Source organism: Rhizobium album (assembly GCF_003122325.1).
Taxonomy (GTDB): Bacteria; Pseudomonadota; Alphaproteobacteria; order Rhizobiales; family Rhizobiaceae; genus Metarhizobium; species Metarhizobium album.
This window is the reverse complement of the sequence record NZ_QFBC01000002.1, coordinates 784933-836257: the sequence shown is the minus strand read 5'-3', so window position 1 is coordinate 836257 and position 51325 is coordinate 784933. Positions and strand designations below refer to the sequence as shown.

Annotated in this window: 41 protein-coding genes and 1 tRNA gene (1 of these 42 cut by a window edge); 20 read left to right on the top strand and 22 right to left on the bottom strand. The window is 62.7% G+C overall.

Going from position 1 to position 51325, the window contains the following annotated elements; translation table 11 throughout:
• Positions 1-49 precede the first annotated feature (49 nt).
• Positions 50-126, top strand: a tRNA-Met gene (locus tag DEM27_RS08150).
• A 257-nt stretch (positions 127-383) separates the two neighbouring features.
• Here the strand turns inward: DEM27_RS08150 and ligD are convergent.
• Positions 384-3005, bottom strand: coding sequence for a DNA ligase D (gene ligD / locus DEM27_RS08145; protein ID WP_109457672.1), 2622 nt, complete (start codon positions 3003-3005; stop codon positions 384-386).
• 142 nt (positions 3006-3147) lie between these two features.
• On the opposite strand from ligD, the gene ku (DEM27_RS08140) reads away from it, so the two are divergent.
• Positions 3148-4038 carry a non-homologous end joining protein Ku gene (gene ku, locus DEM27_RS08140; protein WP_109457738.1) on the top strand — a complete coding sequence of 297 codons (891 nt, stop codon included), beginning with the start codon at positions 3148-3150 and terminating at the stop codon, positions 4036-4038.
• An 11-nt stretch (positions 4039-4049) separates the two neighbouring features.
• Positions 4050-4862 carry a non-homologous end joining protein Ku gene (gene ku, locus DEM27_RS08135; RefSeq protein WP_109457671.1) on the top strand — a complete coding sequence of 271 codons (813 nt, stop codon included), beginning with the start codon at positions 4050-4052 and terminating at the stop codon, positions 4860-4862.
• 78 nt (positions 4863-4940) lie between these two features.
• Here ku (DEM27_RS08135) and katE read toward each other — a convergent pair whose 3' ends face one another.
• The 3 genes from katE to DEM27_RS08120 all read right to left on the bottom strand — a co-directional run bounded on the left by katE (position 4941) and on the right by DEM27_RS08120 (position 8830).
• Positions 4941-7088, bottom strand: a complete 2148-nt coding sequence (gene katE / locus DEM27_RS08130; protein ID WP_109457670.1) for a catalase — start codon at positions 7086-7088, stop codon at positions 4941-4943.
• A 116-nt stretch (positions 7089-7204) separates the two neighbouring features.
• A complete protein-coding gene (locus DEM27_RS08125) occupies positions 7205-8101 on the bottom strand; it encodes a hypothetical protein (RefSeq protein ID WP_109457669.1) in 897 nt (298 codons plus the stop codon).
• Positions 8102-8428: 327 nt separating this feature from the next.
• Complete coding sequence (locus tag DEM27_RS08120) at positions 8429-8830, bottom strand: hypothetical protein (RefSeq protein ID WP_109457668.1); 402 nt, start codon at positions 8828-8830, stop codon at positions 8429-8431.
• Between the two features lie 238 nt (positions 8831-9068).
• Between DEM27_RS08120 and DEM27_RS33520 the strand changes: the two genes are divergently transcribed.
• The 8 genes from DEM27_RS33520 (at position 9069) to DEM27_RS08085 (ending at position 17182) form a co-directional block, all read left to right on the top strand.
• Positions 9069-9302: a hypothetical protein gene (locus DEM27_RS33520; RefSeq protein WP_128755461.1), complete on the top strand. Its 234-nt coding sequence runs from the start codon at positions 9069-9071 to the stop codon at positions 9300-9302.
• Between the two features lie 53 nt (positions 9303-9355).
• A complete protein-coding gene (locus tag DEM27_RS08115; protein ID WP_109457667.1) occupies positions 9356-10405 on the top strand; it encodes a 2,5-dihydroxypyridine 5,6-dioxygenase NicX family protein in 1050 nt (349 codons plus the stop codon).
• A 73-nt stretch (positions 10406-10478) separates the two neighbouring features.
• Positions 10479-11789 (top strand): acyl-CoA dehydrogenase family protein, encoded by a 1311-nt coding sequence (locus DEM27_RS08110; protein ID WP_109457666.1) that lies wholly within the window; start codon positions 10479-10481, stop codon positions 11787-11789.
• Positions 11790-11792: 3 nt separating this feature from the next.
• Entirely contained in the window at positions 11793-13109 is a 1317-nt protein-coding gene (locus tag DEM27_RS08105; protein ID WP_109457665.1) for an alpha/beta fold hydrolase, read from the top strand.
• Positions 13106-13789, top strand: a complete 684-nt coding sequence (locus DEM27_RS08100) for a TetR/AcrR family transcriptional regulator (RefSeq protein ID WP_109457664.1) — start codon at positions 13106-13108, stop codon at positions 13787-13789. Before DEM27_RS08105 ends, DEM27_RS08100 begins: the two co-directional genes overlap by 4 nt.
• Entirely contained in the window at positions 13786-15129 is a 1344-nt protein-coding gene (locus DEM27_RS08095) for a glutamine synthetase family protein (RefSeq protein ID WP_109457663.1), read from the top strand. The genes DEM27_RS08100 and DEM27_RS08095 overlap by 4 nt, the downstream gene beginning before the upstream one ends.
• A 4-nt stretch (positions 15130-15133) precedes the next feature.
• Entirely contained in the window at positions 15134-15649 is a 516-nt protein-coding gene (locus DEM27_RS08090) for a flavin reductase family protein (protein ID WP_165823363.1), read from the top strand.
• 90 nt (positions 15650-15739) lie between these two features.
• Positions 15740-17182 (top strand): APC family permease, encoded by a 1443-nt coding sequence (locus DEM27_RS08085; protein ID WP_109457661.1) that lies wholly within the window; start codon positions 15740-15742, stop codon positions 17180-17182.
• 112 nt (positions 17183-17294) lie between these two features.
• On the opposite strand, the gene DEM27_RS08080 is transcribed toward DEM27_RS08085, so the two are convergent.
• The 3 genes from DEM27_RS08080 to ggt form a co-directional block, all read right to left on the bottom strand.
• Positions 17295-19856 carry a GcvT family protein gene (locus DEM27_RS08080; RefSeq protein ID WP_109457660.1) on the bottom strand — a complete coding sequence of 854 codons (2562 nt, stop codon included), beginning with the start codon at positions 19854-19856 and terminating at the stop codon, positions 17295-17297.
• Between the two features lie 240 nt (positions 19857-20096).
• Positions 20097-20576, bottom strand: a complete 480-nt coding sequence (locus tag DEM27_RS08075) for a DUF2938 domain-containing protein (RefSeq protein ID WP_109457737.1) — start codon at positions 20574-20576, stop codon at positions 20097-20099.
• A 162-nt stretch (positions 20577-20738) separates the two neighbouring features.
• Positions 20739-22322 (bottom strand): gamma-glutamyltransferase, encoded by a 1584-nt coding sequence (gene ggt, locus DEM27_RS08070; protein WP_109457736.1) that lies wholly within the window; start codon positions 22320-22322, stop codon positions 20739-20741.
• A 464-nt stretch (positions 22323-22786) separates the two neighbouring features.
• On the opposite strand from ggt, the gene DEM27_RS08065 reads away from it, so the two are divergent.
• The 3 genes from DEM27_RS08065 to DEM27_RS08055 all read left to right on the top strand — a co-directional run bounded on the left by DEM27_RS08065 (position 22787) and on the right by DEM27_RS08055 (position 25408).
• Entirely contained in the window at positions 22787-23491 is a 705-nt protein-coding gene (locus tag DEM27_RS08065; protein ID WP_109457735.1) for a WecB/TagA/CpsF family glycosyltransferase, read from the top strand.
• Between the two features lie 85 nt (positions 23492-23576).
• The gene (locus DEM27_RS08060; protein WP_109457659.1) at positions 23577-24668 is read left to right on the top strand and encodes a glycosyltransferase family 4 protein; all 1092 of its coding nucleotides are present in this window, start codon (positions 23577-23579) and stop codon (positions 24666-24668) included.
• The gene (locus tag DEM27_RS08055) at positions 24665-25408 is read left to right on the top strand and encodes a polysaccharide deacetylase family protein (RefSeq protein WP_109457658.1); all 744 of its coding nucleotides are present in this window, start codon (positions 24665-24667) and stop codon (positions 25406-25408) included. The genes DEM27_RS08060 and DEM27_RS08055 overlap by 4 nt, the downstream gene beginning before the upstream one ends.
• Here the strand turns inward: DEM27_RS08055 and DEM27_RS08050 are convergent.
• From DEM27_RS08050 to DEM27_RS07995, 12 genes are all read right to left on the bottom strand, one after another.
• On the bottom strand, positions 25403-26233 hold the full coding sequence (locus tag DEM27_RS08050) for an MBL fold metallo-hydrolase (protein WP_109457657.1): 831 nt from the start codon (positions 26231-26233) through the stop codon (positions 25403-25405). The two genes, DEM27_RS08055 and DEM27_RS08050, sit on opposite strands and share 6 nt — an antisense overlap.
• Before the next feature lie 248 nt (positions 26234-26481).
• Positions 26482-26940: a cyclic nucleotide-binding domain-containing protein gene (locus DEM27_RS08045; RefSeq protein WP_109457734.1), complete on the bottom strand. Its 459-nt coding sequence runs from the start codon at positions 26938-26940 to the stop codon at positions 26482-26484.
• A 45-nt stretch (positions 26941-26985) separates the two neighbouring features.
• Positions 26986-29685, bottom strand: a complete 2700-nt coding sequence (locus DEM27_RS08040; RefSeq protein WP_109457656.1) for an ABC transporter transmembrane domain-containing protein — start codon at positions 29683-29685, stop codon at positions 26986-26988.
• Positions 29686-29986: 301 nt separating this feature from the next.
• On the bottom strand, positions 29987-31159 hold the full coding sequence (locus DEM27_RS08035; RefSeq protein ID WP_109457733.1) for a glycosyltransferase family protein: 1173 nt from the start codon (positions 31157-31159) through the stop codon (positions 29987-29989).
• On the bottom strand, positions 31156-32400 hold the full coding sequence (locus tag DEM27_RS08030; protein ID WP_109457655.1) for a glycosyltransferase: 1245 nt from the start codon (positions 32398-32400) through the stop codon (positions 31156-31158). The genes DEM27_RS08035 and DEM27_RS08030 overlap by 4 nt, the downstream gene beginning before the upstream one ends.
• Before the next feature lie 9 nt (positions 32401-32409).
• Complete coding sequence (locus DEM27_RS08025; RefSeq protein ID WP_109457654.1) at positions 32410-33621, bottom strand: glycosyltransferase family protein; 1212 nt, start codon at positions 33619-33621, stop codon at positions 32410-32412.
• Between the two features lie 70 nt (positions 33622-33691).
• Positions 33692-34783 (bottom strand): ABC transporter permease, encoded by a 1092-nt coding sequence (locus DEM27_RS08020; RefSeq protein WP_245445728.1) that lies wholly within the window; start codon positions 34781-34783, stop codon positions 33692-33694.
• Positions 34784-34866: 83 nt separating this feature from the next.
• On the bottom strand, positions 34867-35865 hold the full coding sequence (locus DEM27_RS08015) for an ABC transporter permease (protein ID WP_109457732.1): 999 nt from the start codon (positions 35863-35865) through the stop codon (positions 34867-34869).
• A gap of 2 nt (positions 35866-35867) precedes the next feature.
• Positions 35868-37772: an ABC transporter substrate-binding protein gene (locus DEM27_RS08010; RefSeq protein ID WP_109457652.1), complete on the bottom strand. Its 1905-nt coding sequence runs from the start codon at positions 37770-37772 to the stop codon at positions 35868-35870.
• The gene (locus DEM27_RS08005) at positions 37769-39661 is read right to left on the bottom strand and encodes an ABC transporter ATP-binding protein (protein ID WP_109457651.1); all 1893 of its coding nucleotides are present in this window, start codon (positions 39659-39661) and stop codon (positions 37769-37771) included. Before DEM27_RS08005 ends, DEM27_RS08010 begins: the two co-directional genes overlap by 4 nt.
• A 148-nt stretch (positions 39662-39809) precedes the next feature.
• Positions 39810-40778, bottom strand: a complete 969-nt coding sequence (locus tag DEM27_RS08000; protein WP_109457650.1) for a polysaccharide lyase family 20 protein — start codon at positions 40776-40778, stop codon at positions 39810-39812.
• Complete coding sequence (locus tag DEM27_RS07995) at positions 40775-42121, bottom strand: adenylate/guanylate cyclase domain-containing protein (protein WP_109457649.1); 1347 nt, start codon at positions 42119-42121, stop codon at positions 40775-40777. Before DEM27_RS07995 ends, DEM27_RS08000 begins: the two co-directional genes overlap by 4 nt.
• Before the next feature lie 259 nt (positions 42122-42380).
• Here DEM27_RS07995 and DEM27_RS07990 point away from each other — a divergent pair, with 259 nt between their 5' ends.
• Complete coding sequence (locus DEM27_RS07990; protein WP_245445714.1) at positions 42381-43724, top strand: nucleotide sugar dehydrogenase; 1344 nt, start codon at positions 42381-42383, stop codon at positions 43722-43724.
• On the opposite strand, the gene DEM27_RS07985 is transcribed toward DEM27_RS07990, so the two are convergent.
• Both DEM27_RS07985 and DEM27_RS07980 read right to left on the bottom strand, forming a co-directional pair.
• The gene (locus DEM27_RS07985) at positions 43714-44886 is read right to left on the bottom strand and encodes a DUF3095 domain-containing protein (RefSeq protein ID WP_109457648.1); all 1173 of its coding nucleotides are present in this window, start codon (positions 44884-44886) and stop codon (positions 43714-43716) included. The genes DEM27_RS07990 and DEM27_RS07985 overlap by 11 nt on opposite strands.
• Positions 44887-44928: 42 nt before the next feature.
• Entirely contained in the window at positions 44929-45840 is a 912-nt protein-coding gene (locus tag DEM27_RS07980) for an FkbM family methyltransferase (protein WP_109457730.1), read from the bottom strand.
• Between the two features lie 166 nt (positions 45841-46006).
• Between DEM27_RS07980 and DEM27_RS07975 the strand changes: the two genes are divergently transcribed.
• Positions 46007-46891: a DMT family transporter gene (locus tag DEM27_RS07975; protein WP_109457729.1), complete on the top strand. Its 885-nt coding sequence runs from the start codon at positions 46007-46009 to the stop codon at positions 46889-46891.
• A gap of 53 nt (positions 46892-46944) precedes the next feature.
• Here the strand turns inward: DEM27_RS07975 and DEM27_RS07970 are convergent, their stop codons facing one another.
• Complete coding sequence (locus DEM27_RS07970; RefSeq protein WP_109457647.1) at positions 46945-48045, bottom strand: lactonase family protein; 1101 nt, start codon at positions 48043-48045, stop codon at positions 46945-46947.
• A gap of 236 nt (positions 48046-48281) precedes the next feature.
• Here DEM27_RS07970 and DEM27_RS07965 point away from each other — a divergent pair, with 236 nt between their 5' ends.
• The 4 genes in view from DEM27_RS07965 to DEM27_RS07950 are tightly spaced (at most 37 nt apart) and all read left to right on the top strand, a layout consistent with a single transcriptional unit that may run on beyond the window.
• Positions 48282-48833 (top strand): MaoC family dehydratase, encoded by a 552-nt coding sequence (locus DEM27_RS07965; RefSeq protein ID WP_109457728.1) that lies wholly within the window; start codon positions 48282-48284, stop codon positions 48831-48833.
• A 6-nt stretch (positions 48834-48839) separates the two neighbouring features.
• Positions 48840-50003, top strand: a complete 1164-nt coding sequence (locus DEM27_RS07960) for a CaiB/BaiF CoA transferase family protein (RefSeq protein WP_109457646.1) — start codon at positions 48840-48842, stop codon at positions 50001-50003.
• A 20-nt stretch (positions 50004-50023) separates the two neighbouring features.
• On the top strand, positions 50024-51142 hold the full coding sequence (locus DEM27_RS07955; protein ID WP_109457727.1) for an extracellular solute-binding protein: 1119 nt from the start codon (positions 50024-50026) through the stop codon (positions 51140-51142).
• Positions 51143-51179: 37 nt separating this feature from the next.
• A protein-coding gene (locus tag DEM27_RS07950; protein ID WP_109457645.1) for an ABC transporter substrate-binding protein crosses the window boundary here: on the top strand, positions 51180-51325 show its 5' end (the start). Its footprint extends 1042 nt past the window's final position; the window shows 146 of its 1188 coding nt (coding positions 1-146); the start codon lies at positions 51180-51182; the stop codon falls past the right edge of the window.

Here is a 51325-nt window from a genome sequence, read left to right as displayed (position 1 = left end):
GGGATTTACGCTAAAGCCGGATAAACTGCGCTGCAGTTTACCCAGAGGACGCGGGGTGGAGCAGCCCGGTAGCTCGTCAGGCTCATAACCTGAAGGCCGCAGGTTCAAATCCTGCCCCCGCAACCAATGATAATTGCGATACCAAAGAGCCCCACATTGCATAACCTCTGCACCCATGTGCAGGTTTTTGCGTTTTTCGCGCCAAACTACAATGGTTTCCCGTTAGAAGAGCGTCCAGCGCCGCCGTCTCCCTTCAAAAAATCTGGCTTCCTCTTGCTGCTGGCAAAAGTCAGGATCGCCGAGCAGCACGATTGCAAGCGTGGCACCGTCCGGTGACCGGACTGCCTTCAGGCATCTCCGTAGCCGCATCTCGCCCGGCGTTTCTATTTCCCAAAACGGCTAATCGCTTCTTCCAGCGATCTTTCGCCGCTGCAATAATCGCTCCAGGCCGTGCTTCTGGCGAGCAGGTTCGGCACGGAGCGGATCGTGAAGCGTTTCGGGTCGAGATCCGACTTTACCTGCGCCCATGTCAGCGGCATCGACACGGTCGCACCGGGTCTCGCCCGCGGCGATAGCGGGGCAACAGCCGTTGCCATGCGGTCGTTGCGCAGATAGTCGAGGAAGATGCGGCCTCTCCGCTGGTTCTTCGCCATCTTGATGAGGTAGAGATCGGGATTGTCGCGCGCCATTCGCTGGCAGACGTCATGCGCGAAACCCTTGGCTTCCGGCCAGCCGGCCTTCCTGCCCTTGCCGACAGCAAGCGGGGCAACGACATGCAATCCCTTGCCGCCGGTCGTCTTGCAAAAACTGACAAGGCCAAGCTCTTCCAGGCGGTCGCGCATGTCGCGGGCGGCTTGCACCACGGTGGAGAATGCTACATCCGGCCCTGGATCAAGATCGAACACCAGCCTGCCGGGCACTTCAGGTTGGCCTGGTTCGCAATTCCAGGGATGAAGCTCGACACCGCCGATCTGGGCGATTGCCGCAAGCCCTTCGACCCTGTCCACTTGCAGGTAGGGTTTCCTGTCGCCTGAAACCTTCACCAGTTGGATGAGGTTCGACGTGCCAGGCATGGCATGGCGCTGGAAGAACGTCTCGCCGCCAATGCCGTCAGGCGCACGAAGGATCGAGCATGGCCTGCCTTTGATATGGTCGATCATCCAGGGGCCAACCGCTTCGTAGTAGCGCGCCAGTTCTTCCTTTGTGACCGGCTCATCGTCGCCTGCGTCCGGCCACAGCGGCTTGTCGGGATTGGAAATGAAAAGACCCATGACTTCTGCTTTCGATCCGCTGCGACGAATTGGCTTGCTTGCCGCGGCGGGATCGGGTGTCTCCGCGCCGGCGAGCGGCGCCGGTTTTTCCGCTTCGACCTCCCTCGCCGGCTTGTCTTCACGCAGCCCCTTGAAGACAGCCTGACGGACGAGGCCATCGGCGGTCCAGCCGGCAAACTCTATTTCCGCGACCAGCGTCGGCTGGATCCAGGCAATTTCTTTTTCCTTCTTCGGGGCGCCGATCCCGGTGAAGGGGGATCTGGACGTCTCTGTTGCCTGCAGCTTCGGCAGCAGGCTTGCCAGCTTGCTGGCCCCATATCCCGTCCCCACCCGGCCGACATAGACAAAGTGGTCGCCGCGGTAGACTCCGACCAGGAGGGATCGGAACGTGCCGTTGGTCTTTGCGTAACCGCCGATCACTACCTCATGCCCGGCGCGGCATTTGGATTTCGCCCAACTGTCCGTTCGGCCGGACTGATAAGGCGCGTCAGCCCGTTTTGAGACGATGCCTTCCAGCGACAATTTGCAGGCGGAACGAAGCACCGCATCGCCACCGCTTTCGAAATGCTCGACGAAACGCAGACGGGAATTGCCGTCATTGCCGCTCAGCAAGCCTTGCAGCGTCTGCTTGCGCGTGAGCAGCGGGACCGGGCGGATATCCTCATCACCGTCGAACAGCAGATCGAAGGCGAAGTAGACAAGATTACCGGTCTTGCCCTCGGACAAGGCAGCCTGTAGTGCGGCAAAATCCGGTGTGCCATCGGCATCGAGGGCGCAGATTTCCCCATCGATTATGCAATCGGGAAGTTCTGATGCGGCTTTGGCGATTTCGGCAAATCTGGAGGTCCAGTCCAGACCCTTGCGGGTCCTGAGCGTCACATGCCCGTCTGCGACGCGCAGTTGAACGCGGTAGCCATCGAATTTGATTTCATGCAGCCAGTTCCCACCCGCTGGCGGCCTGTCCAGTGTCCGGCAGAGTTGCGGTGCAATAAAGTCCGGAAGATCGACCGTGGCGGATGCCGCGACAGACTTGCCCGCTCCCTTCGTTTTCCGGCGCCGGTCGGCGGCAAGGCCCTGCCGGCTGTCCCAGGTGGCATCGGCCTCGATATCGGCGTTCTGCAGCATGAACGGCCGGGGCTTGCGACCTTTTCCGGCGGAGATCTGCTCCATGGTGCGGCCGGACGCCACCGAAACCGTGTTGTTTTCCAGGATGCCGGCACCGTCTTCCTCGACGGAATGATCGTCCTGATGTTTGATCAGCAGCCAGTTGGTCCGTTTACCGCCATCGCGGTCCTTGCGCATACGGACCAGCACGAAGCTGCCATGCAGCCGCTTGCCGTCCAGGGTGAACTTGATTTCCCCCTTTGCAAAGGCCCGTTCCGGGCTTTCTTCACCTTCCGGCTCCCAATAGCCACGGTCCCAGAGCATGACGGTGCCGCCGCCATACTGGCCTTTCGGAATGGTGCCTTCGAAATCGCCATAATCAAGCGGATGATCCTCGACCTCGACCGCAAGCCGCTTGTCCTGCGGATCGAGCGACGGCCCCCGCGTCACGGCCCAGGACTTGAAGACACCGTCGAATTCGAGCCGCAGATCATAATGAAGACGTGTCGCATCGTGCTTCTGCACGACGAATCGCAGACGATTCGATCGCGCCACGGACGCCCCGCCGCTCGGCTCTTTCGTCTTCTCGAAGTCTCGCTTGGCGCGGTAGCGTGTGAGGGTGTCGGTCATGGTCGGCCTCGATCTCGTTCACCTCCTAGAATTCGGCCGCTTCGCAGAAGTTCCCTGCGCCATCCCTGCTCTCTGCCGGAACTTTTTCGAGGACAATGTGTTGTCCGCGGACACCCCTCGACGCATCTGCCAGGAGCACGCCATGTCCGCGCACCGCGCCCAATGGAAAGGGCACATCAAATTGGGCGACATCAGTTGCGGCGTCGGGCTCTACACGGCTGCCTCCGCGGCGGAGCGTATCAGCTTCCATCTGATCAGCAAGAAGACCCGTAACCGCCTGAAAAGGGAATTCGTCGATAGCGAAACCGAAGAAACGGTAGAACGCGCCGATCAGGTGAAAGGCTTCGAACTGGACAATGGCGACCACATCATGATCGATCCGGATGAAGTCACCGCTGTCATTCCCGATTCCGACAAGCTGCTTGAATTGGAGGCGTTCATTCCTTGCACAGACGTGGACGATATCTACTTCGACAAGCCTTATTATCTCGTGCCGACGGATGAAACGTCTGAACCTACGTTCGCCGCGTTGCGTGAAGCGTTCGACAAATGCAATGCCACGGCCATCGCCCGGACGGTGCTGTTTCGCCGCATGCGCACCGTCCTGATCAGGGCACACGGCCGCGGCCTGATCGCGACCACGCTCAATTTCGATTACGAAGTCCTCCCCTCGGAAGAGGCTTTCGATGGGGTGCCGAAGATCAAGATCGACGATGAAATGCTCGATCTGGCCAAACACATCATTTCCACAAAAAGGGGAACGTTCGATCCCGCCCAATTCGACGACCGCTATGAAAACGCCCTCGCCACACTTATCAAGGCGAAGGCGGAAGGCCGAACTCTTCCCCGGCCGAAGCCCGTGAAGGTCTCCAAGCCCGGCGATCTGCTGCAGGCCCTGCAGGAGAGCGCCGGCCTGCGAAGCGGGAGCGGAAAACCGAAGGCGGCGAACACCAATTCGAAAACGCGCAAACGACCGGCATCATCCGATGCTTCCGGGCAACGCGCAAAATCGACCCGCAAGAAGTCAAGTTGAGGAGAGTGGTGATGGCGTCTCGTCGTCCCTATTGGAGCGGATACCTGAAGCTTTCTCTGGTTACCTGCCCGGTCGCCATGACGTCGGCGACATCGGAAGCGGAAAAGGTCCGTTTTCACACGCTCAACAAGCAAACCGGCAACAGGGTCGTTTCACGCTATGTGGACTCCGTGACCGGAAAGCCGGTGAAAGAAAACGACGAGGCAAAAGGGTATGAACGCGCCGAGGACGACTATGTCATTCTGACCGACAAGGATCTGGAATCGGTCGAACTCGAGACGGTCCGCACCATCGATATCGAAAAATTCGTATCGCGCGAAAGCATCGAGTGGATCTATCTCGAAACGCCGTTTTACCTGACCCCCAACGACAAGATCGGTGACGAGGCCTTTGCGGTCATTCGCGACGCAATGAAGGCGGAAAATGTACTCGGCATTTCGCGTGTCGTCCTGGGGCGGCGCGAACGGGCCGTCGTCCTGGAGCCCCGCGGCAAGGGCATCGTGGTCTGGACATTGCGTTTTGGCGACGAGGTTCGACCCGAAAAGGATTACTTCAAGGACATAGATGAAACGCCGGATGCCGATGCAAGGACCGAAATCGAAAGATTGATCGAGAAGCGGACGCGGCGCTGGTCCGCCGACATGGTGTCCGATCCGATCCAGGAAAGCCTTCTCAAGCTGATTGCCAAAAAGAAACGGGCTCTCAAATCGTCGAAAAAGCCTTCGCGGCCGCATGGCGGAGGCAAGGGCAGCAACGTCGTGGACATCATGGAGGCATTGAAGCGCTCCGTCTCCAAAGAACTGAAATCGCGAAAGTCGGCCTGATAGCCGGTGTTCTCCGCCTCCTGCTTTCTTCGATCAATTTTGCCTGGGCGCGGCTGAGGCGCCGCGCCCAGGCAAACATCACTTGACCGGGGGTGACGCCTTGCCAAGCTTGACCGACGGTTCCCGGCCCCACACGCGCAGTTTACCGAGTTCAGAGACGAAACTGGACAGCCCGGCCTCTCCTGGAAGGACAATTACGCCTTCATCCAGGGCATAGGCGATCCCGGCCTTCTCCAGCAACGGCATTGCCGATGGATCGTAGCCGATGAACTTGCAGTGCTGGAACGCATCGGCGACGAAGTCGCGGGCCGTCGCCTCCTTCACCAGATCTTCGATCGCGTCGGCGGAGGTCAGGACCACGATGGCGTCGAAGAGCACGGAAGGACCGCCGTCAATCATGTGATTGGCGTTGATCCATTTGCCGTCCGATGCCGTGACGCCGCCGACCTTGGGGGCGATCAATTCGCAGACGGCCTTTTCCTTGGAGACCGCCGCCGTGAGGCCCTTCAACAGCTTGGCATCGACGCCGTCAGTGATCAGGATGCCGAGCTTGCGCCCCTCGAACCGCCGAGGCCCGCGTTCGACGATGCTGAGCGCCGGCGACGGTTCCAGGTCCTGACGGGTCGGCACGGCAGCATCCGCCGGCTTCGGCATGGATTGAAAACCGAGTTTCTGGGCAACGGTCGCCGCAAGTGTCTCGTCGATATTGAGGAGATGAGAGACCATGCGTTCGCGGATCGCGGGTGTCTCGACCTTGCTCAGTTCGAAGGTCAGCGCCGCAGCCATATGACGCTGTTCCGGGGGGGTTTGGCTGACATAGAATTGCCGGGCCTGGCTGTAGTGGTCGGCAAAGCTTTCCGGGCGCAGCCGCGCCTTGGCACCCTGTTCCTCTGCGGGGAAATGCCGAAAACCGCGCGTTGGCGATTCCCGTGGTCCTTCGCCAAACGAATTCGGCTGGTAGTTCACGCGGCCGACCGGGTTGCGCATTGCCATGTGCCCATCCTGCTGGAAATGGGCGAAGGGACACTTCGGCGCATTGATCGGCAGATGCGTGAAGTTCGGTCCGCCCAGGCGCTTCAATTGCGTATCCAGGTAGGAAAAGTTTCGACCCTGCAGCAGCGGGTCGTTGCTGAAATCTATGCCGGGGGGCACGTTCTGCGTCATGAACGCAACCTGTTCGGTCTCGGCGAAAAAATTGTCCGGCATGCGATCGAGCACCAGCCGGCCGATCGGCTGCGGCGGCAGCATTTCTTCCGGGATGATCTTGGTCGGGTCGAGCACGTCGAAATCGAAACTATCGGCAAAGTCCTGATCGAACAGTTGCACCTGCAGTTCCCATTCCGGATAATTGCCGGACTGGATCGATTGCCAGAGATCGCGGCGATGGAAGTCGGGATCGGCGCCGTTGATCTTGACCGCCTCGTTCCACGCGACGGATTGCAGGCCGAGCTTGGGTTTCCAGTGGAATTTGACAAAAGTCGATTCGTCCTTGGCGTTGACGAAGCGGAAGGTGTGAACGCCGAACCCTTCCATGAAACGGAGCGAACGGGGAATGGCGCGGTCAGACATGATCCACATGACCATGTGCATGCTTTCCGGTGTCAGGCTGATGAAGTCCCAAAAATTGTCGTGCGCTGTCTGCGCCTGTGGAAAGGCCCGATCCGGCTCCTGCTTGGCCGCGTGGATCAGGTCCGGGAACTTGATGGCATCCTGGATGAAGAACACCGGAATATTGTTGCCGACGAGGTCCCAGTTGCCTTCCTTTGTGTAAAACTTGACCGCAAAACCACGGACGTCGCGGGCAAGGTCGGCCGATCCCTTGTTGCCGGCAACCGTCGAGAAGCGAACGAAGACGGGCGTGCGCTCACCGGACCGCTGGAAGAGATCCGCTTTCGTGTAAGCAGCGAGGGAATCGTAAGTCTCGAAGAAGCCATGCGCCCCATAACCGCGTGCATGCACCACCCTCTCGGGGATGCGCTCGTGGTCGAAGTGGAATATCTTTTCCCGGAAATGAAAATCGTCGACGACGAGAGGGCCGCGCGGGCCGACCCGAAGCGAATTCTGGTCGTCTGCAACCGGGCCGCCCTGGGCTGTCGTCAGCAGAGGCATGTCGTCTTCGGCTATCTGGTGAAGTTCGCCGCCCGTGCCTCTTTGCAGTTGGACGTCATGGATCGTAGCCGTGTCGGTTTTTGCGCGCGGCGTCCTGCCGGTGGTTTTCTTGGCCATGATGGACTCCTGGATCGAATGATTTTGAAGGGCAAAGCAAGCCCGGAAACAGACATGCCGCCCGAAGGCGGGCTGAGATGCCGTCCGGACGGACGGCATCCCAATCGAGAGGACTTTTAGCGTTGGACGATCACTGCAGCTTCTTCGTCATCCCGTTGCCTCCCGCCGAAAGCAGCCGATGCCGAAGCGATGAAGGCGCCGATCAGCAGGGAAAGAGCCCCGAGCATCGCCGTCGTGGCAGCAGATTTGCGCGCGTCATCGGCAGCCTTCAATGCAGCATTCTTCGCATCCTCGATCTGCTGCAGCACCTGCTCGACCCGAGTCCTTGCTTCTTCCGGCGAAAGCCCCGTTCGCGATGCGACAATCGTGGATAGATAGGCCTTGTCAGTTTCCGGCAGGCCATTGGCGACTGCTCCCTGCACAAGGATCCGGGAAACCTCGGCCGCTGCCGATGCATCATCTCCCTGTGCCCTTGCCGATACATCCTGCGGACGCAGCAGGAGATCCGTAAAGTATCCGGTTGCAGCATCCGATGCAGAGGTATTCGCCGCGGCAGCGGAACCCGCCGTTACCGCCGTCGTGGCGGCCGTGGATACCGCCTGCGCTCCCGCTCCGGCGAGGGACGTGAATGCCGAGCCTGCCAGTCCCATGACGACCACCGTCGCCAGTGCCCAGCTCAGGAATCCGTGAGCCGTATCGCGAAAGAACACTTCGTCGGTATGGACACCTGCCCATTTGGTCCGCAGACGACCGGTCAGGTAACCGCCGAACGCGGAAGACAGCCACTGCACCACGACGAACCAGATTGCCGCAGTGACGCTGACAGTGGTGAAAGAAGCACTTTCTCCTGCCCATGGTGAAACCATGGTAAGGCCGACGCCTGAACCAAGCAGCAAAAGAATGATCGTTGTGGCCGCCGCCGCAACCGACCCGCCGATGACGGGACCCCAGGCCAGCGCCGGCACGCTGGATTCGACGCCGACGTCGGAAACGCCTGAACTGTAGAGTGCCATGTTCGCCTCCTATCGCAGGAAGAGAACGAGAAGAATGACGATCGGCAGCGGGATGCCGAGAAGCCAGAGAAGAATACCACGACCCATTTTGAAGACCTCCGGTAAGAGGCGAGCGAATGCTCGCAAGATGCCTGCATTAACTTATTTGAATAGGCGGGAGTTCCCTGGATTGTTCAGAAACTCCTTTGCTCGCTTTGATAGTCAGGGGAAAGTCCGCAGAAGAAAGCAGCCAACTTCATGCCGTTTCGAGAGGCCGCGCATGTAACGAAGCGGCTCCCACGTTGCGGTCACACCCCAATGCCAGCGGCTCTGCCATGCACTGCGCAACTAGTTCCCAATCTTGGCGTCCGGATTGTCTGTGCGTCCGCCAGGAATGGTGCTGACGGTGGTTGCGACAGGATCGCTGGCAGGGAACGTGCCGGCGAGGCCTTCGTCCAACTGTTCTTCAAGACTTGCAGAGGCCTGGGTTTCCTGCTCCTGCCGCATCGATACCACGGCCGGGGATTCGTCCGGGTCATGATCGGCGGTTCCGGTCGAAACGTCTTGGCTGTCTTCGAACGATGCCAGTTGAATCATGACAGCCTTGGCTTTGTTGACGGCATTGTGACGATCGACACCGCCGTCCTGCGACTTTTTCATCTGCACCGAAACCAGATCGCCGCCATTACCGATGAATTCGACGGTAACGGCGGTTTTCTCGTCATGAACCTGCTTGCCAACGACTTGCATGAGATGTCCTCCACGTTGTGACGCATATTCAACCCCGTAAGGAGAAACTGGTTCCTTCGTATGTGCTCGGCAACTCTGGCGCTTGCAGAACATTCTCTGCAGGCATCGCTTCATCCCGAGGCCGCTCTCCCACATCAATGCAAGGGAATCCGCCGGTCGACAAAAAGGGATGCTCATACGTGGCCAAGAACGATGGCATCGTCTCTCGGCTTCCAGCCGCCGGCTCGAAAGCTGTACCATGGCAAAATCCACCACGGCCGCCTGTTGCGATGGCCATTTTGGCAAAGTGGCCATCGCCGAAGGCGCCAGGCATCGCTTTGTCGCCACTGGTCTGTGGGGACGCAACGACATCGACATCCGAGCACGTCTCGATGTTCTCGATCCTGCAGCGCCCGTCTGCCGTTTTTTTTCGTTCGAAACGACAATCGCAAAATTGCCTATTGACAGAACTTCAAGCCTCAAACAAATTTAACTCATAAGTAAAGAAATCGCTGAGGGGCGGTTCACACAAACTGGGAGAATTCGATGCTGCAGGAGCGCATTGAAGGGAAGTGGCTTGCCTGCTTCCGACGGGTTTTCACGCTCAATGGGATCGGGCGCGGCACGCGGGTGGCGATCGTTTCGGAGACGCAGTCGCGTCCTGTGCTGGTCCAACTCGCGGATCTCGCCTGCCACGATCTCGGCGCCGATTATTGCATGATCACCATGCCGACGCCGCGGCAGACGGCACCCGTGCCGGTGAAATCGACCGGCACCTCGCTCGCCATCCAGAAGAACCGCGCGGCGATCGAAGCGATGAAACAATGCGAGATCATCGTCGATTGCACCGTCGAGGGCATGATCCACGCCGCCGAATGGCCTGAGGTGGAGGAGGCGGGCGCCCGCATCCTCGTCGTCTGCAACGAGCATCCGGAAATCCTCGAACGTTGCGAGCCGACGGCCGAACTCGGCCCCAAGGTGGCACTCGGCATCCAGATGCTGCGCGATGCGAAAGAAATGCGGGTGACGTCTGCTGCCGGCACCGATCTGGTCATCGACCTCATAAATGCGCCCTGCGGCGGCACGCCGGGTTTCGGCACGACGCCTGGCGCCGTGGCGCATTGGCCGGGCGGTCTCTGCCTGGCGTTTCCCGGTCCGAACACGGTCAATGGCCGCATCGTCATGGATGTCGGCGACATGAACCTGACCTTCAAGAGTTACCTGACCAGCCGCATCGATTTCACCGTCGAGAACGATTTCGTCACCGCCATCAAGGGTGACGGGCTCGATGCCGAGCTGTTCCGCGACTACATGGAAGCCTGGGAAGATCCGCTTGCCTATGGCTTCTCGCATGTCGGATGGGGCATGAACCCGGCGGCCCGCTGGGTCTCCGGCGCGCTCTACGACAAGCGTGACATGCAGGCGGTCGAATTCCGCGCCTGGGCCGGCAACTTCCTCTGGTCGACCGGCGCCAACCAGTATGCCGGCCGCTTCACCGAGGGCCATTTCGACCTGCCGATGCGCAAATGCACCATCGCGCTCGATGGCCGCGTGGTGGTGAAGGAAGGCCGTCTCCAGGGCGACCTCGTCCTCTGAGGCATGACGGCCGAAGGCGCCGGGGTGCCTGCCGATGGTCATGCGCGATCGAGAATTTCAAGGGAACAGACTGATGAGCGAACCCGCAGATTATTACGACCTCTCCCGCATCCGGCCCGAGGTGCTCGATGTGCTGACGCGCATCAACGAATTGGGCCGTGAGCGTTTTGCGCCGCGCGCCAAGGGCATCGATGACGAGGCCTCCTTTCCGGTCGAAAACTACAAGGACCTGGCTGCAGAGGGGTTTTTGACGCTGACCGTGCCGAAGGAATTCGGCGGCCATGGTTTCAGCCTCGGCGAATATGCCATGGTCGGCGCCGAGATCGGCAAATATTGCGGTGCCACGGCGCTGACCTTCAACATGCACAATTCGTCGATGATGTGGTCGCGCTTCATGTACGAGCTGCCGAACCTGACCGACGAGGACCGCGCCGCCTTCGCGCCGCTGCGCGAGCGGCAGTTCCGCCGGGCGGTGAAGGAGCAGGGCATCTATTCGCAGCCGATTTCCGAAGCCGGGCAGAACTGGACGTCGAAGCCGGCCCAGACCTGGTGCCGCAAGGTCGATGGCGGCTGGAAAATCAACGGTTTCAAGAAGTTCGCTTCGCTCGCCGGTTACTGCGATTATTATTCGATCGTCTGCACCGAACATTTCGACGGCGTCGAGCCGCGCCACGAGGACACGATGATCTTCGTGGTGCACAAGGATGCGCCGGGGCTTTCCGTCACCGGCTCCTGGGATCCGCTCGGCATGCGCGGCACCAACAGCCGCGACCTGGTGCTCAAGGATGTCTTTGTCACCGAGGAAGACCTGATGATGCCGCGCGGCATCTTCATAAAAACCCTGCCGCACTGGCCGCATATGATGGCGACGCTGTCGCCGACCTATATGGGCGTCGCCCAGGGTGCCTTCGATTTCACCGTCGCCTATCTGCGCGGCGAAGTCCCCGGCCAGCCGCCGGCCGATCGGCGCATGTTCGGCACCAAGCGCATCACCGTCGGCAAGATGTACGCAAAACTCGCCTCGATGCGGGCGTTGTGGTGGCAGGTGTTCATGGAGGCGCAGGGCATGCCCTCCAAGGCGCAGGTGATGCGCATGTATGCGGCGCAGTTCAACGTCATGGAAGGCGTGCAGGAAATCGCCGCTCTCGCCATCCGCACCTGCGGCGGCCAGTCGATGCTGAAATCCCTGCCGCTGGAGCGCATGTACCGCGACAGCCGCTGCGGCGCGCTGATGCTGCCCTATACCTCCGAGATCATGGAGGATTATCTCTCGGTGCTGACGCTCTACGACATGGATGAGCTCGACAAGGCGCCGGGCGACGAAGGCGGTGCGCGCTCCTCGCTGTGGCGCGGCACGTCGGGCACGCTCAAGGGGCTACGCTGAGACATGACGGAACAGCGGGTAGAGGTCATCGGATATTCGGCGGCGGACCCTTCTGCCGTCTGGGCCATCGCCGGCGATTTCTGCGGCGCGTGGCATCCGGCCATCGACCGGATGCAGGCGGAACGCGATGCGCGCGGTGCCCTCATCCGCGCCTTCACCGTCAAGGGTGAAGAGACGCTCTACCGCGAACAGCTCGTTTATCGCTCCGACAGCGACCGGACGCTCACCTATACCCATCTCGAAGGCATAACCGGTGCCGATCGTTACGTCGCCCGGCTGGCCGTCTCGGCGCGGGAGGAGGGCGGCAGCGTCATCACATGGTCTGCCGACATCGAAGCGCCCGCCGGCCGGGCCGAAGGCATCGCCGCGGGAACAAGGATGATTTTCGAGGCCGGGCTGGCGGCGCTTTCGGAAAAGGCCGAACGTGAAGGCCTGACGGTGCATACGACACGCCCCGCAGAACCGGCCGCTCTCGATCATGCGTCATCGGCGCCGCTCGAAACGGTTTTTGTCGATGATGGCCCGCGTCTTGCATTGACCGCCACGTCATCGCAGCAGGGGCCGCTTCTTCTTTTCCTGCATGGCATCGGCGGCGGCCGTTCGAACTGGATATCGCAATTGCAGGCTGCCGCACCCACCATGCGCGCCGCCGCACTCGATCTCCGGGGTTATGGTGACAGCGCGCTCGGCCCGTCCCAAAGCACGATCGAGGATTATTGCGCCGACATCCTGCGCGTCGCCGAGGCGTTGAAGGTAGATCGCCTCGTCCTCTGCGGCCTGTCCTATGGTTCCTGGATCGCCACATCCTTTGCCATGCGCCATCCCCAACGATTGGCCGGCCTCGTGCTTTCCGGCGGCTGCACCGGCATGTCCGAGGCGCCGGCCGAGGAGCGCGAGGCTTTCCGCCGTTCGCGCCAGGTGCCGCTCGACGTCGGGCAGACGCCGGCCGATTTCGCACCCGCCGTCGTCGACGTGCTTGCCGGCCCGGATGCGAGTGACGAGCTGCGCGAAAAACTGCGCGCCTCGATGGCGGCGATCCCGGCCGCCACCTATCGCGATGCGCTTGATTGCTTCACCCACCCGCCGGAACGGTTCGATTTTTCGCGGCTCACCATGCCGGTGCTGATGATGACCGGCGAACACGACCGGCTTGCCCCGCCCGCCGAGATCCGCAGCGTGGCCGGCCGCATCGCCGGCAGTGCTCCGCATGCCTATGTGCGCTTCGAGACGATTGCCGGTGCCGGCCACGTCTGCAATGTCGAGCGTCCGGACCGATACAATGCCATACTGGCGCAATTTCTTTCGGAGTTGCCCATATGACCGCCCTTCCCAAACGCCAGCAGAACCGGATCGAACGCGAAAGGCGCATCCTCGACGCCGCCCTGCAGGTCTTTTCCGAAAGGGGGTATGTCGGCGCCTCGATGGACGATATCGCCGCCGGTGCCGGCCTCACCAAGCCGACGCTCTACCAGTATTTCCCGTCGAAGGACGAGCTCTTCACCGCCATGCTGACGCAGGAGCGCGATCACATGCTGGCGGATTTCGAGCATCCGTCCGCCTCCGGCATGGTCGCCGAGCTCTACGCCTTCTCCTGGCACTATGCCGAAACCGTGCTCCGGCCGGACATGCTGTCGCTCGCCCGGCTGATCATTTCCGAAGCACACCGGGCGCCGGATGTCGGCCGCGCCTACCAGGCATCCGGCCCGGACCGGCTGCTGGCCGGCATGATCTCCTACCTGAACCTGCAGAAGCAGGAAGGCCGGCTCGTCTTCGACGATGCCGAACTCGCCGCCGAAGACCTTTGGGGCCTGATCCTGTCTGCCCCGCGCAACAGGGCGCTGCACATTCCCGATGCACTGCCCGACCGCGCCACCATCGAACGTTACATCCGCAACGGCCTCGGCGTCTTCCTTCGCGCCTATTCCACCCGGCCGGCGGACGATCTTCTCGCCCTTGCAGCCCTCAAGCCGCCGACCGAAGCGCAACCGGAGCACACATGACCCTCGACGCTTTTCTTTCAGACCCCGCAAGCCGCTTCGCTACCGTCGCCATGACCGATACCAACGGGCTGTTGCGCGGCCAGATGGTTTCGGCGCGCTCGCTCGCAGGCATCGCCAAAAACGGCATGGGCATGTCGCCGGTGACGCTGGCGCTCGATCCGACCGACGTGGTGTTGAACGTTCCCGGCGTTTCGGACGATACGTCGGATTTCCACGACGATCCGCTCACCGTCGATCCGTCCACCGTCCGCCGCCTTCCCTGGTCGAAGCCGGGCCATGACTTGCTGGTGCTGTCCAACTATTCCGGCGCCGCCGCCGAGCTTTGCCCGCGCTCGATCCTGCGCCGGGTGCTGGAGCGTGCCAATGCCGCCGGCTTCGTGCCGCGCTACGGCCTGGAGCTGGAATACACGCTCTTCGATGAAACGCCGGAAAGTGCGCGCGAAAAGGGCTACCGCAACCTCAAGACCGCTACCCCGCACAAGAGCCACGACCTCGTGCTCTACCAGGTGCAGCAGACCGAGTGGTACGAGGCGGTGGCGGAGATGTGCGAACCGCTGGGCATCGACATCGCCAAGATGCATGAGGAGATCGGCGGCGGTTTTCTCGAAGCCTGCATCGCTGCCGGCACCGGGCTGGAGCCGGCCGACCAACTGGTCCTGCTCAAGAATTTCCTGCGGGCCTTGGCGCTACGCCAGGGCAAATGCATCACCTATATGCCGCGCTGGACCGAGGATGCCGACAGCCAGTCGATCCACGTGCATGTCAGTCTCACCGGCACGGACGGCAAGTCCGTCTTCTACGACCCGTCGGAAAAGAACAGCGTCTCGCCGCTCTTCCGGAATTTTATCGGCGGGCTGCAACGCTATATCGGCGACATGACATTGGTCTTCCAGCCGACCGTCAATTCCTACCGCCGCTTCGCACCCGGCACCTTTGCGCCGCCCGGCCTCACCTGGGGCTATGAGAACCGCACCACCTGCTTCCGCATCGTCGGCCATGACGCCGGTTCGCTCAGGGTGGAAAACCGCCTGCCGGGCGCCGACACCAATCCTTATCTCACCGTTGCCGCAACCGTCGCGGCCGGTGTTGCCGGCATCGTCGAAGGCATCGAGCCGGAGCCTGAGGTCGCCGGAAACGGGTATGCCCGGGCGGGAGAGGGGCCGGATTTCGCCCGCTCGATGCCGGAGGCGATCGAGCGCCTGCGCGGCTCGGCCTTTGCCCGCGACTGGCTCGGCAGCCGCTTCGTCGATGCCATCGCCACCAGCCGGCAAAGCCAGTTCGATGAATTTTGCAAGAAAGTGCCTGACGTGGAACTGCAACGTTTCTTCGATTTGGGGTAGCACGATGACATCAGACCTGCGCATGCAATTTCTCGAAGGCATGAGCCGGGCGGCGACCTTCGTCGCCGTGGCCACGACCGATGGCGACGCCGGGCGTTTCGGCGTCACGGTCAGTTCGCTCACCTCCGTCTCTGCCGATGGCGACGCCCCGTCGCTGCTCGTCTGCCTGCATCACCTGAGCCCGGCGGCATCGGCCATTCTCACGAACGGCACCTTTTGCGCCAATCTGCTGCACGAGGACCAACGGGAGATCTCCGATCTTTTCGCCGGCCGGCTTGCGGTCGCCGATCACACGGAGCGTTTTGCTCGAGCGGCCTGGTCGCACGGTCCGCAAGGCCAGCCGATGCTGGACGGGGCGACGGCGAGCTTCGAGTGCGAGGTGGCGACCTCCATGCCATGGGAAACGCATCACATCATCGTCGGCCGTGTAACCTCGGTGCGGCTGTCGGAAAGTCCGGCCGCCCTGCTTTATGGCCAACGTGCCTATCGCCGTGCCGTGCAGCTCGGCTCGACCATCTGAAGACGGAGGCGGCGACCGATCAATCGCCGCCTTTTCAATACTGGGCCGACGACAAGATCGGCATTCGGGAACCTAGAACTGGAGAGGATAATGACGGATCTATCTGAGGCGGGGCCGAACAGGCTTCGCAAAAATTCCCTCGGCCTCATCGCCGTAACCTTCATGGTCATCTCGGCGGCAGCGCCGCTGACCGGCGTCGCCGGCGCCGTGCCGATCGCCTTCCTGATCGGCAATGGCACGGGTGTGCCCGCGACGTTTCTTTTGATGACCCTGATTATGCTCGCCTTCTCGGTGGGTTATGTCGCCATGTCGCGCTACGTCAACAATGCCGGCGCCTTTTACGCCTACGCCGCCCGCGGTCTCGGCGGACGCATGGCCGGCGCGGTGGCGATCATCGCCGTGGTCGCCTATAACGCCATGCAGTTCGGCCTCATCGGCCTGCTCGGCGGCATCGCTTCCGGCGTCTTCGCCGGTTTCGGCCTTGTCCTGCCGTGGTGGGGATGGAGCCTGATCGCCATCCTGCTGGTGGCGGTGCTGGGCTACCGGCAGGTGGACCTGTCGGCGAAAGTGCTGATCGTGCTGGTGGCGCTGGAATATCTCGTCGTGCTCGTCGTCGATTTCGCCATTCTCGGCTCGGGCGGGGCGAGCGGCCTGTCGTTCAACTTCTTCGACAGCGGCGCCTTCTTCTCCGGTTCGCTGACGGCGGCGGTGCTGTTCTGCCTCGGTTCGTTCATCGGTTTCGAGGCGACGACCATCTATGCCGAAGAAGCCCGCGATCCCGAAAAGACCATTCCGCGCGCCACCTACCTTTCAGTGCTGATGATCGGCGTGTTCTTCGTCTTCACCACCTGGCTGATGATCGCCGGCGTCGGCGCTGACCAGCTGATGCCGACTGTGGGCGGGCTTGCCGATCCGACATCGTTCTTCTTCGACCTCGCCGGACAATATGTCGGCGGGCCGGTGCCGGCGATTGCGGGCCTGCTTCTGGTGTCGAGCCTGTTTGCGGCGCTCAGCGCCTTCCACAACTACATCGCCCGCTATTGCTACGTCGCCGGCCGCGAAGGCCTGCTGCCGGCCGCTTTCGGCCGTACGCATGATGCGCATCAGAGCCCGCATGTCGGTTCGGTGACGCAGTCGGTCATGGCACTGGTGGTGCTGGCGATCTTCGCCGGGCTGGGTCTCGATCCGGTGCTGCACATGTTCACCTGGATCAGCCAGGTCGGCACGCTCGGCGTGCTCGGCATGATGACCATCACCTCGCTGTCGGTCATCGCCTTCTTCCGCAAGTCCGGCAAGCCCGGTTCGCCGCTGGCGACCCTCATCCTGCCGGCCGTCTCGGGTTTGGTCATGGCGGCGCTGTTCGTCTACATCTTCATCAACTTCGGCGACCTCACCAGCACCAAGGGCGGCGCGCTCGGCATCATCCTGCCGGCCCTCATCCCGGTTGCCGGCATCGTCGGTTTCCTGATGGCCAGCCGGCTGCGTTCCGCCGATCCGGCCGCGTTTGCGCGGATGGGAGAGAACCGGGCGTAAGAAAGCAGCCGGGCCCCTTCTCCCTCGCGGGGAGAAGGGGTAGACGGCACCCTTTCATTCCACATGCGACTTTCCTGTCGTGTTCGGAAAAAGGGTGAGGGGCAATCGCCGTTTACGTGCGCGGCTTCAGGTTCTCGGGGTCGTAGAGCGGCTTGTAGCCGATGCCGACCACTTCGACCGGATAGGTCTCGGCAAAATACTCGACATTCAGCTTGCGGCCGACCTGGCAATGTGACCAGGGGAGGTAGGCGAGCGCGATATTCTTGCCGATCGTCGGGCCGAAGGCGATCGAGGTGGTGTAGGAGCGGCGGCCGAGTTCGTCGACCAGCACCGAGCCCGTTTCGGGATCGATGACCGGCAGCGTGCCGACCGGGTAACGCTTTACGCCCTTGGCGTCGACATTGTCGGTCATGACCAGCGTGCAGAGCATCGCCGGCTGGTGGTCGCGCGCCTTGTATTCCAGATGTTTGGCCTTGCCGCGAAAATCGGCGTCCTTGACCTTCGGGCGGGCAAGGTCGGCCTCGATCAGGTTGTACTGTGTCAGAAGGTCGGCGTTCTGCAGGCGCAGGCTCTTTTCCATGCGGCGCGAATTGGCATAGGTCTCGACGCCGAAGGCCATGACGCCGGTGGCACGCAGCGCATCCCAGACGGCAAGGCCGTCCTCGTATTTCATGTGCAGTTCCCAGCCCTGCTCGCCGACATAGGAGATGCGGAAGGCGGTGACAGGCTTGCCGGCAATTTCGATCTGCTTGATCGCCGCAAAAGCGAAGTTTTCGACGTCGAGGCCGGCCGGATCGGCCACCACTTGTCTCAGCGTCTCGCGGGCGTTCGGACCCCAGATGCCGATGGTGATGAATTTTTCCGAGACGTCGGTAATGGTAACGTCGAGGCCGCGATCTTCTGCGACGCGTTTCATGTAATGGAAGTCGCGCGGGCCGGCATCGGCGCCGTTGACCAGGCGGCAACGGTCGGCCATGCGGAACACGGTGAAATCGGCGCGCACCATGCCCTCGTCGTCGAGGAAGTGGGTGTAGATGCCCTTGCCGATGTTGGCGTCACCGCCGATCTTGGCGGCGCAGAGCCATTCCAGCAGCTCGACGTGATCGGGACCTTCGATATCCACCATGTGGAAATGCGACAGGTTGACGATGCCGCAATCCTCGCTCATCGCCAGATGTTCGGCGTTGGAAACACGCCAGAAATGCCTGTTGTCCCACTCGTTTTCACGCACCGGGACCTGGTTGCCGTATTTTTCGAGCAGGTGCTCGTTGGCGGCGTAGCCGTGGGCGCGTTCCCAGCCGCCGAGTTCCATGAAGTAGCCGCCAAGCTCCTTCTCGCGCTCGTAGAAGGGCGAGCGCTTGACATCGCGGCCGGTGCCGTAGGGTTCGCGGCTGTGAACGGCCGGGAAATAGATCTTCTGGGCAGCCTCGTAGCAGCGGCCCTCGATGAATTTTTCCGTCAGCTGGTGCGGGTAGAAGCGGGCGTAGTCGATCGAGTTGTGGTCGATCTCGGTGCGGCCGTCGGTCATCCAGTCGGCGATCAGCTTGCCGTAACCGGGACCGTCCTTGACCCAGATGGCGACGCAATACCACAGGCCGCGCACCTTCTGGCTTTCGCCGCAGGACGGGCCGCCAGCGGCGGACACCTGGAGGAGGCCGTTGAAGGAGTGGCTTTCATTGTAGCCGAGTTCGCCGAGGATCGGCGTCAGCTCCATGGCGCGTTCCAGCGGCGTGAGGATCTGCTCCATGTCGAGGTCGCGCTGCGACGGCGAAAGGCGGGCCTCGTTCTTCTCGAGAATGTCACGCGGGTGACACATGCGCGGATTGTCGGTCTCGTAATACCCCCACTCGATCTGGCCGCCCTCGGTGGTCTTCGGATCGCCGGTATCGCGCATGTAGGCGGAGTTGCCCTGGTCACGGAGCAGCGGGAAGCCGATCTCCTTGCCGGTCCCTTCGAATTCGTTGTACGGGCCGAAGAAGGTCAGTGGATGGTCGACCGGCATGACCGGCAGGTCTTCGCCAACCATTTCGGCGATCAGGCGGCCCCAGATGCCGGCACAGACGATGACATAGTCGGCCATGATTGTGCCACGATGGGTGACGACGCCCTTGATGCGGCCGTTCTCGACGATCAGCGACTGGGCCGGCGTATTGGAGAAGGCCTGCAACTTGCCGCTCTTTTCGGCGGCATCGACCAGCTTGCCGGCAACCGTCTGCGAGCGGGGGATGACCAGGCCGGCATCGGGGTCGAACAGGCCGCCCATCACCTGGTCTTCCTCGATCAGCGGGAATTTTTCCTTGATCTCGGCCGGGCCGACATAGTGGGCGCGGGTGCCGAAGGCCTTGGCGGAGGACAGCTTGCGCTTGATTTCTTCCATCCAGGCGTCGTCGCCGGTGCGTGCCACTTCCAGGCCGCCGATGCGGGCGTAGTGGCCCATCTTCTCGTAGAAATCGATGGAATATTGCGTCGTCCAGACCGAGAGGTAGTCGTGGCTGGTGGTGTAGCAGAAGTCGGAGGCGTGGGCGGTCGAGCCGATGTCGGTCGGAATGCCCGACTTGTCGATGCCGACGATGTCGTCCCATCCGCGCTCGATCAGGTGATGGGCGATCGAGGCACCGACGATGCCACCCAGTCCGACGATGACCACTTTCGCCTTGTTCGGAAACTCTGCCATTGATTGCGACCCCAGTTGGTATTGAATCCGGATTTTAGAATTTGCCGCGCCGCGACCAGAGCCTGTCTACGACATTCTCATCCTGCTGCACGACCAGCGCCGCGCCCGGAACATATCACTGATATCGCGGCGCAAACAGACTGGTATGCAGCTCCATGCGAACAAATACGCTCTCTTACGAAGCCGAGGGCGTAACGCAGTGAAAGCGACATATGGGCGGTTCGATGGCCTATTCGGCGATCAGCGGGTCGCCAGCGCGGTCGCAAACATGCCGAGTGCGAAAACGGTGTGGGCGACGAGGTTGAGCGCCCGCACCTTGTTGGGGTTCGGTGTCTTCGACGCCGCCCAGCCGATGCCGAGTCCCGGCTGCAGCAGGAACCAGCCGGCCCCGACGGTGACGATGCCGACGATGAAGGCGGGCAGGAAGGTTGGCGAGGCCAGCCAGGCCGGCCCCCAGACAACGGCGAGAATGAGCCCGTACAGGATGCCGACGGCATAATGGCTGGTCCAGCCGATGGCGAGTTCGTTCGGATGGCTTTCCGCATTGGCGATGGTGTCGTGAAAAACCTTGCCGCGGCCGAGATGCCAGAACCAGCGGCCGACCGGCGCCCAGTTCGGCGGGCTCTGTCCGAAAAACCGGGCAAGAATGATTGCCCATACATCCATGAAAACCGTGCCGCCGATGCCGATCGCGACGCCGCGCCAGAAAATATCGAACATGAAATCCTGAAATCCCGTCTTTGCCTGTTGCCGCCAGCAAACCATCGCATGCGCCATGATGCAAACGATTTCGGCCGCAATTCAAGGGTTTGCGAGGCGATGTGGTTTGCCGGCGATGCCACCGGCGGCAAAGGCGTCGCCGCCGGTCGCGGTTCGATGCGGTCAGTAGCCGAGCGCCACACCGTCCTTGCGGTGGTCGGTGGCGCCGAGCAGCACGCCGCGCTCGTGATCCATCCAGATCGCCTGGCAACTGCCGAGCGGCTCGTCGGCCCAGTCGACCCGATGGCCGCGGCCTTCGAGATCGGCCTTGATCTCTTCCGAATATGTCGTCTCCAGCGACAGCGTGCCCTCGAAAGCGAAGCTGCGCGGCGCTTCGCTCGCCTGCTGCGGGTCGAGGCCGCGGTCGAGCATGCCGGTGAGGATCTGGGCATGACCGACGGACTGGTACTGGCCGCCCATGACGCCGAAGGGCATCACGGCCTTGCCGTTCTTCTGCAGCATGGCGGGGATGATGGTGTGGAACGGCCGCTTGCGCGGGGCGATGGCGTTGGCATGGCCCGGCGTCAGCGAGAAACCCATGCCGCGATTTTGCAGCAGCACGCCGGATTTCGGGGCGTAGATGCCGCTGCCGAAAGCCCAGAAGACCGAGTTGATCAGCGACATGGCGTTGCGGTCCTTGTCGACGACGGTGACGTAGACGGTGTCCTTGTGGAGAGGCAGGTCCCATTCCGGGCCGGCCGTCGCGCGGTCCATGCGGATCTTTGCCCGCAGCGCATCGATGGCCCGGTCGGTCAGCACGTCGGCGACGTCGGTGGTCATGGCCGCCGGATCGGCGACGATGGCATCACGCTGCGCATAGGCCGCCTTCGATGCCTCGGCCAGGATATGGACACGGTCGGCTTCGCTGAGCAAGGCATCCGAAAGATCAAAACCTTCGAGGATGCGGGCGATGATCAGGGCAGCCAGCCCCTGGCCGTTCGGCGGGCATTCGAGCAGGGTGTGGCCGCGATAGTCTGCGGAAATTGGCTCGGTGAGGAAGGTCGAGAATTCGGCGAAGTCATCGAGTTCGTGCAGGCCACCCACGGCCTTGAGGACATCGACGATCTCTTCGGCCACGGCGCCCTGGTAGAAGGCGGAAGGCCCGTGCTTGGCGACGGCGCGCAGCGTGGCGCCGAGGGCGGGATTGGCCATGCGATCGCCGATGGCGGGCACGCGGCCTCCCGGCAGGTAGTGTTCGGTTGCGGCCGGATGGGCTTCGAGCTGGTCGCGATAGCGCTGCCAGTCGAGATAGACGCGCGGCGTGATGCGGTAGCCGTTTTCTGCCGCATCGATCGCCGGCGCCAGCACCTGGGCGAGATCGAGCTTGCCGAAATTGCCGATCAGCCGGCACCAGGCGTCGATGGCGCCGGGCACGGTGACGGAATGCACCGAGGTCTCGCCGATCGCCTCGATGTTGCGCTCGCGGTAGAAATCGAGATTGGCCCTGGCCGGCGCCCAGCCGGAGCCGTTGAGCGAAACCACCTTGCCGGATTCGGGCGCATACAGCGCAAAGCAGTCGCCGCCGATGCCGGTCGAATGCGGATCGACGACACATTGCACGGCAACGGCCGCCACGGCGGCATCGACGGCATTGCCGCCCTGCCGCAAGATATCCAGCGCCGCCAGCGTCGAGGCCGGATGGGAGGTCGCCGCCATTCCCTTTTCGGCGACGGCGACCGAACGTCCCGGCTGCATGAAGTCACGCATCGACATTTTATAAAACTCCTTGAACGATCTCGGCTCCCGACCCACCGCCCTCACGGCGGATCCTGTGTCGGATGCCATTGCTCGTTCTTCCAGGGCGCGGCGTCAAGGTGTGTCGTCATTCCCGATAGAGTGCTTTTTGCGAAGGATATGCTTCTGCCGCCTTGTGCCGCGCCGAAACCCTTTGTGTCCCAATTCAGGACTGAATTTTCCCACTTTTAGCTTTATGTGTTATGACAGAACAATTATCGCGTGTATTAACCATTGCCGGCGATTCGAATTGTGGAAACCGACGATCAGCATATATCTAGCGTAAACCACAATGATAAACACGCGGGCCGAGCCTGCCCATTTTGCTGCATTCAGGGTCTTCATTGGCAAGTTTCGATTTGAAAATACCGGCAGAAGTGCCGCCATTGAAAGCAACGACCACATTGTTGGGCGGGCTATCGATTGCGCGTATCGGCATGGTCGAGACGGCTGATGATTTCATCAGGCGGGCTTTGCAGGCGAGGGGCCGGCAGCAACGGCCATTCTATTCGTCTTCGGCCAATGGCCAAGTGATCGCGCAGTGTGCCCGCGACCGGTCCCTGCAGGATCTGATGCTGTTAAGCGACCAGATTCATGCCGACGGCATGCCGATGGTGCATTTCTCGCGCCTCTATTCTTCCCATCCCCTGTCCGAGCGTGTCGCGACGACCGATCTGGTCCATGTCGTGGCCGAGCGGGCGCAGGAGGTAGGGGTCAGTTTCTATTTCCTCGGCGGGGAAGAGAGCATCAATGCGCGTGCCGTCGATGCCATGCGCCTTGCCTATCCGGATCTCGTCTTTGCCGGACGCCGCAACGGATTTTTCAAGCCTGACGAGGAAGAGGAGGTTCTGGCGGATATCCGCGCGGCCGCTCCGGATATCCTCTGGGTCGGCTTGGGTTTTCCGCTGGAGCAGAAATTCATCACCCGCAACCTCGATCGCCTGCGCGGCATCGGCGTGATCAAGACGGCGGGCGGCCTCTTCGATTTCCTTTCGGGAAAGAACAGCCGCGCACCGTCCTGGATGCAGAAGGCCGGCCTGGAGTGGGCCTACCGCACATGGCTCGAACCGCGACGCTTGTTGATGCGGTATCTGGTGACCAATCCGGTTGCCATCCATGCGTTGCTGCGCCATTCCGATTGAGGCGCGGCGGGCTTGGCCCGAGCGCTTGCGCCGATGACTTTCCAATCCATTGACAGCCGGAGCGGCGGGCGTCTAGGCATTGCCGATGAACATCGCTTTTTATTCGCCGCTGAAATCGCCGAACCATCCGGTGCCGTCGGGCGACCGGCTGATGGCACGGCAGTTGATTGCGGCGATGCGACAGGCCGGGCACACGGTCACGGTCGCTTCCGAACTGCGCAGCTTCACGCCGACACCCGAAGGTGACGACCTGCCGGCCCTTCGCCTCGCCGCCGAAGCTGAAGTCGACCGCCTGTCGGGCGAATGGCGGGCGGCGGCTAAACCCGATGTCTGGTTCACCTATCACACCTATTACAAGGCGCCCGACCTGATCGGGCCTGTTCTGGCGCGCCGCTTCGGCATCGCCTATATGACGGCAGAGGCTTCCTATTCGCGGCGGCGCAATATCGGCGTCTGGGCGCAAGCGCAGGCGGAGCTGGCGGAAGCAGTGGCGATGGCGGCGGCGAATATCTGTTTCACGCAACGGGATAGGCAGGGCCTCGAACAGGCGGTGCCGTCCGCCTCGCTGGTCATGCTGCCGCCCTTTCTCGATCCGGGTCCGTTCCTGGCGTTGCCTCCAAAGCCCGAGCCCGGGCGATTGATCACGGTGGCGATGATGCGGCCGGGCGACAAGATGGCAAGCTATCGCCTGCTGGCTGCGGCGTTGGAGCGGATCGTCGATCTGCCCTGGACCCTGTCGGTCGTCGGTGACGGCCCGGCGCGTGACGAGGTGAGGGCGCTGTTTTCACCGTTTTCCCCGGGCCGGGTGACTTTCCATGGCGAAAGGGCGCCGGCGGAGATCGCCAGCCTGTTGTCGCAAAGTGCGATTTACGTCTGGCCGGGATGTGGCGAAGCCTACGGGCTGGCCTATCTGGAGGCCCAGGCGGCCAGCCTGCCCGTCGTCGCCCAGGCGACCGCGGGTGTTCCGGAAGTGGTTTCCCATGGCGCAACCGGGCTGCTGACGCCGCCGGACGATCCGGTCGCGTATGGTGAGGCGATCGCCCGGCTGCTGCTGGACGAGTCGGAGCGGCAGGCCCTGGCCGCCGCTGCCCGCAATTTTGCCCGCGACGAACGGTCGATGGCGCGGGCTTCGGTCATTCTCGACGATATTCTGAAGAGGCTCCAGGCAAACGCATGAACGACACGATGGCATGGGCGCCCCTGATGGCCGAACTCGACCGCTGGCAGGCGGCGGGACGGATCGCCGACCTCTGGCTGCGGGACGACGATGCGGTCGAGCCGACACCGGCCCTCGACAGGTTGTTGGCGCTGACCGGCGAGCACGACGTGCCTTTGACACTTGCGGTCATTCCCGAACATACCGGCGCGGCGCTGGCGGCGCGTCTCGACCGGGCGCCCTGGGCGGAGGTCGCCGTCCATGGCTGGTCGCATCACAACCATGCGCCCGCGACGGAGAAGAAGCAGGAGCTCGGTGCACATCGGCCGGTGGACATCGTGCTCGGCGAACTCGGCGCCGGTTTCGACAAGCTTGCCGCCCTGCACAAGCCGCGTTTCGTTCCGATGCTGGTGCCGCCATGGAACCGCATCGGCGCTGCCGTGGTCTCCGGCCTGCCGGATCTCGGATTCAAGGCGTTGTCAGTTTTCGGAGCGGAAAAATCCGGACCGCTGCATCTCCTCAATACCCATGTCGACCTGATGGACTGGCACGGCACGCGCGGCGGACGCGACCATGGCGTCCTGGCGACAGAGCTTGCCGCGAGATTGAAGCTGGTGTTCGAACAGGGCGGAGCGACCGGTTTACTCACCCATCACCTCGTCCATGACGAGCAGGCCTGGCTGTTTCTCGAAACGCTGTTGGCATTGACGAAAAACCATGCCGGATGCCGGTGGCGAACGGCGGCGGCCCTGATCCTATAGGTCGATGACCTGGCGGTCGCGACCGTTGAAGGCCTCGGGGAATTCGCGTTTGGCTGCAGCCTCGATGGCGTCCAGCTCGTCGTCGGTCCGCGCCGGCAAGTGATGGATGAAGGCGATGCGCTTGGCGTCCGCCGCCCTGGCAAGCCGGATCGCCTGCTGCCAGGTCGAATGGCCGTAACCGCGATACCGCGCCATCTCGCTGTCGACATAGGTGCAGTCGTAGAGGAAAAGATCGGCATCGCGGATCAGCTCGATGACGGCGGGGTCGAGAATGCCGGGCGTATGCTCGGTGTCGGTGACGACGCAGACCGTCTTGCCGGCCCATTCGACGCGGTAGCCGATGGCGCCGCCGGGGTGGACGAGATTGCTGGTCCGGATGCGGATGCCCGGACGGGGGGTCAGCACGTCGCCGGCGCGAAAATCGCGCGCCGAAAGCCGGGCGCAGCAGATATCGGGTTCGACCGGGAACCAGGGCGGCCGCATGAACTGGCGGATCATCTCCTCGGTGGTCATCTTGCCCGCCATATGGCCGGACCACATCGTCACCGCCATGGTGGTGTTATAGAGCGGCATGAAATAGGGCAGGCCGACGATATGGTCGTAATGGCAGTGGGAGAAGAACAGGTCGATGTCGGTCACACCTTCGGCAAGCATCGCAGCTCCCGCTTCGCGGATGCCGGAGCCTGCGTCGAAAAGGAGCCTGTAGGGACCGCATTGCATTTCGACGCAGATCGTGTTGCCGCCGTAACGCTGAAACTCCGGACCCGACACCGGTATGCTTCCTCTGACGCCCCAAAATCGCACTCGAAACACGTCGCTGATCACTCTGTCACATTTCCCTTGGGGTTTCGGTTTTCCGTCTGGCGCTCCCTAGAGGCAATGATCCCAGAATTGCCGAATTGAAATTAATAGAGTGTACCGTTTTCCCTGCCTCGCCAAGCTGGCTCAGTCCTAATTTTGCCATGGTAAACAAAATCCGACCGTTATGCGAGTCGGTATTTGCCGGTCGCCAATGGCGCCGGGCTGCGGGGAAATTCGTCAGGTCAGGCACGGGCGCAGGGTACGCCGTCCGGTCAGTGCTGGCGTTCGCGGCTGCGGGCTTCGGTGAGTTCGGACGTGGTGTGGCTCAGGCGGTCGGCAAGCACGCGCATGATCTCGATGGTGATTTCGGGAAAGTCGACGAGAAGCTTGAGGAAATGGTCCTTGCCGATGCGCAGTACCTCCATTGGGGAGCTGGCCATGACGGTGGCGGTGCGCGAGACGTCGCAGAGGATGGCGATCTCGCCGACGATGGAATTGGTCTCCAGTTCGGTGATCTTGATCTGCCCGTTGGGCGAATCCACCAGGATGTCGGCCTTGCCCGACAGGATGACATAGGCGGCGTCACCGAGATCGCCTTGCCGGAAAAGCACCTCGCCGGCGGAGTAACTCATGCGGTCGGAGGTGAAGGCAAGCAGCTTCAGTTTTGCCGGGGGTACGCCGGCAAAAAGCGAGACTTGTTTCAGCGTTTGAACTTCGTCCTTGAGCAGCATGGTCTTCATTCCCCGAAAACGTTCCGACTGGAATAGCATATACTGTCAGGAAGGCACCAGTTGTTTGGCTTCGTCCTTGTTCGAGATCAAGTCCGGCTTGCCATCGGCCGTCAGCGTGCCGCGCTCGAAGACGACGACGCGGTCGAAGAGCGTCGTCAGGGCCGGATTGGAGAGGACCCAGACGACAGCCGGGTTGTTCTTGTTGTGCCTGGTCAATTCCAGGACGTTGCGAACGATCTGGTCCTGTATGCGGTGGTCCAGGCCAGGCAGCGGCCGGTTGAAGATGTAATAGTCCGAATGACGGATCAGCGATCGGGCAAGCCCCACCTTCTGGCGCTGCACGCCCGTCAGCCGCCGGCCACCGGCGCCGACATGGTAGTTCAGCCCCAGCGCCAGCACCTGATCGTAGAGGCCGAGCGTATTCAGGAGCGTGCGGGCGATGGTGCGGATGCGTTCCGAGCCGTCGGCATGCTTGTGGCTGATGCGGCCGAACAGCACATTGTCCATCACGCTGGCGGATGCCATGTAGCGGCTGTTGTCGTAGCGCTCGATCTCGTCTTCCATGTCCTTCGGCAGGTTGTCGTGGAAGATCTTCCGCGCCCTGACGATCTCGGCCATGAGGTCGTCGTTCAGGAGACCGAAGCGGTGCCGGGGCTCGATATAGGCGAAGCTCAGCTTGATGATCTTGTAGCGCTCGTTGTCGGTCACTTCCTCGAAGGACTTTCCGCGCAGCTTCTGCAGCAGCAGCTGGTATTCCGGAATGTCTTCCGGCGTCATGAAGGTCAGCTGCTGGAAGAACGGGTGGTCCGGCGGCAGGTCGGCGAAGAGTTCGACGGCGTTTTCGGCGATTTCGTAACCCATCTGGAAAAGCCTGGGTCCGAGGCCCGTCTGCTGCATCACCGAGCGGAAATAGCGGTTCTGCCCGATGGCACGCCCTTTCAGCGTCATGCCCGTCGTCGTGCCGAACAGAAGGTTCTCGCCGACGGTGGCTTCGCGATTGTAGCTGTCGGGCTCGAAGGTGACGATAAGGCTGTTCAGCCCTTCGGTATCCAGTTCCTCGCGCAAGGCGTGACGCATCTCGACGATGCGGGCGGCGAGGTCCGGGTTTTCGGAAGGGTCGAATGTCGAGCGTAGGGCGAGGTCGAGAATGTCCTTGGACAGGAGGACGGCATCGAGGACCGTGCGCACCGATGCGAAGAGATGATCCGGCCCCTCGGCGCCGGCAGTGCTGTAATCGATCCAGTCACTATTGATGTCGTAGTCCGGATTGCCTGCCAGCCGGGCCTCGTTGATCTCCCAGCGATGGTGGTTTTCGCCCTGCTCGTCGTAGACGGCCGGCGTCAGCGGCGCATGTTTCAGGCCGTAGAGCAGATTGTCGCCCAGCGTGCCGTGGAACATGTAGACCTCGGCCGCGGCATAGGAGATTTTCCGGCCGGTGACCGATTCCGGCAGATCCCAGAGATCGTCGCCGCCGGCAACGACCTTGCCGCTCTCCGGCCAGATCATCCGGGCGACGGCTTCTGCCAGTGCTTCCCCGCCCAGCACGGCGACATGTTCACCGGGGGTGATCTGCAGCGACACGCGTTCGAGCAGTTTGGCGCCGCTATCGTCGACGAGCGAAAGATTGACGGCGGCGAGCGGCGACTTGAGCGCCTGGTCGTTATCGGCGGCGACCGCCTGCAGTTTCGGATCCAGAAGCCGGTCGACCTGGAACTGCTCGACCACCTGCACATATTTCACCTGTACGTCCTGGCGGGTCTGGTCCCAGTCGATCAGGTCCTTGAGCGGACCGGGCAGGTCCTTGTAGGCGTTGATGACGGCGACGAGCTGGCCGACGTCGAGCCGGCCGTTCAGTGCCAGATACCCGCCGATGCAGTAGAAGAGGAACGGCGTCACTTGGGCGAGGAAGTTGTTGATGAACTTGACCAGGAATTTCCACTGGTAGAGGTCGTAGCGGATCTTGAAGATGTGGCCGAGGCGGGCGGAAATGTCGGCACGCTCGAAGTTCGAGGTGTCGAAGGCATGAATGGTGCTGATGCCGTCGACGATCTCGCTGACGCGGCCGGACAGCTCGCGGGCCGTCAACTGCCGCTCTCGGCCGAGGACCAGCAGCCGTTTGCGCATGCGCGGGATGATGACCGCCTGCACGACGACGATCAGCGCGGCGATCATGCCCAGCCAGAAATGCTGCATGAAGATGAAGATCAGCGCCGTCAGGGCCTGGCCGCCGAGCAGGGCCGGCTGGACGAAGGCATCGCCGGTGAAGCCGCCGAGCGGCTCCACCTCGTCCTTGATCATGCTGGCGATCTCGGCGCCCTTGACACGCTTGAACTGGCCGGGCGGGAAACGCAGGATACGATCGACGAGCTCGAAGCGGATGCGGCGCAGCAGGCGTTCGCCGAGGCGGCCCTTGTAGGTGTTGATATAGAGTTTGAAGAGACCGTTGACGATCACCAGCAGCAGGAAGACCATGCTGAGGGCGAACAGGGTCTGCACGCGGTTCAGCTCAAGCCCCGGAAAGAGCACGACATTGCCGATCAGCGGCAGCGAGAACTCCAGGTGCATGAACAGCTGGGTCGCTCCATCCGTTTCGAAACCCTTGCCCTGGATCGGACCGTTGACGATCTGTTTCGGCAGGTCGAAGGAGAGGAAATACGGAATCATCGACAGGGCGACGACGAACAGAATCCAGATCTGTTGACGGCTCGTATGTTTCCAGATGTAGCGGCTGAGACGATTTTCCATAGACAGATCAGATGATACGAGAAGGCATGAAACGAGGCAGGGCCGCACCCTCGCCCTCGGAAGGTTGCGCGGAAGCGATCGCGGAAGGCAAATCTTTACGCGCCTGCCTCAGTCGTGGGGCGAAACATAACAGTTTTTAAATCGATCTGTAAGCGGCGTTCGATCGCCGTTGTCGCCGATATGAAAAACCGTGTGAACGCCGTGAGCTTGCCCGCTGCGCGGGGGATATGCGGGGCGGGAGCGTTTTCTTGCACCCGATGCCGGCCGCGGTCAAGAATAAAAACGGAGATATCCTCCGTTTTTATTCCGATGGAAGGATCGGCGCAGGGAGGAGGGAGCGCAGAACAGCTGCGGAGCGTTGCGCACCATCCAGATCCAGCGCATAGGCCGGCGGTTTTGGCCGCGACAGGGCTTCCCGGATCTTTTGCGTCATCGATGCGGCCGTCAGATCGGCTTCGGTCAGCACCGATGCGATGTTCATCGCTTCGAGACGGCGTGCGCGCACCGGCTGTTCGGTCTCGCCGCCGGCCGTGAACGGCACCAGCAGGGACCGGCATCCGGCGCGAAGAATGTCGCAGACCGTGTTGTAACCGGCCTGCGACACCGAGAGTTTCGCGCCGGCGAGCAGGCTGGCGAAATCCTGGCGGAACCGCACGAGGCTGACGCCAGCCGGCGCTTCTGCCGCCAGCGCGTCAAAATCCGCCTGCGGCAGGTTCGGCCCGGTGATCAGACACCAGGAGCCGACTTCGGGAATGGCGCGGGCGGCATCGCAGGCGGCACGGATCACGTCGCGGCCGACGGCACCGCCACCGGCGGACACGACGATGTCGAAGGTTTCAGTCGGAGGCGCCGGCGGCGGCGCGGCGACGATGCCGGTATAGACGATCCGGTCGGCGATCTCGCCGGCGAGCGGAAAGGTTTCCTCGATGCGGGCGAAGGAGGGATCGCCATGCACCAGCACGCGGTCGAAATGCGCCTTGACCAGCGCGACGGTTTCTTCGTCGCGGCCGGGCTTGGAGCGCTCCTGAAGGATGTCGCGCAGCGAGGTGACGACGCGGGGGCGCGGATTCATGGCCTCGATTGCCGCAAGCAGCGGCAGCAGCTCGAAACGCACCTGCCGTCGGCCGAACGGAAAGGCCTCGATGACGACGATATCGGGAGCGGTTTCCTGGAAGGCATCGAGCAGCATCTGCGTGCGGCGAGCCTTGAACGCATCATCGACCGGCCGGCCTTCGGCATCGGCGATGCCGGAGAAACCGGCGTCGCCGGCAACGATGGTCGGCAGGGCGACGTGGCGCATGCCGGGACCGGGAAAACCGGCAACCGGCGTGCCGCCGGTCACCATCGTCACCGCGAAACCATCCTCGCCGAGCGCACGCGCAATGCGGCTCGCCCTGGCGAGATGGCCGATGCCCAGCAGATGCTGGACGTAGAAGAAGACCCGCGGTGCGCGGCGGACCGTATCGTGGGTCATGTTTGCCGCCATTCCTGCTCGAACAGCGCCGTCAGTTGCCGGATGCTGACCTTGTTGTCGAAATGCGTGCGGACGCGTTCTTCGGTGGCATCGGCAAGCCGGGCGCGCAAGCCGGGTGCGATGATCAACCTTTCCAATGCGTATGCCAGTTCCTGCGGATTGTCGGGGGGCACAAGAAGCCCGTTTTCTCCATCGCGCAGCAGTTCGGGAACCCCTGAAATCGCTGTCGAAACGCAGACCAGCCGCTGGCTCGACGCCTCGACCAGCACGTTCGGCAATCCGTCCCGGTCGCCGTCGGCGGTGATGCGGCAGGCAAGCGCGAAGATATCGCTTCTGCGATAGGCGTCGAGCACATCCTTCTGGTCGAGCGCGCCTCGCCAGGCAATGCGCGCCTCGATTCCCAGTTCGGATGCCAGCGCCTTCAGCGTGGCGATTTCGGGACCGCTGCCGATATGCTCGAAGCGCCAATGCAAACTGCCGGGCAAGAGGGCAAGCGCCCGCAGCAGCACGTCGTAACCCTTTTTCTCGACGGCCCGTCCGACGCTGAGGATCGTCACGGTTTCGGCGGCGTTGCTGCCGTCATGCGGTGGCCGCGCTCCCTCGAACGGGGCGAAGCGGGTGAGGTCGAGGCCATGATAGCTGAGATGCACATTGTCCTTGCCACCCGCCAGCTTTCTCAGATGGTCGAAGCCGGTATGCGTGCAGGTCACGGTCCAGCGGGTGCTTTCGAGCTTGCTGGCAAGCTCCCAGCTCTCCGAGGTCCAGATGTCCTTGGCATGCGCCGAGCAGGTCCACGGCGTGCCGGTCATCAGGCTGGCGTAACGGGCGACGGAGGCCGGCGTGTGGATGAAATGCGCGTGCAGCCAGGCACCGCCCTGCGGCCATTCCGCCGCTAGCACGGCGGCCTGCCCCAGGCGTCGGAAGCGGTTGCGGGTGAAGTCGCGCCGGAGGTCGGCGAGAAAGGCGGAGAAGGCGGCCTTGAAGCCGGGCAGCTTGCGCGCCTTCAGCCAGGAGCGGAAAACCCTGAGCGGCTCCTCGTGGAGATATTCCGGCAGGTAGTGGACCGGTGCGCGGATCTCGTCGTGCACGGGGTGCCGCTTCTTGTCCGTCGGCCGGCGTAGCGCCACCAGCGTCAGGTCGAAGCCGGCCTGTTCGAGGCCGAGCAGTTCCTGGGCGATGAAGGTTTCCGAGAGCCGCGGATATCCCTTCAGGACGACGACGATTTTCCTGTTGTCCGGCAAGCGCTCTGCCTATCTCTTGATCACGCGCAGCGGCTCCTTGCCGCCGCGGCCGTCGATCCAGTCTCCGACGATGCGCGAGATATTCGGCAACCCTTCCAAGCGCAAGCCCTTGGCGTTCACCGAGGGCGGGTTGCGTGAGGGCAGGGCTTTCAGCGCCGCGGCAAACCGCAGCGGATCGGCGGATTCCTCCGGCAGCAGCATGTCGATCAGCCCGAGTTCGGCGGCGCGCTGCGCCCGGATCAGCTGTTCCTGGCGCGGCACGATGCGTGGCACGATCAGCGCCGGCTTGTCGAAGGATAGGATCTCGCAATAGGTGTTGTAACCGCCCATGGCGACGACCGCCTTGGCGCCGGCGATCAGTTCCTCCATGCGGTTGTCGAACTCGATCACTTCGATATAGGGGATCTTCGAACCTTTGCGCACCAGCTTGCGGCGCTGCTTGGCAGGCATGTAGGGACCGAGCACCATCAGGGCGCGGTGGGTCAGCGTCGGGTCCTGCTGGTAGGCATGGATGACGTCATGGATCAGTTCGGCACCGTCGCCGCCGCCGCCGGTGGTGACGAGAATGTAGTCGCCGCTCGGCCGATGGTCGTCGCCATGGTCATGCGAAACGCTGCGCTGCAGGAAGCCGACGAAATCCATTTTCGAGCGCACGGCGGGAGGCACGTCGAGCCCGACCAGCGGATCGTAGAAATCCGGCGGGCCGTAGACCCAGATGCGATCGTAATATTGCCCGATCTTGCGCATCACGTCGTTGCGCTTCCATTCGGCGTCGAGCAGGTGCGGCGCATCCATGACCTCGCGCAGGCCGAGAACCAGCGTCGTGCCGCGAGTCTTGAGATAAGCGAGCGTTTCCTCGACTTCGCCGCGCAGGCCCATCGGCTCCTTGTCGACGATGAAGATGTCGGGTTCGAAGGTCTCCGCCGTATGGCGGATGATCGACTGGCGCATCTTCAGCGTTTCATGCAGGTCGATATGTTTTTCCAGCGAGGTATATTCGCCGTTGCGGAGCTTGATGACACTCGGGATCTTCACGAAGTCGACGCGGGCGCGATAATCGAAGGCGCCGGCGATCGTCGCCCCCGAGATGATCAGGATGTTGAGCCCGCGATAATCCTCGACAAGGGAATGGGCGATCGTGCGGCAGCGCCTGAGGTGACCGAGCCCGAACGTGTCATGGCTATACATCAGGATGCGGGCATCTTCGAAACGGCGCATCATGCGCTGACCTTCCAATCGGCCCCGTCCGGACCAGCTTTACGGTTACAGGTGCTGTTCATCGTCGAATCCGTTACTTGTACGGATCGGCCGCGTCGCGCAAGCCGTCTCCCAGAAAATTGAATGCCAGTATCACCAGGATCACAGGAATGGTCGGGAACAAAAGCCAGGGATAGAAGGCGATGACGCTCACGCTCCTGGCTTCGGTGAGAAGAATGCCCCAGCTGGTGATCGGCGGCCGCAGGCCGAGGCCGAGGAAGCTGAGCGCCGTCTCGCCGAGAATCATTCCGGGGATCGATATGGTCGCGGTGGCAATGAGATGGGACATGAATCCGGGCACCAGGTGGCGGCCGATGATGCGGCTCGACTTCGCCCCCATCAGCTGCGCCGCCAGCACGTAATCCTCTTCGCGCAGCGACAGGAGTTTTGACCGTACGGCGCGGGCAAGTCCCGTCCAGTCGAGCAGGCCGAGGATGAGGGTGATGCCGAGATAGATGAGGATCGGGCTCCAGGTCACCGGCATGATTGCCGCCAGCGCCATCCACAGCGGAATGCTCGGGATCGACTGCAGCACCTCGATGATGCGCTGCGCCACGAGGTCGAAAATGCCGCCGTGATAACCGGCCAGCCCGCCGATGACGATGCCGAGGATGAAGCTGACGGTGATGCCGAGCAGGCCGATGGTCAGCGAGATGCGGGCGCCGTAGATGATGCGCGACAGCACGTCGCGGCCGAGCCGGTCGGTGCCGAGCAGGAAGAACTGCCCGTCCTTGGCCGGACAGACGAAATGCGTGCTGGCATCGAACAGGCCCCAGAACCGGTAGGGATCGCCGCTGCAGAAGAAACGCAGCGGTTCGATGTCGTCGGGTTTTTCGGTGTAGACGCGCCGCAGCGTATCCATGTCCAGCGTCATTTCCCGCCCGTAGACGAACGGGCCGACGAAGGTGCCGTCATGGAAGAGATGGATGCCTTGCGGCGGCGCATGGATGAAATCGACATTGCGGCTGTGCAGGTTGTAGGGCGCCAGGAACTCGCTGACGAGGATCATCAGGTAGAGCACGGCGAGGAAGATGCCGGAGGCAAGCGCCAGCTTGTGCCGCTTGAATTTCCACCACATCAGACGCAGCTGCGAGGCGCTGTTGACGCGGATCTGCGCCGGCGTCATCTCCTTGAGCGCATAGGGGTCGAAAGGCGCGGTGGAGACGAAATGCGCCAGCGGCGCGCCGGATTCGGGAAGAGGCGATGACGTCACTTGGCACTCCCACCCTGAAGCCGGATGCGCGGATCGAGAAAGGCGAGCGCGATGTCCGATATTAGCATGCCGATCACCGTCAGGAAGGCGAGGAACATCAGGAACGAGCCCGCCAGATACATATCCTGGCTTTGCAACGCCTTGATGAGCATCGGCCCCGTCGTTTCCAGCGACAGCACGATGGCGGTGATTTCGGCGCCGGAGATGATCTGCGGCAGGATCGAGCCGATATCGGCGACGAAGAAATTCAGCGACATGCGCAGCGGATATTTGATGAGCGCCCGGAAGGGATGCAGCCCCTTGGCGCGGGCGGTGACGACATATTGCTTCTGCAACTCGTCGAGAAGGTTGGCGCGCAGGCGCCGGATCATGCCGGCCGTGCCGGCGGTGCCGACGATGATCACCGGAATCCAGAGATGTTCCAGGATCGACTTCGCCTTTTCCCAGCTCATCGGCTCGCCAAGGAATTTCTGGTCCATCAGGTGGCCGATCGAGATGCCGAACCAGATGTTGGCGAAATACATCAGGATCAGCGCCAGCGTGAAGTTGGGGATGGCGATGCCGAGCAGGCCGAGGAAGGTCAGGCCGTAGTCTCCCCAGCTATATTGATGGGTCGCCGAATAGATGCCGATGGGAAACGCTACCAGCCAGGTGACGAGGATGGTGCAGAAGGAGACGAGGATCGTCAACCACAGGCGGTCGCCGACCACTTCGTTGACGGGCAGCTGGTATTCGAAGGAATAGCCGAAATCGCCGGTCAGCATGCCACCGACCCAGTGGAAATAGCGCAGGATCGGCGGTTTGTCGAAACCGTACTGCGCCCTGAGCTCTTCGATTTCCTGCATGTCCACGCCTTCGCCCTGCGCCTGCAGTTCGGAGATGTAGCTCTCGAAATAGTCGCCCGGCGGCAGTTCGATGATGGTGAAGATCAGCGCCGAGATGATCAGCAACGTCGGGATCATCGCGGCGATGCGCCACAGGATGTATCGCATCATCATCAGGCGATATCCTCGCCGTACCAGAACGTATCGGGCATGTAGACACCGAGGTAGCAGGTGGGATCGAAACCGTAGAGGCCGCGCTCGGGCACGTTGCGCATATGCGCCGAGCGCAGGATCGGCTGCAGCGTCTGGTTGACGATGCCGATGGAGAAGACCTGGTCGGTATAGATCGCCAGCATCTCGCCCCAGATGTCGGTGCGTTCTTCCGGCGTGCGGGCGTGATACCAGCTCTTCAGGAGCTCGACGAGCCGGGCGGCCTCGGCAACCTCGGGCGCATGGCCCTTCTGGCCGTTGGACAGGTAATGCATGCCCCAGACCGGCCATTGCAGCTGGTCGTCGGTGGTCGGCGCCAGCTGGCTGGGGTTCATGTCGCGGGTGGGTACGCCGTTTTCGAGGCCGGGCCACATGGTCATCATGATCTGGCCGCCCATGGTGCGCGAGCGGAAGACGTCGCGCTGCGAGGTGCGGATGAACAGCGAAATGCCGATCTTGCGCCAATGGTCGGTGATCAGTTCCAGCACGTCGGTGTCGAGCGTACTTTCGCCGGCGGTCTCGACGACGATCTGTGCCTCCCGCCCGTCCGGCAGCAGCCGGATGCCGTCGCTGTCGCGGTTCTGCAGGCCGAGTTCGTCCAGCAGCCTGTTGGCGGCATCGGGATCGTGGCTGCTCCACGCGGCGGCATATTCCGGTTTGTACAGCGGGCTGTCGGGCAGGATCGTGTCGCTGCTCGGCCTGGCGAGCCCGTAGAACACCACCTTGTTGATTTCCTCGCGGTCGATGGCAAGCGACAGCGCCCGGCGGAAACGCGCATCCTGCAGCAAGCCCCGCCAGGTTTCGTCGCCATAATTGAGGTTGGGCAGCAGCGCGATCTTCGAGCCGCGCGTCGCTTTCCACAGGCCGACCTTCACCGGATAGCGTTTCTCGGCATCCTTGAGGAAGGCGTAATCGGCAAAATCGATGCCGGTCGCCTGCAGGTCGCTTTCGCCGGTGCAGGCCTTGGCGGTGATGATCGAGGACGAGCTGACGTTGAGCAGGAAACGATCGATATAGGGCAGCTGCGTGCCGTTCTGGTCGACGCGGTGGAAATAGGGATTGCGCTCGAACACGAATTGTTCGGCTGGCGGCTTCGTGGTGTTGCGCCAGGGGTCGAGCGTCGGCAGCTCGGGGTTTTCCGGCCGGTAGCTGCGCGACATCTTGATGTGCAGGTCGACCCAGCTCTTGGTGCGCTGTTCCTTCATCAGGCCGGCCAGGCGGTTGGCGTTCTGGTACTTCTGGTGGAACTGCTGCATGTAATGCGCCGGCATGACGATGGTCAGCGGCTGCGGCGCGGCCAGGCGCGGCAGGAAATCCGGGTTGGGACCGTCCCAGCTGTAGCGCACCGTCAGCTCGTCGATCACCTCGAAGCGCGGCGGCTTGCCGTCGACCAGAAGATCGGTCGGCAACCCGCCCTTGCGCAGGTTCTCGTCGAGGATGACGTCCTCCCAGCAATAGCGGAAATCTTCCGCGGTGAAGAGCCGGCCGTCCGACCAGCGGTGGCCTGCACGGATCTTGAAGGTGAAGACCTTTTCATCGACATGCTCGTAGCTTTCGAGGATATCGGCGGAAAGATCGAGCTTGTCGTCGTAGCCGACGAGCCGGGCATAACCGCAAATGGTCATCAGGCGGATGTCCTTGGCGCTGCCGATCAGCATGCGCGCGGTGCCGCCATATTTGCCGACGTCCCGGCCCATGGCGGCGAGGTCCACGACCCGCGGGTTCTTTGGCAGGCGCCCGGCCGCGGTCGGCAGCTTGCCGGCATTCATCAGCGGGACCAAGAAATCGGGTTCGAGGCGACGTGCTGCGGCTGTGGCCGGAATGGCCGTCGAGGCAAGCATTGCCAGGAGCGTTCTGCGCCGGATCATGGCTGCAATTCCCTGACATCGGCGTTCCGGCGCGCCAGGACGATATGCCCGCCGCCGAGATCCGCCGCCGCCAGCGCGTTGTCATCGTTATCGGCGCGAAACTGCGCAGCCCAGCTTGCCGTTCCCGTCGCGCCGCAGGCCTGCACGGCGGCGAAATCCAGCGGCCGGTCGAGATCGGGGAAGGGAACGGCGGCCAGCAGGGCCTTGGTGTAGGGGTGCACGGGCGAGCGCATCAGCGTCTCGCGCGGCGCAAGCTCGACGATGCGACCGCCGCACATCACCGCGATGCGGTCGGCCATGTAGTCGACCACGGCGAGATTGTGGGAAATGAAGAAGTAGGTGAGGCCCAATTCTTTCTGCAGATCCTTGAGAAGGTTGAGGATCTGGGCCTGCACCGACACGTCGAGCGCCGAGACCGGCTCGTCGCAGATCATCAGGTCCGGTCCGAGCGCCAGGGCGCGGGCGATGCCGATGCGCTGGCGCTGGCCGCCGGAAAAGCTGTGCGGGTAGCGGTTCAGCGCGCTCTGGTCGAGGCCGATCGCCTGGACCAGGCGCAACACCTTTTCCTTGCGCTCCTGCGCCGAGCCGCGATCGTGGATTTCCAGCGGTTCGCTCAGGATATTCTGGATGGTCATGCGCGGCGACAGCGAAGACACAGGGTCCTGGAAGACCATCTGGATCTTGGTGCGCAGGGTCTTGAGGTCGTTGCCCTCGGACGACAGCACGTCAATCGCCTTGCCGTCGCGGTCGAAATAGGTGACGGAGCCGGAATCCGGCGTTACCGCCCGCATGACGATCTTGCTCAGCGTGCTCTTGCCGCAGCCGCTTTCACCGACGATGCCGAGACATTCGCCGCGACGCACGTCGAAGCTGACGTCATCGACGGCACGTACGCCGGCGGCGGTGTTTTTCCCGAACCAGCTGGATTTGCGCGTGCCGTAAGTCTTTATGACGTTGCGCACGGAGAGGAGGATCTCGGGTCCTTGCCTCTCCTGCTTCCGTTTGCCGATCAGCGTGTCGGCATTGACGGGAATTTCCCGCAGCGCCTTCAGTCGCTCGCCGGGTTTCATGTCGAAATGCGGCACGGCCGCCATCAGCCCCTTGAGATAGGGATGCGCCGGCCGGCGGAAGATCGTTTCGACCGGCCCCGCCTCCATGATCTCGCCGCGATAGATCACCACCACCTCGTCGGCGACGTTGGCCACGACGCCGAGGTCGTGGGTGATCAGCAGCATCGCCATGTTAAGCTTGGCCTGCAACTCGCGCAAAAGCTGGAGGATCTGCGCCTGGATGGTGACGTCGAGCGCGGTGGTCGGTTCGTCCGCAATCAGCAGGGAGGGGCGGCAGATCAGCGCCATGGCGATCATGGTGCGCTGCCGCATGCCGCCCGAAAGCTCGAAGGGATACATCTCGCGGGTGCGGGCAGGATTGGCAAAACCCACCAGGCCCAGCATCTCCTCGACACGGTCGCGCGTTTCCGCCTTGCTGACCGGTTCGTGGATGCGCAAAGCCTCGCCGACCTGGTTGCCGATCGTGTGCAACGGCGAAAGCGAGGTCATCGGCTCCTGAAAGATCTTGCCGAGCCGGCGACCGCGCAGGTCGCGGATCGCCTTGCCGTCGCGCGGCAGGGACAGGATGTCGATCGGATTGCCGGGATTTTCGGGATCGCAGAACAGGATACGGCCGGTGGCGGAGGCGGTATTCGGCAGGATGCCCATCACCGCCTGGCTGATCACCGATTTGCCGGAGCCGGATTCGCCGACCAGCGCCGTCACTTTGCCAGGCAGAACGCGCAAGCTGGCGTTACGAACCGCTTCCAACTGGCCACCCATCATTTTGAAGGCGATGCCCAGTTGCTCGATGCGCAACAGATCTGCCCCTGAATTCATGCCAGCAGCTTTCCCTTGTTGCTTGCGAAATGGCTGTATGATTTCAAGACTAGCGGAGGGCCAAGTCACTGTCCATGGGCTTCAAACTGTAAAAGATACAGGGAAAAATGAATGTGAACAGTCAAGTTTTCCGCCATGGAGATGGGGTTCAGTCGATCTTGGCGCAGGCGGATTTGTCCGCAAGTACATCCTCGCATTTGGACGAACGGCGGAAGTCGTCGTAATACAGCGTCCAATTGGTGGTGTCGGCGGCCCGGTAAGGGCCGAACTTGAAATACTGGTTTTCGCCGAGCCCGCGATCGCCGTGGCCGATATGACCCTTGATCGACACGATCCACGTGTCGTTTGCAAAGATCTCTATATGACCGGTGCCGTCAGGCCCGGGCTTGGTCATGATCGCGAAATCGATCCAGCCGGAATCCGGTTTCGGCAGAAAGTTGCCGCGGTCGATGACCTGGAGCTTGTCGCTGCAGGAATTGAAGATGCCTGCATCCGCGGCCGTATAGGTTTCGTCGCCGACGATGAAAGCGCGGATCTGGTTCGTTTCCGGACGCAGCCAGACCGGCACCTGTCCCGACGGGCAGTTGGCGGCCTGTCCCTTCGGGCCGGTGGACGTGCCGTCGAAATAGTTGGTTTCGACGGTGGCGAAAAGCTTGCCATTGTTCATGCGCAGGGCAAGGAAGGGGCTGAAGTCGCCTTCCGCATCCGGGCCGATCTCCCGCTTCCATTGGGCGATCAGGTAGCGGTGGTCGTCCGACGGGATCGGATCGGCAAACTTGACGGCAAAACCGTACCAGACGGCCGCGTCGTAAGGCACGCGCAACGCGGTCTTTTCCCAGATCTCCGCCCGCTCGCTGCAACCTTCGCTCTCGGCGGCGCAATGCGGCTTGACGCTCAGTTGCAGGGCGCCGGCGCCGGTGCGCTTGACGGCATTCTGGAAGACCACCGTTCCGGCGCTCTGCTCGCTGTTTTCGCGGTAATACAGGCCGCCTTCGGGCGAAAAATCGCTGCCGTCGAAGCCGTCCGCCAGTTTCTGCTGGAGGGGATCCGCCAGGGCCGCCCCGCTGGTCAAGAGTGCGAAAGCGAGAAGCAGGGCACGACCCGGTTGTGCGATCATTGAAGCAGCGTCTCCAGCATGTCGTTGGTTTTCTGTTTGCGGCTGTTGCGATACAGCAGCATGACGCGCTCGGCTTCCGACTGCAAGTCGAGGCTGTCCTTTTCTATCGCCTCTGCGGGGTCTACTTTCAGGTTGCCTTCGCCGGGCAGCAGCACGGTGACCTTCTGCCTGAGGCCGCGCAGCCGCTCCTGGCCGAGCGTCACCCAGTCGCCGCCGCAATAGGTGGCGAAAGCCTGGCTGGCGATGACCGGCTGGCTGAATTTCTTGGTCAGGCCCTGCAGGCGCTCGACCTCGTTCACGGCGCCGCCGAAGGCGGAGAAGGTCAGGCGGTCCCGGAGGCCGACATTGCCGAACATGACGTTGCCGATATGCAGCCCGACGCCGTAGCGGATTTCGCCGACGCCGGCCTTCTTGCGCTCGATGTTCAGTTCCTGCATGCGCAGCGAGGCCTGGCGGACGGCGGCCATCGCGGCACGCGTCGCCTTCTGCGACGGCTCGCGGTGGCGACCGCACGGATAGACCGCCAGGAAACCGTCGCCGATGAAGCTGAGGATTTCGCCGCCGTTGCGGTTGAACGGCGTGGCGATGGCATCGAAGAACTGGTTGAGCGTGTCGATGTAGACCTGCCGGCCTTCGCGCTCGGCAAGCAGGGTCGACTGGCGCATGTCGGCCATCACCAGGGCGGCGCGGATGGTTTCGCCGTCGCCGCGGCGGATCTGGCCGGAGAGCACGCGCTTGCCGGCATTGCCGCCGAGATAGGTGGTCAGCATGTTGTCGGCAAGCTTGCCGAGCACCGCCATCTTGGCCGCCACGGCGAGGCTGTTCTGGATCTTCAGCAGCGCCTCGATGACGTCGTCGTTGAAGCCGCCGGGAATATCGGTGGTCCAGGAGCCCAGCATGCCCTGGCCGGTGCCGTCGCCGAAGGATTGCACGAAGGCGAGATAATCGGTGGCGCCGAGCTGCTTGAGGTCGTCGAAAACCGGAAATTCCGAAGGGGTCGCCTCATCGATGCGGCGGCGCAGATATTCGAGATTGTTGCTCAGCAGGTAAAAATAGGGGCTGCGCAGGATCCGGTCGGAATCCGGGCCTTCGAGAACCTTGCGGAAACCTTCGACCGTCACGCCCTTGCCGCGCTGCCATGTGAAGCCCAGCGCGTCGTAGAGCGGATGCAGCATCGAAAAACTCAGGTGAACGCGCACCAGCGGCAGGCCTGCGGCGGCGAGGCGCTCGCAAAAACCCTTGATCAGCGGCTCGAGATTTTCACCATCCAGCGCCGCCTTCTTCAGCCAGGCGCTGACACGGTCGATCAGGGTGGTGGATACGTTCGCGCGATACATGTTCATCGCATGTCCTTGTCGTGCCGGCGAAAAGCCATTCTGGCCAAAGCGCCGGCGGTAGGAGAAGATCTGTGCGGACTCGATGATCGACCCGGGCTCCCAATATATGCACCGCGCCGCACAAAACCAGATTGCCGAAGCGACAAATTTGCCGGCATTCGATTTCCGGCGGTGCCGTCTGCGCGGGTTCGACATCCTTGACAGCCGGCTTTTTTGCCCCCAACTGGACGGCAATTCCTTCCAAAGGGCAGATATGTTGGATACCGTGACCCGAGCAGACGCTCTCCGAGACGACCTTCTTTCCCGCATCGCGCAACGGTCGGCCACTGTCGGCATCATCGGCCTCGGTTATGTCGGGCTGCCGCTGGCGATGACCATCGCGCGTGCCGGCTTTACCGTCACCGGGTTCGATATCGACCCGTCGAAGATCGTCGCTCTGGATGCCGGCCGCTCCTATATCGAGGCCGTACACGATCATGTCTTGTCGGCGGAAAGTGCTGCCGGCCGGTTCCGGTCGACCACCGATTTTGCCTTCCTCGCCCATTGCGACGTCATCGTCATCTGCGTGCCGACGCCGCTGACGCGGCATCGCGATCCGGATCTCTCCTTCATCGTCAAGACCTCGCGCCAGATTGCCGCCACGCTCAGGGCCGGGCAGCTGGTGGTGCTGGAATCGACGACCTATCCCGGCACGACGGATGATGTCGTCCGGCCGATCCTGCAGGAAACCGGGCTTTTATCCGGCCAGGATTTTTTCCTCGGTTTTTCGCCGGAGCGCGAAGATCCGGGCAACCGCGATTTTTCCACCTCCAGCATTCCCAAGGTGGTGGCCGGTGACGGCGAGGCCGCCTCCGCCGTGATGCATGCCTTCTATGCGGCGGCCGTGACGACGGTCGTGCCGGTGTCTTCCAATGCCACGGCGGAAGCGGTCAAACTCACCGAAAACATCTTTCGTGCCGTCAACATCGCGCTCGTCAACGAATTGAAGGTCGTCTATGAGGCGATGGGCATCGATGTCTGGGAGGTCATCGAGGCGGCCAAGACCAAGCCTTTCGGCTATATGCCGTTTTATCCCGGTCCCGGTCTCGGCGGGCACTGCATCCCGATCGATCCCTTCTATCTCACCTGGAAGTCGCGCGAATACGAACTGCCGACCCGGTTCATCGAGCTTGCCGGGGAAATCAATTCCGCCATGCCGCGCCACGTCGTCGGCCGGCTTGCGGAAGCGCTGGACCGGCGGGCCGGCAAGGCGCTCAGCCGCTCCAAGGTGCTGGTGATCGGGCTCGCCTACAAGAAGAACGTGCCGGATACCCGCGAGAGCCCGTCGCTGAAACTCATCGAACTGATCGAGGAACGTGGCGGCGAGACGGGGTATCACGATCCGCACGTCGCGGAAATCCCGCCGACGCGGGAATATGCCTTCCTGCGCGGGCGCAAGTCGGTCACGCTCAGCGAAGATGCGGTCAAGGGTTTCGATGCGGTGCTGATCGCTACCGATCACGATGACGTCGATTATGCGGCGCTCGCCCGCTGGTCGCCGCTGATCGTCGACACCCGCAACGTTTTTCAAAAGCGCGGCCTAAGCGGCGCCAACATCGTCAAGGCGTAAGGGCTGTCGCAGGCTGGGACTTGCGCTTGAGGGCGCTGGCGGCGGCGGCATAACCGCCGGCGGCGCCGTCGATGAAATGCATGTGGTCGCGCTGCAGCGGGGTCGGCACCAGGCAGGTCATCAAGGCCGATTCCTGCTGGTGCAATCCATAGCGGCAGATGCCGGCCTGGGATGCCGTCTCCAGCCGTTCGGTGATCCGACGAAGCCGGTCGGCATCGACGTCGATCGTCATCTTCAGCCCGTCGTCGAACTTGCGGAAGTCGCTGTTGTCGGCAAGGTCGCGTTTGTAGCGGGCGGCGTCGAAGCGCCCGAGGTTGAGGCCGGTGCGGTAAAGCATCACGATCAACAGGTGCTCCGCCAGGATGCGCAGCCGCCGCTTCCATGTCATGCCGCCCGGTGCGGTCGCCTTGATTTCCGACCGGACACCGGCGCGTGACAGGCCGATCTGCGGTCCGTCCTCCGGAACGGGGTGGCCTTCGCGCTCCTCGCCGGCGGCGAGCGCAATGATATCGGTGACCAGGGCACGAAAGGCCGGACCGTCGTCACGGTCGCCGGGAATGGTGATGATCGAGACGATGAGGCCGTGGCGGGAGCGGATCGGATTCCAGCGGCACGAGAGGCCGCGGAGGTCGGGCCGGGTGCCGGCGGGCGCGGGCGTGATGGCGAAAAGCCCCTCTTTCATGCGGGCTTCCGCCCAACTGGCGCCGCCGCCGGCAAACATGGCGTAGGTCACGTATTCGCTGGCCTGGAAGCGGGCGACCCGCACATCCTGGCCGGCCTGGCGGATATCGGCAACGGGGATGACGGCGGCGCGCATCGTCAGGCCAAGTTCTTCGCCGACCCAGCGTTGCGTGGCGGCCAGCGCCTTGGTGGCGGACGATGTGGCCGAGGGCGGCACCGCCACCATGGCGCCGTCGCCGCCGAAGACGAAAGGCAGGTCATGGCGGTCGAGCGCGTTGAGGATGGCCGAAATCACGGCGGTGCCGGCCACGTTGACATCCTTGTATCGACCCGCGGCGATGGCGCCGGTGGAATCGACGATATCGGCAATCGCCAGCACCCAGCCGGCGGGCAGGGGCGTATAATTGCCGATGTCCGCAACACCTTCGAACTGCGTGAGGATCGGTGCGTCGAACGCGTCTGTCGCCAAGGTCTGGGTCATGGCTCAAGGCTAGCACAATCCGAGTGCCGGAGCGATGGCCAATCAGTCGCGGCCATCCGGCGGAAGCAGGAGGATGTCGGCCTGTTTTTCGATCGAGACGAGGTCGCCGACAGCTATCGGCCGGATGCCGTCCTCATCGAAAAGCATGCAGACGCCGTAAAAGCGCGAGAGCAGCCGGACGAATTCCACTGTTGCCTGCCTGCCGTAGAAGACCGGCGAAAACTCCATGTAGAGCGGCACCTGCCGTGCCATCAGAAACCCCATCGACCGGCAGGCCGCCGGTTCGTAACCTTCGATGTCCATCCAGACGAGGCCGATATCCTCGGCGGCGACATTCGCCATGGCGAGGATTTCATCCACCGGCCGCACCGCCACCGTGATCTGGATGTCGTCGGGGCTCTGGCGCAGGGCGCTACTCTTGCCGTGGTTGTTGCGGTGCTGGAAGAAATCGATCTCCCCGTGCCGCTCGCCGACGGCATATCGCAGCGCGGTGACCTGGGCCTCCAGGCCGTTCTGGGCGATGTTGGCCTGCAACAGGCGATGGTTGCGCGGATCGGGCTCGACGGCGACGATGTGGCGGAAGATGTTCGCCAGGCTGAAATAGACCGTCTGCGTGCCGATATTGGCGCCGAGTTCCAGCATCGCGCGGCCATCGAGGGGAAGGCCACGTTGCCGCAGCACCGCAAGCAGCCGCTCGACATTCGGTCGCTCGAAATGGCCCTTGCGAAAGATCTTGCGGCCGATGTAGTCGCCGGGATCGAAGGTCATGGCATGGTCGCCGCAATCGACCGTCATCGCCGTGACCCGGCCGCCGATGGCGCTGATCAGCAGTTCGCGGCCGAAGCGGGTGTCGAAGAAACGCCGCGCGAGGGCATTCCGGATCTTCTTCAGCCGGCGTCGCAGTCTTCTGGTGGCCGCCGACAGGCGGTTGTCATGCGCACGAGGAGTGTTCATCGCCTGCGCCATAGCATGCCGCCGGCACGGCGTCTTCCCCCGGAGTGGCGCCCGCTGCGGGCAGGTGATGCTGCAATGCACCGTTGCCCGACAAATACGCCGTGGCGATCGGAAGGCTGCGTTTTTTGTGCTGCGGTTCTTCGTCGAGGGTATATGCAGCAGCATCATGTCTCTTAAATCCCGCGGCTATATCTTCGCCCTCGTGGCAATCGTGATCTTTGCGATGCAGGACGGTATTTCGAAGCATCTCGGCGGCGCTTATCCGCCGATCTTCATCACCATGCTGCGCTTCTGGGCATTCGCCGTGTTTGCCGTCGTCCTCGCATCGCGCACCTCTGGCAGCCTCAGGAAAGCGGCGGCGACGAAGCGGCCGTTTCTGCAGGTCTCGCGCGGCATATTGCTTGCGGTGCAGATCGTCATCGCCATCACCTCGTTCGCCGTCGTCGGCCTTGCCTACACGCAGGCGATCTTTGCCTCCGGCCCGCTGATCGTCGCGCTCCTGTCGATGCCGCTGCTCGGCGAAAGGGTCGGCTGGCGGCGCTGGACGGCGATCTGCGCCGGGTTGGTCGGCGTGCTGATCATCCTGGCGCCGCAGGATGGCATTCCGCGCCTGACGGTGCTCATTCCGCTCGTCGCGGCGGTGATTTTTGCCCTTTACGTCATCACCACCCGCATGGCGAGCCGCGACGATCCGGCGATGACCAGCTTTTTCTACACCGGCGTCGGCGGAGCGGCGGTGATGACGCTGATCGGTCCTTTCTTCTGGACATGGATGTCGCCGGGCGACTGGCTGTGGATGCTGCTTTTATGCATGACCGGCATTTCCAGCCATTATTTCCTGATCCGCGCCTACGATATCCTCGATGCGGCGGCGGCCCAGCCGCTGATGTATCTCCAGCTCGTCTTCGCATCGATCATGGGCACGACGGTTTTCGGCGAGACCCTGACGATCAACATGATCGCCGGGTCGATCGTGGTGGTGGCCGCCGGCATCTTCACCGTCTGGCGCGAAAGCGTTGTCGCGCGCCGGGCGGCGGCCAAGGCCGAATAGCCAGGCCGGCCAAGAGTGAGGGAAGCGTCAAGCTTCCGCCGGACGCTCTTCTTTCATTCCACCGAGAATTTTACGCACATCGGCGTGCCGATCTCGATTGCCTTGCCCGTATCCGTCAGCGTCCCCGTTTCCGCGTCGCGGGCGAAGATCGAGATGCGGTCGGCATTCTGGTTGGCGGAGAACACGTGGCGGCCGGAGGGCGTCAGCGCCAGATTGCGCGGCGTCGCCCCGCCGCAGGGGAAAAAGCCGACCGTGCTGAGCGTTCCGGTTTCGCCATCGACGGCGAAGACGGAAATGCTGTCGTGTCCCCGGTTGGAGCCGTAGAGGAAACGCCCGTCCGGCGAGATCTGGATATCGGCGCAATGGTTGGAGGCGCGCGCCTGCGCGGGCACGGCCGGCTGCTCGTCGATCGGCGTCAGCACGCCGGTCTGCGGATCGAGGCCGAAGCTCGCGACCGTCGAATTCAGCTCGTTCATCAGGAACAGCAGGCGGCCGTTCGGATGCAGCGCCACATGGCGCGGGCCGGCGCCGGCGGCGGTGCCGGTCTTGGCGACCTCGGTCAGCGCGCCATCGGCATCCAGCCTGTAGGTCGTCAGCGTGTCGGTGCCGAGATCGGCGACGACGGCGAGATTGCCGGACAGAAGCTGTGTGACGCTGTGGGCGTGGCTGCGTTCCTGGCGGCTTGCGTCCGGGCCGGTGCCGCGCTGGGCGATGCTGCCGATCGGTGGCGTCAGGCCGCCATCGGCACGGATGCCGTAGACCACGACCGATCGGTCCGGTCCGCCTTCGCCCATGCCGTAATTAGCGACCAGCAGTTTCGAGCCGTCGCTGCTGACGGTGTTGTGGGCGGTGATGCTGCCGAGAGACGGCTGCATGTTGATGTAATCGAGCCGTCCGGCTGCGCGATCGAAGCGGAAGGCGGTGACGAGGCCTTCCTTCCAGCCGAAGATTTCGGAGTTGGCATAGACATGCGTGCCGGCCGCATTCACCGACAGGAAGGTCGGATTTTCGATCTCCGGCGCTTCAGCGAGTTTATTTATCGCCAGTGTCTCTTCATCAAAGCTGAAGACGGCAAGACCATTGCCGCGTGCGCCCTGAAAATACGGAGCCTCGCGGTTCAGCGTGCCGACGAAGGCAAGATAAGTCGCGCCCATTTTTCCTCCCGAATCCCGTTGGCCGAATCATGCGGCCCACGGAACCGTTTCTCCCCCGTCGCGCCCCGCCTGACCAGTCACATATTCACGGAGAGGTCTTGCAAATGCAATCCATATGTGAAAATAATCTTCACATAAAAAGATATTGGGAGGAGAGAGACCATGGGAAGCCATCAGGCATCCGTGTGGCAAAGGCGGATTTCAGTTCGCTTTTCAGGTTGCGCTGGAGCGGCGGCATGACCGCGTCCGCGCCGACCGTCGGCGTTTCCTCCACCCATCCGAAGAACATGCCGGCCGAGCATGCCGCCTTGCCGGTGTGGAATGCCGAGAACTGGTTTTACGAGGACTGGCCGGTCGGCCAGAAGATCCGCTCGCTGCGCCGCACCATGGCGGAAGGCGACAGCCACCTGTTCAACACGCTGGTGACCGACATCCATCCCTATGTGCAGGACCAGATGTTTGCGGAAAGCGAAGGTATCTTCGGCCGGCGGCTGATTGCCGGCGCCTTCGTCTTTTCCGCCGGCCTCGGCCTTGTCGCCACCAATTGCATCAATGCGTTTTCCTACGGCTACGACCGGCTGCGCTTCATCAAGCCGGTGTTCATCGGCGACACGGTCTATGCGATCCGCACCAATCTCGACAAGCAGCCGAAGTACCGGGAGATGGGCCTGATCCGGGCCAGCTACGAAGTCTTCAAGGGAGAGGGCGAACTTGTCCTCTACTGCGAGCACCTGCAGACGGTGAAATACAAGAATCCGGCCGATTTCATCGGCAAAACCGAGAAGTAAGAGATTATGACTGCCGAGAATGAATTGCCGCTGTCGGGCCTTGTCGTCGTCGACATGAGCCAGTTCCTGTCCGGGCCCTACTGTTCGCTGCGGCTGATGGACCTGGGTGCCCGCGTCATCAAGATCGAACGCCCCGATGGCGGCGACCTGTCGCGCCGGCTCTATCTGAGCGACACCGAGATCGGTGGCGATTCGACGATCTTCCACGCCATCAACCGCGCCAAGGAAAGCCTGGCGATCGACCTCAAGAACCCCGAGGATCTCAAGGCCCTGAGGACGCTGATCACCAAGGCTGACGTTCTCATCCAGAATTTCCGCCCCGGCGTTATCAAGCGCCTCGGCCTGCATTACGATGCGGTCCGGGAGATCAATCCGAAGATCGTCTATGCCTCGATCAGCGGCTATGGCGAGGACGGCCCCTGGGTCAAGCGTCCGGGCCAGGATCTCCTGGCGCAGTCCCGCTCCGGTGTCATGTGGCTGAACGGCGACGAGAGCCAGGGTCCGGTGCCGTTCGGCCTGGCGATCGGCGACATGCTGGCGGGTGCTGCCGCCTGCCAGGGCATTCTGGCGGCCCTGGTTCGTCGCGGCATCAGCGGCAAGGGCAGCCATGTCGAGACCAGCCTGCTGGAGGCGCTGGTCGACTTCCAGTTCGAAGTGCTGACGACGCACCTGAACGACGGTCGGCGCCTGCCGAAGCGGTCGAACGTCCGTAGCGCCCATGCCTATCTTTCGGCGCCCTACGGTGTCTATCACGCGGCCGACGGTTACCTGGCGATCGCCATGACGCCGATCCCGAAGCTTGCGGCGCTGCTCGGCATGGAGGAGACGCTGGCCGCCTACAGCGATCAGCCGTCCACCTGGTTCACCTCCCGCGACGAGATCAAGGCGCTGATTGCCGGGCACATCGCGACGAAGACCATCGACGAATGGCTGGCGATCCTCGAGCCCGCCGATATCTGGTGCGCCAAGGTCCTGAACTGGAGCGAACTCCTGGAAAGCGAAGGCTTCCAGATCCTCGACATGCTGCAGACGGTTACCCGCGAAGACAATGTCTCGATCCTCACCACCCGTTCGCCGATCCGTGTCGACGGCCAGCGTCCGAAATTCGATCGCGCCGCTCCCCGCATCGGTGAGCAGAGTGCGGCCATTCGCGAGGAGTTCGGCCTGTGAGCAACGTAACGCTGAAAGGCATGACCTGGAGCCATCCGCGCGGTTACGATCCCATGGTCGCCTGCTCGAAACTCTGGCTGGAAAAGACCGGCGTCACCGTGGAGTGGGACAAGCGCTCGCTGCAGGATTTCGAGACCTATCCGGTGGAGGAACTGGCGCGCGCCTATGACATGATCATCATCGATCACCCGCATGTCGGCCAGATCACCAATGAAAAATGCCTGTTGCCGCTGGATGTCGAAGGCCGCGAGGCCGAACGCAAGGCGCTGGCCGATGCCAGCGTCGGCGCGTCCTATCCGAGCTACAACTGGCAGGGCCGGCAGTGGGCGTTCCCCGTCGATGCCGCCACCCAGGTTCAGGCCTTCCGACCGGACCTGGTCGAGGCCGCACCGACGTCGTGGAACGACATGCTGGCGCTTGCCCGCCAAGGCCAGGTGCTGCTGCCGCTGCGTCCGCCGCATACGCTGATGGTCTTTTATACGCTGAGCGGCAATCTCGGCAAAGCCTGCGCCACCGAAGGCCCGGGCGATCTCATCGATCTCGACACCGGTTCGACCATCTTCGAGATGATGCGCGAGATTGCGGCGCTGGTCGATCCGGCCTGCTTCGGCATGGACCCGATCGCCGTATTCGAGACGATGGCGGAGCCGGGGTCGACGATTGCCTGCTCGCCGCTGATCTACGGTTATCTTTCTTATTCGATCGCGGGTTTTCGGCCAAAACTGATCAAGTTCGCCGACATTCCGGTTGCCGGCACGCTGGGGCCTGTCGGTTCTGCGCTCGGCGGCACCGGTCTTGCCGTGTCCGCCTTTACCAAGTCGCCGAAGGAAGCGCTGGACTTCACCTACTGGATCGCCAGCGGCGACGTGCAGAAAGGCCCCTATGCCGCAGCTGGCGGGCAGCCCGGCCATGCCGCGGCCTGGGAAGACGACACCGTCAACGCCGCCACAAGCGATTTCTACCGCGGCACGCGGGCGACGCTGGAAGCCGCCTGGGTACGGCCGCGCCATGACGGCTACATGGACTTCCAGCAGGCGGCATCGGACCGCATCAATGCCGGCCTTCTCGGCAAGGAGAAGGCCGGGACCGTGGTGAAGGACCTGAACCGGCTGTTCGGTGAAAGTTTCAAGGCAAAGTAATCCCGGCGGAGGGCCGGACACAGTGGAGGAGAAAAACATGAGGACGATGATGCGCGGCTTGCTGGCCGCGACAGCCATCCTGTCGATGGCCACGTTTGCGCAGGCGCAGGATGTAAGCGGGGTCATCCAGGGTCTCCCGGATCTCCTGAAGGCGCAATATGACGGCGCGCCGCAGAAGGTGCT

Excerpts from the sequence above, each read along its gene's own strand:
- DEM27_RS08075 (WP_109457737.1), bottom strand. The coding sequence starts at position 20,576 with ATGTTCGATATTTTCTGGCGCGGCGTCGCGATCGGCATCGGCGGCACG.
- DEM27_RS07980 (WP_109457730.1), bottom strand. The coding sequence starts at position 45,840 with ATGAACACTCCTCGTGCGCATGACAACCGCCTGTCGGCGGCCACCAGA.
- DEM27_RS07995 (WP_109457649.1), bottom strand. The coding sequence starts at position 42,121 with ATGAACATGTATCGCGCGAACGTATCCACCACCCTGATCGACCGTGTC.
- ggt (WP_109457736.1), bottom strand. The coding sequence starts at position 22,322 with ATGCGTGACTTCATGCAGCCGGGACGTTCGGTCGCCGTCGCCGAAAAG.
- DEM27_RS08055 (WP_109457658.1), top strand. The coding sequence starts at position 24,665 with ATGAACGACACGATGGCATGGGCGCCCCTGATGGCCGAACTCGACCGC.
- DEM27_RS08125 (WP_109457669.1), bottom strand. The coding sequence starts at position 8,101 with ATGGCACTCTACAGTTCAGGCGTTTCCGACGTCGGCGTCGAATCCAGC.
- ku (WP_109457738.1), top strand. The coding sequence starts at position 3,148 with ATGTCCGCGCACCGCGCCCAATGGAAAGGGCACATCAAATTGGGCGAC.
- DEM27_RS08120 (WP_109457668.1), bottom strand. The coding sequence starts at position 8,830 with ATGCAAGTCGTTGGCAAGCAGGTTCATGACGAGAAAACCGCCGTTACC.
- DEM27_RS08035 (WP_109457733.1), bottom strand. The coding sequence starts at position 31,159 with ATGACCCACGATACGGTCCGCCGCGCACCGCGGGTCTTCTTCTACGTC.
- DEM27_RS08025 (WP_109457654.1), bottom strand. The coding sequence starts at position 33,621 with ATGATGCGCCGTTTCGAAGATGCCCGCATCCTGATGTATAGCCATGAC.
- DEM27_RS33520 (WP_128755461.1), top strand. The coding sequence starts at position 9,069 with ATGGCAAAATCCACCACGGCCGCCTGTTGCGATGGCCATTTTGGCAAA.
- DEM27_RS07955 (WP_109457727.1), top strand. The coding sequence starts at position 50,024 with ATGACCTGGAGCCATCCGCGCGGTTACGATCCCATGGTCGCCTGCTCG.
- DEM27_RS07985 (WP_109457648.1), bottom strand. The coding sequence starts at position 44,886 with ATGACCCAGACCTTGGCGACAGACGCGTTCGACGCACCGATCCTCACG.
- DEM27_RS07970 (WP_109457647.1), bottom strand. The coding sequence starts at position 48,045 with ATGGGCGCGACTTATCTTGCCTTCGTCGGCACGCTGAACCGCGAGGCT.
- DEM27_RS08115 (WP_109457667.1), top strand. The coding sequence starts at position 9,356 with ATGCTGCAGGAGCGCATTGAAGGGAAGTGGCTTGCCTGCTTCCGACGG.
- DEM27_RS08000 (WP_109457650.1), bottom strand. The coding sequence starts at position 40,778 with ATGATCGCACAACCGGGTCGTGCCCTGCTTCTCGCTTTCGCACTCTTG.
- ligD (WP_109457672.1), bottom strand. The coding sequence starts at position 3,005 with ATGACCGACACCCTCACACGCTACCGCGCCAAGCGAGACTTCGAGAAG.
- DEM27_RS08015 (WP_109457732.1), bottom strand. The coding sequence starts at position 35,865 with ATGATGCGATACATCCTGTGGCGCATCGCCGCGATGATCCCGACGTTG.
- DEM27_RS08005 (WP_109457651.1), bottom strand. The coding sequence starts at position 39,661 with ATGAATTCAGGGGCAGATCTGTTGCGCATCGAGCAACTGGGCATCGCC.
- DEM27_RS08065 (WP_109457735.1), top strand. The coding sequence starts at position 22,787 with ATGGTCGAGACGGCTGATGATTTCATCAGGCGGGCTTTGCAGGCGAGG.
- DEM27_RS08020 (WP_245445728.1), bottom strand. The coding sequence starts at position 34,783 with ATGACGCCGGCGCAGATCCGCGTCAACAGCGCCTCGCAGCTGCGTCTG.
- DEM27_RS08105 (WP_109457665.1), top strand. The coding sequence starts at position 11,793 with ATGACGGAACAGCGGGTAGAGGTCATCGGATATTCGGCGGCGGACCCT.
- katE (WP_109457670.1), bottom strand. The coding sequence starts at position 7,088 with ATGGCCAAGAAAACCACCGGCAGGACGCCGCGCGCAAAAACCGACACG.
- ku (WP_109457671.1), top strand. The coding sequence starts at position 4,050 with ATGGCGTCTCGTCGTCCCTATTGGAGCGGATACCTGAAGCTTTCTCTG.
- DEM27_RS08060 (WP_109457659.1), top strand. The coding sequence starts at position 23,577 with ATGAACATCGCTTTTTATTCGCCGCTGAAATCGCCGAACCATCCGGTG.
- DEM27_RS08090 (WP_165823363.1), top strand. The coding sequence starts at position 15,134 with ATGACATCAGACCTGCGCATGCAATTTCTCGAAGGCATGAGCCGGGCG.
- DEM27_RS07965 (WP_109457728.1), top strand. The coding sequence starts at position 48,282 with ATGACCGCGTCCGCGCCGACCGTCGGCGTTTCCTCCACCCATCCGAAG.
- DEM27_RS08040 (WP_109457656.1), bottom strand. The coding sequence starts at position 29,685 with ATGGAAAATCGTCTCAGCCGCTACATCTGGAAACATACGAGCCGTCAA.
- DEM27_RS08010 (WP_109457652.1), bottom strand. The coding sequence starts at position 37,772 with ATGATCCGGCGCAGAACGCTCCTGGCAATGCTTGCCTCGACGGCCATT.
- DEM27_RS07975 (WP_109457729.1), top strand. The coding sequence starts at position 46,007 with ATGTCTCTTAAATCCCGCGGCTATATCTTCGCCCTCGTGGCAATCGTG.
- DEM27_RS08085 (WP_109457661.1), top strand. The coding sequence starts at position 15,740 with ATGACGGATCTATCTGAGGCGGGGCCGAACAGGCTTCGCAAAAATTCC.
- DEM27_RS08100 (WP_109457664.1), top strand. The coding sequence starts at position 13,106 with ATGACCGCCCTTCCCAAACGCCAGCAGAACCGGATCGAACGCGAAAGG.
- DEM27_RS08095 (WP_109457663.1), top strand. The coding sequence starts at position 13,786 with ATGACCCTCGACGCTTTTCTTTCAGACCCCGCAAGCCGCTTCGCTACC.
- DEM27_RS07960 (WP_109457646.1), top strand. The coding sequence starts at position 48,840 with ATGACTGCCGAGAATGAATTGCCGCTGTCGGGCCTTGTCGTCGTCGAC.
- DEM27_RS08110 (WP_109457666.1), top strand. The coding sequence starts at position 10,479 with ATGAGCGAACCCGCAGATTATTACGACCTCTCCCGCATCCGGCCCGAG.
- DEM27_RS08045 (WP_109457734.1), bottom strand. The coding sequence starts at position 26,940 with ATGCTGCTCAAGGACGAAGTTCAAACGCTGAAACAAGTCTCGCTTTTT.
- DEM27_RS08080 (WP_109457660.1), bottom strand. The coding sequence starts at position 19,856 with ATGGCAGAGTTTCCGAACAAGGCGAAAGTGGTCATCGTCGGACTGGGT.